At 67.0% G+C, this 55,081-nt stretch carries 57 protein-coding genes and 3 pseudogenes (1 of these 60 cut by a window edge); 25 read left to right on the top strand and 35 right to left on the bottom strand.

What is annotated here, in order from left to right; all coding sequences use genetic code 11:
• A protein-coding gene (locus tag FL625_RS09355) for a sterol desaturase family protein (RefSeq protein ID WP_200833919.1) crosses the window boundary here: on the bottom strand, window positions 1-21 show its start. The gene continues 858 nt to the left of window position 1, outside the view; the window shows 21 of its 879 coding nt (coding positions 1-21); the start codon lies at window positions 19-21; the stop codon falls past the left edge of the window.
• Between the two features lie 131 nt (window positions 22-152).
• Between FL625_RS09355 and FL625_RS09350 the strand changes: the two genes are divergently transcribed.
• Window positions 153-626, top strand: coding sequence for a cytochrome b (locus FL625_RS09350; RefSeq protein WP_160147758.1), 474 nt, complete (start codon window positions 153-155; stop codon window positions 624-626).
• 66 nt (window positions 627-692) lie between these two features.
• Here the strand turns inward: FL625_RS09350 and FL625_RS09345 are convergent, their stop codons facing one another.
• The 7 genes from FL625_RS09345 to FL625_RS09315 all read right to left on the bottom strand — a co-directional run bounded on the left by FL625_RS09345 (window position 693) and on the right by FL625_RS09315 (window position 8,550).
• Window positions 693-2,399 (bottom strand): bifunctional sulfate adenylyltransferase/adenylylsulfate kinase, encoded by a 1,707-nt coding sequence (locus FL625_RS09345; RefSeq protein ID WP_149588399.1) that lies wholly within the window; start codon window positions 2,397-2,399, stop codon window positions 693-695.
• 231 nt (window positions 2,400-2,630) lie between these two features.
• Complete coding sequence (locus tag FL625_RS09340) at window positions 2,631-2,999, bottom strand: hypothetical protein (RefSeq protein ID WP_149588398.1); 369 nt, start codon at window positions 2,997-2,999, stop codon at window positions 2,631-2,633.
• Window positions 3,000-3,089: 90 nt separating this feature from the next.
• A complete protein-coding gene (locus tag FL625_RS09335; protein ID WP_149588397.1) occupies window positions 3,090-3,569 on the bottom strand; it encodes an RNA pyrophosphohydrolase in 480 nt (159 codons plus the stop codon).
• 4 nt (window positions 3,570-3,573) lie between these two features.
• The gene (locus tag FL625_RS09330; RefSeq protein ID WP_149588396.1) at window positions 3,574-4,926 is read right to left on the bottom strand and encodes a S41 family peptidase; all 1,353 of its coding nucleotides are present in this window, start codon (window positions 4,924-4,926) and stop codon (window positions 3,574-3,576) included.
• Window positions 4,927-4,931: 5 nt separating this feature from the next.
• Entirely contained in the window at window positions 4,932-6,047 is a 1,116-nt protein-coding gene (locus FL625_RS09325; protein ID WP_149588395.1) for a murein hydrolase activator EnvC family protein, read from the bottom strand.
• The gene (gene gpmI, locus FL625_RS09320) at window positions 6,044-7,561 is read right to left on the bottom strand and encodes a 2,3-bisphosphoglycerate-independent phosphoglycerate mutase (RefSeq protein ID WP_149588394.1); all 1,518 of its coding nucleotides are present in this window, start codon (window positions 7,559-7,561) and stop codon (window positions 6,044-6,046) included. The genes FL625_RS09325 and gpmI overlap by 4 nt, the downstream gene beginning before the upstream one ends.
• A 92-nt stretch (window positions 7,562-7,653) precedes the next feature.
• Window positions 7,654-8,550 (bottom strand): DMT family transporter, encoded by an 897-nt coding sequence (locus FL625_RS09315; RefSeq protein ID WP_149588393.1) that lies wholly within the window; start codon window positions 8,548-8,550, stop codon window positions 7,654-7,656.
• A gap of 159 nt (window positions 8,551-8,709) precedes the next feature.
• Here FL625_RS09315 and FL625_RS09310 point away from each other — a divergent pair, with 159 nt between their 5' ends.
• From FL625_RS09310 to pnp, 9 genes are all read left to right on the top strand, one after another.
• Complete coding sequence (locus tag FL625_RS09310; protein WP_149588392.1) at window positions 8,710-10,281, top strand: PAS-domain containing protein; 1,572 nt, start codon at window positions 8,710-8,712, stop codon at window positions 10,279-10,281.
• Window positions 10,282-10,318: 37 nt separating this feature from the next.
• Window positions 10,319-10,789, top strand: coding sequence for a tRNA (adenosine(37)-N6)-threonylcarbamoyltransferase complex ATPase subunit type 1 TsaE (gene tsaE / locus FL625_RS09305; protein ID WP_149588391.1), 471 nt, complete (start codon window positions 10,319-10,321; stop codon window positions 10,787-10,789).
• Window positions 10,782-11,798 (top strand): aminoglycoside phosphotransferase family protein, encoded by a 1,017-nt coding sequence (locus tag FL625_RS09300; protein WP_149588390.1) that lies wholly within the window; start codon window positions 10,782-10,784, stop codon window positions 11,796-11,798. Before tsaE ends, FL625_RS09300 begins: the two co-directional genes overlap by 8 nt.
• Entirely contained in the window at window positions 11,774-12,478 is a 705-nt protein-coding gene (locus FL625_RS09295; protein ID WP_149588389.1) for a nucleotidyltransferase family protein, read from the top strand. The genes FL625_RS09300 and FL625_RS09295 overlap by 25 nt, the downstream gene beginning before the upstream one ends.
• On the top strand, window positions 12,471-15,368 hold the full coding sequence (gene addB, locus FL625_RS09290; RefSeq protein ID WP_149588388.1) for a double-strand break repair protein AddB: 2,898 nt from the start codon (window positions 12,471-12,473) through the stop codon (window positions 15,366-15,368). The genes FL625_RS09295 and addB overlap by 8 nt, the downstream gene beginning before the upstream one ends.
• Window positions 15,365-18,670 (top strand): double-strand break repair helicase AddA, encoded by a 3,306-nt coding sequence (addA, locus tag FL625_RS09285; RefSeq protein ID WP_149588387.1) that lies wholly within the window; start codon window positions 15,365-15,367, stop codon window positions 18,668-18,670. The genes addB and addA overlap by 4 nt, the downstream gene beginning before the upstream one ends.
• A 57-nt stretch (window positions 18,671-18,727) precedes the next feature.
• Window positions 18,728-19,054 carry a thioredoxin gene (gene trxA, locus FL625_RS09280; protein WP_149588386.1) on the top strand — a complete coding sequence of 109 codons (327 nt, stop codon included), beginning with the start codon at window positions 18,728-18,730 and terminating at the stop codon, window positions 19,052-19,054.
• A 93-nt stretch (window positions 19,055-19,147) separates the two neighbouring features.
• Window positions 19,148-20,095 carry an NAD(P)H-binding protein gene (locus tag FL625_RS09275; RefSeq protein ID WP_149588385.1) on the top strand — a complete coding sequence of 316 codons (948 nt, stop codon included), beginning with the start codon at window positions 19,148-19,150 and terminating at the stop codon, window positions 20,093-20,095.
• A gap of 173 nt (window positions 20,096-20,268) precedes the next feature.
• Window positions 20,269-22,410, top strand: a complete 2,142-nt coding sequence (pnp, locus tag FL625_RS09270) for a polyribonucleotide nucleotidyltransferase (RefSeq protein ID WP_149588384.1) — start codon at window positions 20,269-20,271, stop codon at window positions 22,408-22,410.
• 81 nt (window positions 22,411-22,491) lie between these two features.
• Here pnp and hisD read toward each other — a convergent pair.
• The 12 genes and pseudogenes from hisD to greA form a co-directional block, all read right to left on the bottom strand.
• Window positions 22,492-23,487, bottom strand: a pseudogene (gene hisD / locus FL625_RS09265) (histidinol dehydrogenase); the annotation flags it as partial.
• Window positions 23,484-23,840, bottom strand: a pseudogene (ureC, locus tag FL625_RS09260) (urease subunit alpha); the annotation flags it as partial. The pseudogenes hisD and ureC, both read right to left, overlap by 4 nt.
• Before the next feature lie 9 nt (window positions 23,841-23,849).
• Window positions 23,850-24,164: an antifreeze protein gene (locus FL625_RS09255; protein ID WP_149588383.1), complete on the bottom strand. Its 315-nt coding sequence runs from the start codon at window positions 24,162-24,164 to the stop codon at window positions 23,850-23,852.
• Between the two features lie 13 nt (window positions 24,165-24,177).
• The gene (locus FL625_RS09250; protein WP_149588382.1) at window positions 24,178-24,573 is read right to left on the bottom strand and encodes a carboxymuconolactone decarboxylase family protein; all 396 of its coding nucleotides are present in this window, start codon (window positions 24,571-24,573) and stop codon (window positions 24,178-24,180) included.
• Window positions 24,573-25,388, bottom strand: coding sequence for a cyclase family protein (locus tag FL625_RS09245; protein ID WP_149588381.1), 816 nt, complete (start codon window positions 25,386-25,388; stop codon window positions 24,573-24,575). The genes FL625_RS09250 and FL625_RS09245 overlap by 1 nt, the downstream gene beginning before the upstream one ends.
• Before the next feature lie 63 nt (window positions 25,389-25,451).
• Window positions 25,452-25,760 carry an urease subunit beta gene (locus FL625_RS09240; protein ID WP_149588380.1) on the bottom strand — a complete coding sequence of 103 codons (309 nt, stop codon included), beginning with the start codon at window positions 25,758-25,760 and terminating at the stop codon, window positions 25,452-25,454.
• On the bottom strand, window positions 25,757-25,930 hold the full coding sequence (locus FL625_RS18225; protein ID WP_200833917.1) for a hypothetical protein: 174 nt from the start codon (window positions 25,928-25,930) through the stop codon (window positions 25,757-25,759). Before FL625_RS18225 ends, FL625_RS09240 begins: the two co-directional genes overlap by 4 nt.
• Window positions 25,931-25,940: 10 nt before the next feature.
• A complete protein-coding gene (locus tag FL625_RS09235) occupies window positions 25,941-26,243 on the bottom strand; it encodes an urease subunit gamma (protein WP_149588379.1) in 303 nt (100 codons plus the stop codon).
• 9 nt (window positions 26,244-26,252) lie between these two features.
• Entirely contained in the window at window positions 26,253-27,071 is an 819-nt protein-coding gene (locus FL625_RS09230; RefSeq protein WP_149588378.1) for an urease accessory protein UreD, read from the bottom strand.
• A gap of 248 nt (window positions 27,072-27,319) precedes the next feature.
• The gene (locus FL625_RS09225) at window positions 27,320-27,976 is read right to left on the bottom strand and encodes a peroxiredoxin (protein ID WP_149588377.1); all 657 of its coding nucleotides are present in this window, start codon (window positions 27,974-27,976) and stop codon (window positions 27,320-27,322) included.
• 150 nt (window positions 27,977-28,126) lie between these two features.
• The gene (locus FL625_RS09220; protein ID WP_235019369.1) at window positions 28,127-29,158 is read right to left on the bottom strand and encodes a hypothetical protein; all 1,032 of its coding nucleotides are present in this window, start codon (window positions 29,156-29,158) and stop codon (window positions 28,127-28,129) included.
• A gap of 15 nt (window positions 29,159-29,173) precedes the next feature.
• Window positions 29,174-29,644 (bottom strand): transcription elongation factor GreA, encoded by a 471-nt coding sequence (greA, locus tag FL625_RS09215; protein ID WP_149588375.1) that lies wholly within the window; start codon window positions 29,642-29,644, stop codon window positions 29,174-29,176.
• Window positions 29,645-29,922: 278 nt separating this feature from the next.
• On the opposite strand from greA, the gene FL625_RS09210 reads away from it, so the two are divergent.
• The 3 genes from FL625_RS09210 to FL625_RS09200 all read left to right on the top strand — a co-directional run bounded on the left by FL625_RS09210 (window position 29,923) and on the right by FL625_RS09200 (window position 34,265).
• Window positions 29,923-31,569: an electron transfer flavoprotein-ubiquinone oxidoreductase gene (locus FL625_RS09210; RefSeq protein ID WP_149588374.1), complete on the top strand. Its 1,647-nt coding sequence runs from the start codon at window positions 29,923-29,925 to the stop codon at window positions 31,567-31,569.
• 127 nt (window positions 31,570-31,696) lie between these two features.
• A complete protein-coding gene (locus FL625_RS09205; protein ID WP_149588373.1) occupies window positions 31,697-33,424 on the top strand; it encodes a tetratricopeptide repeat protein in 1,728 nt (575 codons plus the stop codon).
• Entirely contained in the window at window positions 33,414-34,265 is an 852-nt protein-coding gene (locus FL625_RS09200) for a 4-(cytidine 5'-diphospho)-2-C-methyl-D-erythritol kinase (protein WP_149588372.1), read from the top strand. The genes FL625_RS09205 and FL625_RS09200 overlap by 11 nt, the downstream gene beginning before the upstream one ends.
• Window positions 34,266-34,463: 198 nt before the next feature.
• Here the strand turns inward: FL625_RS09200 and fliP are convergent, their stop codons facing one another.
• The 4 genes from fliP to fliF are packed head-to-tail and all read right to left on the bottom strand — an operon-like array spanning window position 34,464 to window position 37,668.
• Window positions 34,464-35,171 carry a flagellar type III secretion system pore protein FliP gene (gene fliP / locus FL625_RS09195; protein WP_149588602.1) on the bottom strand — a complete coding sequence of 236 codons (708 nt, stop codon included), beginning with the start codon at window positions 35,169-35,171 and terminating at the stop codon, window positions 34,464-34,466.
• A 26-nt stretch (window positions 35,172-35,197) separates the two neighbouring features.
• Window positions 35,198-35,467 (bottom strand): FliM/FliN family flagellar motor switch protein, encoded by a 270-nt coding sequence (locus FL625_RS09190; protein WP_149588371.1) that lies wholly within the window; start codon window positions 35,465-35,467, stop codon window positions 35,198-35,200.
• Between the two features lie 9 nt (window positions 35,468-35,476).
• Entirely contained in the window at window positions 35,477-36,058 is a 582-nt protein-coding gene (locus FL625_RS09185) for a FliH/SctL family protein (RefSeq protein WP_149588370.1), read from the bottom strand.
• Complete coding sequence (gene fliF / locus FL625_RS09180; RefSeq protein WP_149588369.1) at window positions 36,058-37,668, bottom strand: flagellar basal-body MS-ring/collar protein FliF; 1,611 nt, start codon at window positions 37,666-37,668, stop codon at window positions 36,058-36,060. Before fliF ends, FL625_RS09185 begins: the two co-directional genes overlap by 1 nt.
• 115 nt (window positions 37,669-37,783) lie before the next feature.
• Here fliF and FL625_RS09175 point away from each other — a divergent pair, with 115 nt between their 5' ends.
• The 10 genes from FL625_RS09175 (at window position 37,784) to FL625_RS09130 (ending at window position 47,361) form a co-directional block, all read left to right on the top strand.
• Window positions 37,784-38,263 carry a flagellar basal body-associated FliL family protein gene (locus FL625_RS09175; RefSeq protein WP_149588368.1) on the top strand — a complete coding sequence of 160 codons (480 nt, stop codon included), beginning with the start codon at window positions 37,784-37,786 and terminating at the stop codon, window positions 38,261-38,263.
• 11 nt (window positions 38,264-38,274) lie between these two features.
• On the top strand, window positions 38,275-38,673 hold the full coding sequence (locus tag FL625_RS09170; protein WP_149588367.1) for a hypothetical protein: 399 nt from the start codon (window positions 38,275-38,277) through the stop codon (window positions 38,671-38,673).
• Window positions 38,670-39,227, top strand: a complete 558-nt coding sequence (locus FL625_RS09165; protein WP_149588366.1) for a MotE family protein — start codon at window positions 38,670-38,672, stop codon at window positions 39,225-39,227. The genes FL625_RS09170 and FL625_RS09165 overlap by 4 nt, the downstream gene beginning before the upstream one ends.
• A gap of 69 nt (window positions 39,228-39,296) precedes the next feature.
• Window positions 39,297-40,166 (top strand): flagellar motor stator protein MotA, encoded by an 870-nt coding sequence (gene motA / locus FL625_RS09160; RefSeq protein ID WP_149588365.1) that lies wholly within the window; start codon window positions 39,297-39,299, stop codon window positions 40,164-40,166.
• Window positions 40,163-42,328: a hypothetical protein gene (locus tag FL625_RS09155; RefSeq protein ID WP_149588364.1), complete on the top strand. Its 2,166-nt coding sequence runs from the start codon at window positions 40,163-40,165 to the stop codon at window positions 42,326-42,328. Before motA ends, FL625_RS09155 begins: the two co-directional genes overlap by 4 nt.
• 91 nt (window positions 42,329-42,419) lie before the next feature.
• Window positions 42,420-43,091: a transglycosylase SLT domain-containing protein gene (locus FL625_RS09150; protein ID WP_149588363.1), complete on the top strand. Its 672-nt coding sequence runs from the start codon at window positions 42,420-42,422 to the stop codon at window positions 43,089-43,091.
• Between the two features lie 64 nt (window positions 43,092-43,155).
• Window positions 43,156-45,168 carry a flagellar biosynthesis protein FlhA gene (flhA, locus tag FL625_RS09145; protein ID WP_235019374.1) on the top strand — a complete coding sequence of 671 codons (2,013 nt, stop codon included), beginning with the start codon at window positions 43,156-43,158 and terminating at the stop codon, window positions 45,166-45,168.
• Window positions 45,165-45,947, top strand: coding sequence for a flagellar biosynthetic protein FliR (locus FL625_RS09140; protein ID WP_149588362.1), 783 nt, complete (start codon window positions 45,165-45,167; stop codon window positions 45,945-45,947). Before flhA ends, FL625_RS09140 begins: the two co-directional genes overlap by 4 nt.
• On the top strand, window positions 45,944-47,026 hold the full coding sequence (locus FL625_RS09135; protein ID WP_149588361.1) for an EscU/YscU/HrcU family type III secretion system export apparatus switch protein: 1,083 nt from the start codon (window positions 45,944-45,946) through the stop codon (window positions 47,024-47,026). The genes FL625_RS09140 and FL625_RS09135 overlap by 4 nt, the downstream gene beginning before the upstream one ends.
• Entirely contained in the window at window positions 47,023-47,361 is a 339-nt protein-coding gene (locus FL625_RS09130; protein WP_149588360.1) for a hypothetical protein, read from the top strand. Before FL625_RS09135 ends, FL625_RS09130 begins: the two co-directional genes overlap by 4 nt.
• A gap of 55 nt (window positions 47,362-47,416) precedes the next feature.
• Here FL625_RS09130 and FL625_RS09125 read toward each other — a convergent pair whose 3' ends face one another.
• The 9 genes from FL625_RS09125 to FL625_RS09085 are packed head-to-tail and all read right to left on the bottom strand — an operon-like array spanning window position 47,417 to window position 51,937.
• Window positions 47,417-47,926, bottom strand: a complete 510-nt coding sequence (locus FL625_RS09125; protein WP_149588359.1) for a flagellar basal body-associated FliL family protein — start codon at window positions 47,924-47,926, stop codon at window positions 47,417-47,419.
• A 2-nt stretch (window positions 47,927-47,928) separates the two neighbouring features.
• The gene (flgH, locus tag FL625_RS09120) at window positions 47,929-48,654 is read right to left on the bottom strand and encodes a flagellar basal body L-ring protein FlgH (protein WP_435532706.1); all 726 of its coding nucleotides are present in this window, start codon (window positions 48,652-48,654) and stop codon (window positions 47,929-47,931) included.
• A gap of 1 nt (window position 48,655) precedes the next feature.
• The gene (flgA, locus tag FL625_RS09115) at window positions 48,656-49,075 is read right to left on the bottom strand and encodes a flagellar basal body P-ring formation chaperone FlgA (RefSeq protein WP_149588358.1); all 420 of its coding nucleotides are present in this window, start codon (window positions 49,073-49,075) and stop codon (window positions 48,656-48,658) included.
• On the bottom strand, window positions 49,075-49,860 hold the full coding sequence (gene flgG / locus FL625_RS09110; protein WP_149588357.1) for a flagellar basal-body rod protein FlgG: 786 nt from the start codon (window positions 49,858-49,860) through the stop codon (window positions 49,075-49,077). Before flgG ends, flgA begins: the two co-directional genes overlap by 1 nt.
• Window positions 49,861-49,869: 9 nt before the next feature.
• Window positions 49,870-50,580: a flagellar hook-basal body complex protein gene (locus tag FL625_RS09105; protein WP_149588356.1), complete on the bottom strand. Its 711-nt coding sequence runs from the start codon at window positions 50,578-50,580 to the stop codon at window positions 49,870-49,872.
• 1 nt (window position 50,581) lies between these two features.
• Window positions 50,582-50,860: a flagellar biosynthetic protein FliQ gene (locus FL625_RS09100; RefSeq protein WP_435532705.1), complete on the bottom strand. Its 279-nt coding sequence runs from the start codon at window positions 50,858-50,860 to the stop codon at window positions 50,582-50,584.
• Entirely contained in the window at window positions 50,857-51,147 is a 291-nt protein-coding gene (fliE, locus tag FL625_RS09095) for a flagellar hook-basal body complex protein FliE (RefSeq protein ID WP_149588355.1), read from the bottom strand. The genes FL625_RS09100 and fliE overlap by 4 nt, the downstream gene beginning before the upstream one ends.
• 12 nt (window positions 51,148-51,159) lie before the next feature.
• Window positions 51,160-51,543, bottom strand: a complete 384-nt coding sequence (gene flgC / locus FL625_RS09090) for a flagellar basal body rod protein FlgC (protein WP_149588354.1) — start codon at window positions 51,541-51,543, stop codon at window positions 51,160-51,162.
• 10 nt (window positions 51,544-51,553) lie between these two features.
• Entirely contained in the window at window positions 51,554-51,937 is a 384-nt protein-coding gene (locus FL625_RS09085) for a FlgB family protein (protein WP_149588353.1), read from the bottom strand.
• Window positions 51,938-52,021: 84 nt separating this feature from the next.
• On the opposite strand from FL625_RS09085, the gene FL625_RS09080 reads away from it, so the two are divergent.
• A complete protein-coding gene (locus tag FL625_RS09080) occupies window positions 52,022-53,332 on the top strand; it encodes a FliI/YscN family ATPase (protein ID WP_149588598.1) in 1,311 nt (436 codons plus the stop codon).
• 18 nt (window positions 53,333-53,350) lie between these two features.
• Here FL625_RS09080 and FL625_RS09075 read toward each other — a convergent pair whose 3' ends face one another.
• Complete coding sequence (locus FL625_RS09075) at window positions 53,351-54,019, bottom strand: LysE family translocator (protein WP_149588352.1); 669 nt, start codon at window positions 54,017-54,019, stop codon at window positions 53,351-53,353.
• Between the two features lie 3 nt (window positions 54,020-54,022).
• Window positions 54,023-54,148, bottom strand: a complete 126-nt coding sequence (locus tag FL625_RS18505) for a hypothetical protein (RefSeq protein WP_268815771.1) — start codon at window positions 54,146-54,148, stop codon at window positions 54,023-54,025.
• A 142-nt stretch (window positions 54,149-54,290) separates the two neighbouring features.
• On the opposite strand from FL625_RS18505, the pseudogene FL625_RS09070 reads away from it, so the two are divergent.
• A pseudogene (locus FL625_RS09070) lies at window positions 54,291-55,081 on the top strand (IS3 family transposase); the annotation flags it as partial.

The raw sequence follows: 55,081 nt of genomic DNA, 5'->3' as shown, positions 1-55,081 counted from the left end.
TTGGTAGAGAGTTTCCGGCATCGTCGCATCTCGTCGCTTGAATTGCCTCCGTAGTGGCGACAATCTGCGGCAAAAGTATGAAACGGTCGCTTGCTTCCACGACGGAACCGGCAGGTTCTGTCGTGTCGGGGCTGTCGTCAGCGGAGGTCTTCATGAAAACCACTACCGGTTACTCGGGCATCCAGATCGTGCTGCACTGGCTGGTCGCCGTGCTGCTTGCAATCGCCTGGTTCACCGGCGAAGGCGCGAACGCGGCGCTGGAGCGGGTCGAAGAGGGCGGCACGGCCGGGTTCGTCCCGCATGTCGCGCTGGGGTTGGCCATCCTGGCGCTTGCGGTCCTGCGGGTGCTGGTGCGGCTGGGCCGTGGCGCGCCCGAACCGGCCGGCGAGGTGGGCAGCCTTCAGGTCCGTGCGGCGGGTTGGGTGCACCTTGCGCTATACGTCCTGATGATCGCCGTGCCGCTGGGCGGGATCAGCGCATGGTTCCTGGGCCTGGAGACCGGCGAAATCCACGGGCTTTTCGCCAATCTGCTGATGGCTCTCGCGCTGGGCCATGCGGCGCTGGCGATCTATCACCAGGTCGTGCTGAAGGACGGCACGCTGACCCGGATGACGCGGGCCGAATAGGCCTGCGGCTCCCCCACCCCCATCCCCTCCCCACGCAGGGGGAGGGGAGGCGCGAACGAGGATGCGTCAGGCCCGGATCAGGCCCATCTGTTCCAGCTTCAGCAGCACCTGATGGGCGCAGTGATCGACATCCACATTCTCGGTGTCCACGCGCAGTTCCGGGGCTTCCGGCGCCTCGTAGGGGTCGGAGATCCCGGTGAATTCCTTGATCTTGCCCTCGCGCGCCAGCTTGTAGAGACCCTTGCGGTCGCGCCTTTCGCATTCCTCGATGCGCGTCGCCACATGCACCTCGACGAAGGCGCCGAAGGCCTCGATCATCTCGCGCACGGCGCGGCGGGTCGCAGCATAGGGCGCGATCGGCGCACAGATCGCGATGCCGCCGTTCTTGGTGATCTCGGAGGCGACATAGCCGATGCGGCGGATGTTGATGTCGCGGTGTTCCCTGGAGAAGCCCAGTTCCGAGGACAGGTGCTTGCGCACCACGTCCCCGTCCAAGAGCGTGACGGGGCGCCCGCCCATCTCCATCAGCTTGACCATCAGCGCGTTGGCAATGGTGGACTTGCCGCTGCCCGAGAGGCCAGTGAAGAACACGGTGAAGCCCTGTTTCGACCGCGCCGGGCTTGTCTTGCGCAACTCGGCCACCACTTCGGGGAAGCTGAACCATTCGGGGATCTCCAGCCCCTCGCGCAGGCGGCGGCGAAGTTCGGTGCCGGAAATGTCGAGGACCGTCGAGCCTTCGGGGATCTCGTTCGCAGGGTAGTACTGAGCCTTTTCCTGCACATAGACCATGTGCTTGAAGTCGACCATCTCGATGCCGATCTCGGCCTGATGGGCGCGGAACAGTTCCTGCGCGGCGTAGGGGTCGTAGAAATCCTTGCCCTGGGAGTTCTTGCCGGGGCCCGCATGATCGCGGCCGACGATCATGTGGGTGCAGCCGTGATTGCGGCGGATGATGCCGTGCCACACCGCCTCACGGGGCCCGGCCATGCGCATGGCGAGGTTGAGGAGGGAAAGCGCGGTGGTCTGGGCCGGATACTTGTCCAGCACCGCTTCATAGCAGCGGACGCGGGTGAAATGGTCCACGTCGCCCGGCTTGGTCATGCCGACGACCGGGTGGATCAGGAGGTTGGCTTCGGCCTCGCGCGCGGCGCGGAAGGTCAGTTCCTGATGCGCGCGGTGCAGCGGATTGCGGGTCTGGAAGGCCACGATCTTGCGCCAGCCCAGCTTGCGGAACAGCGCGCGCAACTCGTTGGGCGTATCGCGGCGGGCCTTGAAGTCGTAGTGGACGGGCGGCTGGATCCCGGTGATCGGGCCGCCCAGATAGACCTTGCCCGCCGTATGGTGCAGGTAGTTCACCGCCGGATGGGCGATGTCGTCGGCGCCGAAGACCTTCTCCGCCTCGACCGCCTTGTTCGGCACCCATTTGTCGCTGATCGACAGGATTGCCAGGATCACGCCTTCCTGGTCGCGCAGCGCGATATCCTGGCCTGGTTCGACTTTGTCGGCGAAGGCTTCGGACACGTCCAGCGTGATCGGGATCGGAAACAGCGTCCCGTCGGCCAGCCGCATCCGGTCCACCACGCTGTCGTAGTCGGCCTGGCTCATGAAGCCCTTCAGCGGATGGAACCCGCCGTTCATCAGCAATTCCAGGTCGCAGATCTGGCGCGGGGTCAGATCCCAGGAGGGCAGGTTGCCCGCCTCGATCTTCAGCTTCTGGGCAGAGTCGTACGAGACGTAAAGCTCGGAGATCGGAGCATGGTTCGGCAGGGACATGGATCGGACCTTTCACACGGGCGGCGGCCGTCTTTTGCGCGGGTCCGTAGCCTGACCCGGGGGGCGACATCAAGCGAAGGCAGGGAGTTTTCGGCAGATAAGGCGGAAATCGCAGGGGACTTGGCGCAGCTAGGCAACGGTTCTGCACTACATCAGCGACGGGGGCAGATTTCCCGCTGACCGCCCTTCTGCCGGGAAAGATCGGAACGTGTTTCCGGATGGTGGTGCCGGTCAGGCCAAGGCAGGGAGGAGCCAACGCAGGATGAGGCCGGAGAGCGGCAGATAGATCGTTTCGGATATGATCCCGCCGATGGCTTCGGGCCAGCTGTAATCCGGCCCGATCGCCTGGCTGATCTCGCCCAGGACGAACATCAGCCACCACAGCGCAACATAGGTCCATAGCTGCCCTGCCAGATCATTGCGGGCCAGGAGCCAGAAGCCGACAAAGGCCAGTGCCGTGCCCAGTTTCGACACGGCAACACCGAACAGGAATGTGGCGGGATTGTCGCCGGGGGGTTGCAGGCCAGTCAATGCGGACTGGGCACCGTAGACGAGGATCGGCACAACGAACAGCGTCAGGAAGACGGCAGTGATGGCCATGGCAGATTGCATCAGGGCGGCCTTTCGGACAGGGACGGGTTCAGGTTGCCCAGAAGTCCGGTGCCGTGCCTTGCGGCAGGTCAAGGCGTCTCAGGCCAGATAGGCGCGGAAGCTGCGGATGACCTCTTCATAGACCGCGCGCTTGAAGGGCACGATGCTGTCCAGCATCTCGTCCGCAGTGATCCAGCGCCAGGTGGAGAATTCGGGGTGTTCGGTCGCGATCTTCACGTCCGAGTCCCGGCCGAGAAAGCGGAACAGGAACCACTTCTGCTTCTGCCCGCGATACTTTCCGCCCCAGACCTTGCCCAGAAGCTCGGGCGGCAGGTCGTAGGTGACCCAGCCGTGGGTCTTGGCCACGAACTCCACCTTGTCGCGAGGGATGCCGGTTTCCTCCCAAAGCTCGCGGTAGGCGGCCTCTTTCGGCTTTTCGTCCTTGTCGATCCCGCCCTGCGGCATCTGCCAGGCAGGCGAGGGGCTGTCGATGCGCTGGCCGGCAAAGACCAGGCCGCGCGCGTCGATCAGCACCACGCCGACACAAGGGCGATAGGGCAGGCTGTCGGCCGCGACCATGGCGTCACGGCGTTTCCGGGGCGATGGCCGTCAGCCCCTTGATGATGTCCACCGCATAGGCCAGCTGATAGTCCTCGTCGCGCAGCTTGGCCGATTCCTCGGCCCGGGCGAGTTCCTCCTCGTAGAGCCGCTTTTCCTCGTCCGTCATCGAGTCGTTAGAGATCGCGCCGCGCAGGTCGGCCTCGGACCGCTGCCGGCTTGCGGCGGATTTCTCCTCCTCGGCGGCGGCGGCCGGATCGACCGGCTTCGGAGCGGGCTGCTGGACCACGATGTCGGGCGAAATGCCCAGCGCCTGGATCGAGCGGCCCGACGGGGTGTAGTAGCGCGCCGTGGTCAGCCGCATCGCGCCGTCGCCGCGCAGCGGGATCAGCGTCTGGACCGAGCCCTTGCCGAAGCTCTTGGTGCCCACGACGATCGCCCGGCGATGGTCCTGAAGCGCGCCCGCCACGATCTCGGAGGCCGATGCCGAACCGCCGTTGATGAGCACCACGATGGGCTTGCCGCCTGCCAGGTCGCCAGGTGTGGCATTGTAGCGCTCGCCGCTGCCGGCGACGCGGCCCCGGGTCGAGACGATCTCGCCCTTGTCGAGGAAGGCGTCCGAAACCGAGATCGCCTCGTTCAGAAGGCCGCCGGGGTTGTTGCGCAGGTCGATCACCACACCATCGAGATTCCCGGCCCCGCCCAGTTCCTCGATTCCCTTCTTCAGCGCCTCGGTCATGTCGCTGGTGGTCTGGTCGTTGAAGGTGGTGATCCGCAGGACAACGGTGTTGCCGACGACGCGACCCCTGGCGGCGGTCAGCTTGATCGTGTCGCGGATGATCGACACGTCGAAGGGTTCCGGCGTGCCCTGACGGACGACGGTGATGATGATCTCGGACCCGACCGGCCCGCGCATCTTGGCGACGGCGTCGTCCAGCATCAGTCCCAGCACGGATTCGCCGTTCACATGGGTGATGAAGTCCCCGGCCAGGATGCCGGCCTTGGCGGCGGGGGTGCCGTCCATCGGCGAGATCACCTTGATGAAGCCCTCTTCCTGCGTGACCTCGATCCCCAGGCCGCCGAATTCGCCCCGGGTCTGCACCTGCATGTCCTCGAAATCCTTTGCGGACAGATAGCTGGAATGCGGGTCCAGCGAGGTCAGCATCCCGTTGATCGCCGCCGTCACCAGCTTTTCTGTCGGCACTTCTTCGACATACTGGGCCCGGACGAGCTCGAAGATGTCGCCGAAGAGGTCGAGCTGTTCATAGACCGAACTGTCGCTCGACAGTTCCTGCGCGATCAGCGGGCCGGCGACCTGGGTGGTCGCAATGACCCCGGCAACGGTTCCGGCCAGGGCGGCCAACACATGCTTCTTCATGCTCGTCACTCTCCTGTGCGGACGAGGGCTGCGAACCACGGCATCGGGTCCACGGGCGCCGCGCCCTGTCTGAGTTCAATATAAAGCGTTTCCGTGTCACGCCCGCCAGAGCCATCTGGACCAAGCGCCACGAATTCCGCAGTGCCGGTCGCCGGCCCACCCATCAGCCCGAGAGGGGCCTCCGCGGCCACGACTTCTCCCACCTCGCCATACAGGGTTTCCATCCCCGCGAGCACGATTAGATAGCCGTCGCCGGGCTCGAGGATCATCACATTTCCGTAGTCGAGAAGCGGGCCGCGAAACCGGATCGTGGCGGGCCAGGGGGCGGTGACCAGGGCGTGGCTCCTTGTGGCCAGCGTCACGCCCGGGCGGCGGACACCGGCGGCATCGGCCTCGCCCGGACGGCGCAGGACGGAGCCGAGCACGGGCAGGGGCAGGGTGCCCTTCGCCCCGGCAAAGGAGCTGCCGGCCGCGCTGTCGGGCGACAGGCCGGCAGCGAAGGCGTCCAGCGTGTCGGCGCTTTCCAGCAGGCCCTTCAGCACCTCGGGATCCTCGGTGAAGCGGCGCGGCAGATCGGTGCGATCGGAGATCGCCTGCGACAGGGCGGTGCGCGCGGTCTGCGCGGCGGCAAGTCCACGCTCCAGCACCTCGCCGGCCGACAGCTGCAGGGCGCGCAGATCGGCCAGTTCCTGAAGCTCTCCCTTCAGGCGCAGCGCTTCGGATTGCAGCGCGGGGGTCACATCGGCCAGGATCATTCCCGAACGCGCCGTGCCCAGCGCCCCGTCGGGATGCAACAGGAGCAGCGGTCCCGGGTTCGCCTCCATCGTCGCCAGCACACCCAGAAGCTGCCCGATCCGGTCGCGCTTGGCCTCGAAGGCGCGGGTCAGGGTGGATTCGCGCAGGGCCGCTTCGCGCAGGGCGCCGCGCAGCGCGCCAAGGCCCGCCTCGTAGGCCCGGATCGTCTGACTGAGCGCGGCGACCCGGTCGCGCGCCTCGGTTGCGGTCTCGAGCGCCGCGACAGCGCGCTGCAGGTCGGCAGACGCCCTCGCTGCCTGTTCCGCCACGGTCTCGGCCTGGGCGGGCACGGTCAGGCAAAGGGCAAATAGCGCGGCGCGGATCATGCGATCAGGGTCTGTCCGGTCATTTCGGGCGGCTGCGGCAGGCCCATCAGTTGCAGAAGCGTCGGGGCAAGGTCGGCGAGCCGCCCATTCCGAAGCCGGGCGCCCGCCGGGCCGCCGACGAGAATCACCGGCACCGGGTTCGTGGTGTGCGCGGTGTGCGGTCCACCGGTCACCGGGTCCACCATCACCTCGCAGTTGCCGTGGTCGGCGGTGACGATCATCGCGCCCCCCCGCGCCTCCAGCGCCTCCAGCGCCCGGCCGAGGCCCCGGTCCACCGCCTCGCAGGCCTTGATCGCCGCAGGCAGCGACCCGGTATGCCCCACCATGTCGGGGTTGGCGTAGTTCACCACGATCAGGTCGTAGCCTTTCCCGATCGCCTCCACGAAACGATCCGAGACCGCATCCGCGCTCATCTCGGGTTGCAGGTCATAGGTGGCGACCTTGGGCGACGGCGGCATGGCGCGGTCCTCGCCCGGGTAGGGCTCCTCGCGCCCGCCGTTCAGGAAGAAGGTGACATGCGGGTATTTCTCGGTCTCGGCCAACCGGAACTGGGTCAGCCCGTGCTTCGAGATCCATTCCCCCAGCGTGTTGACGAGAACGCGCTTGGGAAAGGCGGTAGCCATCCAGGCGTTGTGCTGGTCGGAATACTCCACCATCCCCAGAAGCGCCGACCAGTTCGGCCTTATGCCGGTCTCGAAGGCCGTGAAGGCCGGGTCGCCGATGGCGGCCAGGATCTCGCGCGCACGGTCGGCGCGGAAATTCAGGCAGAAGAACCCGTCGCCATCCCTTGCGCCGTGGTAGCCGTCGATCACCGTGGGGGCGAGGAATTCGTCGGTCTCGCCCTTGCCGTAACTGGTCGTGATCGCGGTCAGCGCGTCGGGCGCGGTTTCCCCCCGGGCGTGGATCATGCCGTCGTAGGCGCGGCCGACCCGCTCCCACCGGTTGTCGCGGTCCATCGCCCAGTAGCGCCCCGTCACCGTGGCGATGCCCGCGCCGTAGGGCAGGCGCTTCACCAGGGCCTCGACGTAGTCATGCGCCGAGGAGGGGGCCACGTCGCGCCCGTCGGTGATGGCATGCAGCGCGACCGGGACGCCCAGGGCGGTCAGCGTCCGGCAGGCGGCGAGGACATGGTTCACATGGCCATGCACGCCCCCGTCCGAGACGACACCCATCAGATGCGCGGTGCCGCCTGCGGCCTTCACCTTCGCGGCAAAGTCCAGGATCGCCGGGTTCTTCGCGAAACTGCCGTCCTCGACCGCCAGGTCGATCGCGCCCAGGTCCATCGCCACCACGCGCCCCGCGCCGATGTTGGTGTGGCCGACCTCGGAATTGCCCATCTGCCCGGTCGGCAGGCCCACGTCCGGCCCGAAGGTGGTCAGCGTCGCATGCGGGCAGGTCGCCCAGAGCCGGTTGAAGGTCGGCACCGCCGCCTGCGCGGGGGCCGAGGTCGCGGGGTTCGGCCCGATGCCCCAGCCGTCGAGGATGCACAGGACGACGGGTTTCGGCGCGGGCATGGCGGTCTCCTTCTGTCTGGCAAGGCTTTTACGCGCGCGCCCTGCGCAGGGCAACCGGGACCGCTCGTCCTGCGGCTCGCGCCTGATCCTCGCTAGGGCTGCACCTGGCGCAGCGCAGCTTTCTCGCGCACCCGCTGGCGCCAGATCGTGAAGACCCCGGCAGCCACGACGATCCCCGCCCCCATGGCGACGTTGGTCCGCAGCGTCTCGTCGAACACCACCAGCCCGATGCCGCTGGCCCAGACCAGTTGCAGATAGGCAAAAGGCTGGATCGCCGAGGCCTCTGCCACCGCAAAGGCCCGGATCAGGAGCCAGTGGCCCAGAGCCGCCGAGCAGCAGAGCGTGGCCATCCAGCCCCAGTCGCCCGGCGTCATCCAGGTCCAGTGCGCCAGGCCGAAGGGCGTCATGGCGACGGCGCCGACGACCCCGGTCCAGAAGAAGCTGACCGTGGTGCTGTCCTTCCGCGCGACATAGCGGGTCAGCAGCCCGTAAAGCGCGAACATGGCCGCCGCGAGCAGTGGCACGAGGGCCCAGGGCGAAAAGACGCCAAAGCCGGGTTCCAGGATGATCAGCACACCGGCGAAACCCACCAGGATCGCCGTCCAGCGCCGCCAGCCGACCTTTTCGCCAAGGACCGGCCCCGACAGCGCCGCCACCAGCAGCGGATAGCAGGTGAACACCGCATGCGCCTCGATCAGGCCCAGCTTGACGAAGCCCACCATCATCACCGCGATTTCGGCCACCAGGATCATACCCCTCGCCAACTGCACCCAGGGGAAATGCGACCTTGCGGCAGCGGCGAGACCGCCCTGCGACCGGGCGGCGAGGGCCATGACAAAGAACGCGAAGAACCAGAAGCGGATCATCACCACCATCGTGACCGGGTAGTTCGACCCCAAGTGGCGCGAGATCCCGTCCTGCGCGGCAAAGACCAGCGTCGTGGCGATCATCAGCCAGATGCCGGCCCTGGTGTTCTGTTGCGTGGTCATGGCCGTGGCTGGCTATCACCTGCCGTCATTCTGCGAAAGGGTGGTCCGGCGGCCCGTGTACGAGAGCCGGTGCCGATCCGAAGCCCGGGTTAACCGGCAATTAACCGTTCGGCGCCTAGCGTTGCTCAAAGTTGAGTCCTTTTCAGGGGTGCTTTCGGAATGGGCGATCTTGCGATGATCCTGGGCATGGTGCTCGCGGCCTTTCTGGTCGCCCTTTCTGCTCTGATCCTGATGCAGGCCTGGCTCGACCGCCAGCCGACGCCGGTCGCCAGCATCTTCGCAGCCACCCCCGCGCAGATCGCCTTCCTGTTCGACGGAGAGCGGCTGATCGACGCCTCGCCTGCGGCACGCGCGCTGCTGCCGGAAGGCGAGGACCAGCGCGCCTGGGGCCGGTTCATGGCACGCTTCGGCCCCGATTTTCCTGGCCTGGCAGAGCGGCTGGCAAACCTTCCCCGCATCGGCCAGATCAGGATCGCCTCGCATCCCGGGACCAGTCCACCGCTGGTCCTCAAGGCCGAACTGCGCTCGGGTCTCCTGCATCTTGCGGTGGACGCCGGTCAGGCCGGATTTCCGACCGACCCGCAGACCGGCCACTGCGACACCGCCACGGCAGCGGCGCTCCAGAACGAGGTGTTGACCCAGCGCGCGATCCTGTCGCGGGCACCGGTTCTGCTTTGGAAGGAGGCCGCCGATGGCGCGGTGGTATGGGCGAACCATGCCTACCTGATCCGCGCGGTCGAGCTCTTGCCCGAAGGCGAGGATCTGTCCTGGCCCCTGCCGAAACTGTTCGACCGGGCCCCCGGCACTTCGGCGCGGCTGAAGCTTCAGATGCCCAGCGGCGCGGAATGGTTCGACCTGGTGCAGGTGCCGGCGGGAGACGAGGTACTCTGCTATGCGCAGGCGGCCGACAAGGCGGTGCAGGCGGAAACCGCGCTGCGCGAGTTCATGCAGACGCTGACCAAGACCTTCGCCGACCTGCCGATCGGCCTTGCGATCTTCGACCGCGGGCGCTGCCTGCAGATGTTCAACCCGGCGCTGACCGACCTGACCCGGCTTCCGCCCGAGATGCTGATCGCGCGGCCCTCGCTGAACGCCTTCCTGGACGCGATGCGTGCCCGGTCGATGATCCCGGAACCGCGCGACTATCGCAGCTGGCGCAAGCAGCTGGCACGGCTAGAGGAAGAGGCCAGCATGGGCATCTTCGAGGAGACCTGGAGCCTGCCGGGCGGCCAGACCTACCGCGTCATCGGCCGTCCGCATCCGAACGGCGCCCTGGCCTTCATGTTCGAGGACATCTCGAACGAGATGACGCGCACCCGCCGCTACCGGGCGGACCTGGAACTGGGCCAGTCGGTGATCGACGCGGTCGAGGACGGGGTCGCGGTGTTTTCGCAGGGCGGACAGCTGGTGATGTCGAACGCGGCCTATGCCCAGCTCTGGCAGCATGACCCGCAGGTGCTTCTGTCCGAAGCCACCATCACCACGCTCTCGACCTGGTGGCGCGAGCATTCCGCGCCGACGCTGCTCTGGGACGACGCGACCGACTTCGTCACCAGCGGCGGGGACCGCACGCCATGGGATGGCGACGTGCGGCTGCTGGACGGACGGCTGGTCTCCTGCCGCTTCCGGCCGCTGCCCGGGGGGGCGACGATGATCACCTTCCGCCACCAGGTCGCAACCCCCCTGACCACGGTGCGCGAGACCCGGCCGCTGCAAGAGCTTTCGGCCTGAGGCTTGCGGCGGCAGGAGGGACGGCTACAGTCGCGGCATGTCCGCCGCGCCCTTCCCTGCCCTTACCCTTGACCTGCCCGACCCGACCGCGACCGAGAACCTTGGCCGCAGGCTGGCGGCGCTGGCGCGACCGGGCGACGTGGTGCTGCTGGAGGGTCCCATCGGCGCGGGGAAAAGCTGCCTGGCCCGCGCCTTCATCCGCGCAAGACTGGGCGAGGCCGAGGACGTGCCCTCGCCGACCTTCACCCTGGTGCAGGTTTATCCCGATGCGGACGGCGAGATCTGGCATGCGGATCTCTACCGCCTGACCCATCCGGACGAGGTCTGGGAACTGGGGCTGGATCAGGCCTTCGAGACCGCGATCTGCCTCGTCGAATGGCCCGACCGGCTGGGCAGCCACCGCCCCAAGGGTGCGCTGACGATCCGGCTGGAACCGCTGGGCGAGGGGCGCCGTGCCGTCCTCCTCGGCGGACGCGACGGGCTGGCACGGGCGCTGGCCGATGGCTGATCGCGCGGCCGAGCTGACTGCCTTCCTCGACCGGGCCGGCTGGGGCGCGGCCGAGCGACGGCATCTGGCGGGCGATGCCTCGGACCGCCGCTATGAACGGCTGCGGCTGGGCGCGGCGACCGCCGTGCTCATGGACAATCCGCCCGGCGGGGCCGACGACCCGGTGGCCTTCTCGACCATGGCCCGGCATCTGCGCGGGCTGGGCCTGTCCGCACCGCGCGTGCTGGCCGAGGATCTGCCGCGCGGCTTCCTGCTGCTCGAGGATCTGGGCGACGACCTCTTCGCCCGCCTGATCGCCGCCGACCCGACCCGCGAGGCCGAGCTCTACGCCGCCGCCGTCGATGTCCTCCTGCATCTCCAGTCCGCCCCGCCGCCCGGTGGCCTGCCGGATCTCTCGGCCGCCGACTGGGCGCAGGCGGCGACCTTCGCGCTGGACTGGTATGCCCGCGCGGCGACCGGCGTCAGCCCCGACCCGTCGGAGTTCCTGGCCACCCTGACCGGCGTGCTTGAGGCCCATGCCGACGGCCCGCGCGTGCTGATCCTGCGCGATTTCCATGCCGAGAACCTGATCTGGCTGCCCGCCCGGCCGGGGCTGGCGCGGGTGGGGCTGCTGGATTTCCAGCTCGGCCAGCTTGGCCAGCCGGGCTATGATCTGGTCTCGCTGTTGCAGGACGCGCGGCGCGACGTGGGGCAGGGCACCGAGGCCGCGATGGTCGCCCGTTTCGTCGCAGCAACCGGGGCCGATCCGCAGGCCTTTGCCGCCCACTACGCCGCGCTTGGCGCGCAGCGGGCGTTGCGCATCCTCGGGGTCTTCGTGCGGCTGGCGCTCGTCGCGGGCAAGCCCGGCTATCTGCCGCTGATCCCGCGCGTCTGGGGGCAGCTGCAACAGAACCTCGCCCATCCCGCCCTGGCCGGACTGCGTGCCGTCTGTGACCGGCTTCTGCCCACGCCAGGCTCCGAAACCCTAAGAAGGATCCGCGCCGCATGTCCGCCTACCCCTTCCCGCTGATGCTGTTCGCCGCGGGCTTCGGCACCCGGATGGGCGCGCTGACCGCCGACCGGCCGAAGCCCCTGATCCCGGTCGCGGGCCGGGCGCTGATCGACCATGCGCTGGACGTGGCGCAGGCGGCCGGCGTGGGCCGGATCGTCGTCAACACCCATTACCGGGCCGAGCAGATGGCGGCCCATCTTGCGGGGCGCGGCGTGACGATCAGCCACGAGGCCGGGCTGATCCTGGAAACCGGCGGCGGGCTCAAGGCCGCGCTCCCGCTGCTGGGCGACGGGCCGGTGGCGGTGCTGAACAGCGACGGGATCTGGACCGGGCCGAACCCCCTGCGCACGCTCGCCGCCGCCTGGGACGGAAGCCGGATGGAGGCGCTTCTCCTTCTCCTCCCGCTCCACCGCGCGCGGGCACACGGGCCGAAGGGGGATTTCCGGCTGGACGCCTCGGGGCGGCTGTCGCGCGGGCAGGGGGGCGAGGATCACGTCTATATCGGCGCCCAGATCCTGAAGCCGGATCGCATAGGCGCGATGCCCGACGAGGTCTTTTCGCTGAACCGGCCCTGGGATGCGATGATCGCCGCCGGCACCGCCTATGGCGTCCTCCATCCCGGCGACTGGTGCGATGTCGGCCACCCCGCCGGGATTGCCGAGGCCGAAGCCCTGCTGCACTCTGCCCGCCATGGCTGAGCCCCTCCCGATCTTCGCCCTTCCGCCTGGCGCCGATTTCCCGGCCGAGCTGGTGTCCGGGCTGATCGACCGCATGGCCGGCCAAGCGCCCGAGGCCATGGCGAAGGTCACGCTGATCCTGAACACCCAGCGCATGCGGCGACGGGTGACCGAGTGCCTCTTGGCGCGGGGCGCCCGGTTCCTGCCGCGCCTGATGCTGGTGACCGAGGCCGCGCTCCTGTCCGACCTGGCCCTGCCGCGCCCGGCCTCGCCCCTTCGCCGGCGGCTGGTGCTGTCGGTGCTGCTCGACAAGCTTCTGGACGGGGGCGCGACCGAGTTCCCGCGCGCGGCGCTTTTCGATCTGGCCGACAGTCTGGCCAACCTGATGGCCGAGATGCAGGGCGAAGGCGTCGCGCCCGACCGCATCGCGGCGCTGGACGTGGCGAACCATTCGACGCACTGGGCACGGACGCAGGCCTTCCTCGGCATCGTCGCCGAGGCCCTATCGAGCGACGCGCCCGATGCCGAAGCCAACCTGCGCCGCGCCGTGGCCAGCCTGCCCGAGAGCTGGACCCGCCACCCGCCGCCGGGGCCGGTGATCCTCGCCGGCTCCACCGGCTCGCGCGGGACGACGGCGCTCTTGATGCAGGCGGTGGCAGGGCTGGTGCAGGGGGCGATCGTGCTGCCGGGTCATGACTTCGACCTGCCGCCCGAGGTCTGGCAGGGCATGGACGACGTGCTGACCGCCGAGGACCACCCCCAGTTCCGCACCCGCCGGCTGATGGACCTGCTGGGCTTCGGCCCGCAGGACGTGCGGCCCTGGACCGCGACCCCCGCGCCCGATCCGGCGCGGAACCGGCTGGTCTCGCTCGCCTTGCGCCCTGCGCCGGTCACGCATCAGTGGCTGGCCGACGGGCCCGCACTCGGCGACCTGCCCGCCGCCACGCGGGGCCTGACCCTGGTCGAGGCCCCGACCCCCCGGGCCGAGGCCATGGCCATCGCCCTGATCCTGCGCGAGGCGGCCGAGACCGGCACCCGCGCCGCGCTGATCACGCCCGACCGCGACCTGACCCGGCGCGTCTCGGCGGCGCTGGACCGCTGGGGCATCCGGCCCGACGATTCCGCCGGGCGGCCGCTGGCCCTGTCGGCGCCCGGGCGGTTCCTGCGACAGGTCGCGGCGCTGTTCGGCCAAAGGCTGACTGCCGATGCGCTTCTGGCGCTTCTGAAACATCCGCTGGCCTTTTCCGGCAGCGAGCGCGGCCAGCACCTGATCCTGACGCGCGAGTTCGAGCTGCATATCCGCCGCAACGGCCCGGCCTTCCCCACCGCAGACAGCCTTCATGAATGGGCCGCCCGCTCGCGGATCGACCGGGCCGGGGACTGGGCCGCGATCCTGGCCGAAACGCTCTGCGGGCAGGAGATCGCGGGCCGCCTGCCGCTGGCTGACCTCGTCGCGCGGCATCTGCGGCTGGCCGAACGGCTGGCGGCGGGGTTCGATGCGGCAGGCAGCGGCGCGTTGTGGGAGAAGGAGGCCGGGGAAAAGGCGCTAGCGGCGATGAGCGAGCTTGCCTCCGAGGCCCCGGCGGCAGGCACGCTGACGGCCTCGGACTATGCCGGGCTGATCTTCGGCCTTCTGAACCGCGACGAGGTGCGCGAGACCGAGGGGCTGCACCCAGGCATCATGATCTGGGGCACGCTCGAGGCGCGGGTGCAGGGGGCGGATCTGGTCGTGCTCGGCGGGCTGAACGATGGCACCTGGCCCGCGCAGCCGCCGGCGGACCCCTGGCTGAACCGCGCGATGCGGAAGGAGGCCGGGCTTCTGCTGCCCGAACGCCAGATCGGCCTCTCGGCGCATGACTGGCAGCAGGCGGTGGCAGCCCCGCGCGTCGTCCTGACCCGGGCGAAGCGGGGGACCGAGGCGGAAACCGTGCCCTCGCGCTGGCTGAACCGGCTGGTGAACCTGCTCGCCGGCCTGCCCGACCAGCAGGGGACCGAGGCGCTGGCCGCGATGCGTGACCGTGGCGCGCACTGGCTGCGCCTGGCCGAGGCCTTCGACGCCGCCCCGCGCGTCGCTCCGGCCCGCCGCCCCTCGCCTCGACCGCCCGTCCACGCCCGGCCGCGCCAGCTTTCGGTGACCGAGATCAAGACGCTGATCCGCGACCCCTATGCGATCTACGCCCGCCATGTGCTGAAGCTGCGCCCGCTCGACCCCCTGCGCCCCGAGCCCGACCCCCGCCTGCGCGGCACGGTGCTGCACGAGATCCTCGAGCGATTCCTGAAACAGGGCGGCGGGGACCGCCAGACCCTGTTGACCATCGCCGAAGAGGTGCTGGCCGCCCGCGTCGCCTGGCCCCTGGCCCGGACGATCTGGCTGTCGCGGCTGGCCAAGGCAGCGGATGCCTTCCTGGAGTTTTCGGCCACGACTGGCGGACAGCCGGTGCTGCTGGAAGAGAAGGGCGCGCTGCGGCTGCCGGGGCTCGACTTCACCCTGACCGGCAAGCCCGACCGGATCGACCGGCTGGCGGACGGGCGGCTTCTGCTGATCGACTACAAGACAGGCGCTCCGCCGACCGAGAAGCAGCAGGAGCATTTCGACAAGCAGCTTCTGCTGCTGGCCGCCATGGCCGAAGGCGGCGGGTTCCGCGGACTTGATCCGTCCGAGGTCGCCCGGGTCGTCTATGTCGGCCTCAAGGCGCAGCTGAAGACCGAGGAGATCCTTCTGGAACCCGGCCAGGTGGCCGAGATCTGGAAGCGTTTCGGCGGCCTGATGGCCAGCTACTTCCGCCCTTCCCAGGGCTATACCGCCCGCCGCGCGCTGGAAAAGGCAAGCGACCCGAGCGACTACGACCACCTCTCCCGCTTCGGCGAATGGGAGATGACCGACGACCCCGCGCCCGAGGCCCTGGAATGACCGCAGCCTTCGCCCGTCAGATCGCCGCCGCCAACCCTGCGTGCAACACCTGGCTCTCGGCCAATGCCGGGTCGGGCAAGACCCGAGTGCTGACCGACCGCGTCGCGCGGCTTCTCCTGAACGGGGTCGATCCGACGCGCATCCTCTGCCTGACCTACACCAAGGCCGCCGCGACCGAGATGCAGAACCGCCTGTTCCAGCGCCTCGGCGAATGGGCGATGCGGCCCGAAGAGGCCCTGCGCAGGGAACTGTCCGAACTGGGCGAGGGCGACCTGACGCCCGACCGGCTGGCCCGCGCGCGCCAGCTGTTCGCCCGCGCCATCGAGACGCCGGGCGGGCTGCGCATCCAGACCATCCACAGCTTCTGCGCCAGCCTGCTGCGCCGCTTCCCGCTCGAGGCCGGCGTCTCGCCCGGTTTCGTGGAGATGGACGACCGCGCCGGGCGGCTGATGCGGGCCGAGATCGTCGAGGAAATGGCCGACGGGCCGCAGGCCCATGTCGTGCGCCGGATGACCGAGGTGCAGAACGGCGAGGATTTCGGCGCCCTCGTCGAAGCCATCGCCGCCCGCCGCGCGCATTTCGACCCGCCGCTCGACCGGGCTGGCGCGCTGCGCCTGTTCGGCCTGCCCGAGGTGGCGGACGACCGCCATCTCTTGTCGCTTGCCTTCGACGGTTCGGAGGACTGGCTGATCGCGCAGTGCCTGCCTGTTTTCCGGCAGGGCACGCCGACCATGCAGAGCCTGGCCAACGTGCTGGCGGCGATCGACCGGCAGGCGCCCACACGGCGGGATCTGGAGGCGCTTTATGCGGTGCTGCTGAAGCAGGACGGTCAGCCCAGCTTCGCCAAGGTGCCGACGGCGAAGGCCCGCGCCGCGATGGGCGATCTGGTGCATGACTTCGACGATTTCATGCAGCGCGTCGCGGATGCGCGCGAAGCGCAGAAGGCCCTTGTCGCCGCCGAGCGGACCGTGGCGCTGCACGACTTCGCCGTCGTGTTCCTGAAGGAGTACGCCGATCGCAAGGCAGCGCGAGGCTATCTCGACTTCGACGACCTGGTCCGCCGCGCGCTGCACCTTCTGAAGGATCCCTCGCTGTCGGCCTGGGTGCTGTATCGGCTGGACGGGGGGCTCGACCATATCCTCGTGGACGAAGCGCAGGATACCAGCCCCGAACAGTGGGAACTGATCGGGCAGCTGGCCGCCGAGCTGGTCGCGGGAGAGGGTGCCGCGACGCGCGACCGGACGCTCTTCGTGGTCGGCGACAAGAAGCAGTCGATCTATTCCTTCCAGGGCGCCGATGTCGCGGCCTTCGACCGGATGCGTGATCATTTCGCCCGGCGCCTCGCCGGCGGGCCGGGGCTGGACGACCGGGTGCTGGAACATTCCTTCCGCTCCTCTCCCGCGATCCTGGACGTGGTCGATGCCACCTTCACCCCGGCCGAACAGGCCGCGCTGGGTGGCGGATCGCATCACATCGCCATCAGCCCCGACCTCGCCGGTCGCGTCGATGTCTGGCCCGTGCTGGAAAAGGCCGACACGCCCGATCCCGGCCCCTGGGACGAACCGCTGGACATGCGCCACCCCGAGGATGCGCAGATCCAGCTTGCCCGCCGGATCGCGGGCTGGATCCGCGACCAGCTGGACCAGGGCACGCAGATCCCGCAGGCCGCGCGCCGGGGCGGGCCGACCGAACGGCCGGTGCGGCCGGGCGACTTCCTGATCCTCGTCCAGCGCCGGACCGGGGTGTTCCACGACCTGATCCGCGCCTGCAAGGAGGCCGGACTGCCCATCGCAGGGGCCGACCGGCTGCGCCTTGGCGGCGAACTCGCCGTGCGCGACCTCTCGGCGCTGCTGGCCTTCCTCGACACGCCCGAGGACGATCTGTCGCTGGCCTGCGTCCTGCGCTCGCCGCTCTGCGGGTGGAGCGAGGCCGACCTTTTCCGCCTTGCCCAGCCCCGGCCGGGTTATCTCTGGCAGGCGCTGCGCGCCGATCAGGGGCATGCGGAGACCCGCGCCTTCCTCGACGACATGCGCGATCAGGCCGATTTCCTGCGTCCCTACGACCTTCTGGAGCGCGTGCTGAACCGCCACGACGGCCGCCGCAAACTGGTCGCCCGGCTGGGCCCCGAGGCCGAGGACGGGATCGACGAGCTTCTGTCCCAGGCGCTGGCCTATGAGCGTGCCGAGGTGCCCAGCCTGACCGGCTTCCTCAGCTGGATGGAAACCGACGAGGTCGAGGTCAAGCGGCAGGCCGAAGGCTCGGGCGACCTGATCCGGGTGATGACGGTGCACGGCGCCAAGGGGCTGGAGGCCGAGATCGTCATCCTGCCCGAATGCACCGACTATACGCCGCGCCAGGGCGACCAGATCCAGCCCCTCCCCGGCGGTCCCGCGCTGTGGAAGATGCCCGAAGCCGACAGCCCCGCGCTGTTGTCGGGACTGCGGACCGAGAGGGCCGAACGCGAGGCGGCGGAACGGCTGCGCCTCCTTTACGTCGCCATGACCCGGGCGCGCTGCTGGCTGGTGGCGGCCGGCGCGGGCAAGGTGACGAAGGATTCGACCTGGCACCGGCTCATCTCGGCCGGGGTGATGGCCGCGGGGCACGAAGAGCTTGAAGGCGGCATCCTGCGCCACAGCCACGGCAGCTGGCCGGCCCCCCTTCGGCAAGAGGAACCGCAGGCCCCCTTGCCGGTGCTGCCCGACTGGGCCAGCCGCCCCGCGCCCGAACCCCGTCGTCCCGCGGCCGTGCTTTCGCCCTCGGACCTTGGCGGCCCCAAGGCGCTTCCGGGCGAGGCGGATTTCGACATCGAAGAGTCGAAACGCCGCGGCACCGCGCTGCATCTGCTCCTCGAACGGCTGCCCGGTCTCGACCCCGCGACCTGGGCTGCCCATGCCGAGGCGCTGATCCCCGATCCCGCCCACCGCGCCGCCGCATTGGCCGAGGCCGGGGCGGTGCTGACCCATCCCGAGCTTGCGGCCCTGTTCGGCCCGGACAGCCTGGCCGAGGTCGCCCTGACCGCCCCCTGGCAGGGCCGCATCCTGGCGGGGTCCATCGACCGGCTGATCCTGACCCCCGACCGGGCGCTGATCGTCGATTACAAGTCCAACGCGGTGATCCCCGACCGGGCCGAGGCCGTGCCCGAAGGCCTCCTCCGCCAGCTGGGCGCCTATGCGCACATGGTCGCAAAGATCCATCCCGGCAGGCGGATCGAGACGGCGATCCTCTGGACCCGTGCACCCCGGCTGATGCCGATTGCTCCCGAGATCGTGAGGCAGGCGCTGGCCCGTGCCACGATCCCTTGACCTTCCTACCCCACCTTCATACGTTTCTAGCCTGACCATTCCCGCAGGAGAACGACCATGGGCGCCGCCACTGTCGCCGTCACCGATGCAACCTTCGATGCCGAAGTCCGCAAGTCGCCGATTCCGGTCGTCGTGGACTTCTGGGCCGAATGGTGCGGCCCCTGCCGCCAGATCGGCCCGGCGCTCGAGGAACTTGCCGCCGAATACGCGGGCAAGGTCAAGATCGTGAAGGTCAACGTGGACGAGAACCCCGACAGCCCCGCCGTGCTCGGCGTGCGCGGCATCCCGGCACTGTTCATGTTCAAGGACGGCCAGGTCGTGTCGAACAAGGTCGGCGCCGCCCCGAAGGCCGCGCTGGAAAACTGGATCAAGTCGGCGATCTGATCGCCCTAGATGCCTGCATGCGCCCGGTCCTTGCGGCCGGGCGTTTTCGTTTGCGCCGATTGTCAGTCGGCCCTGTCCTGCTAGACTGACAGCATGGCCACGCTTTCCATCCTGCTGCTCGGCGGCACCGGCACCATCGGCCGGGCAACGGCGCGGGCGCTGCGGGCAGACGGCCACCGCGTCACTGCGCTGATCCGCCCTTCGGCCGATGCGAGCCTGCTGCCCGGCTGCACAGTGGTCCGGGGCGACCTGCCCGAAGCCCTTCCCGGTGCGATGACCGGCATCGACGCCGTCGTCTCTTGCCTCGCCTCGCGCACGGGCGAGCCAGAGGACGCCTGGGCCGTGGACCACGCCGCCAATTCGGCCGCGCTGAAGGCAGCCGTTGCGGAGGGGGTGCGGCACTTTACCCTCCTCTCCGCAATCTGCGTGCAGAAACCGCATCTCGACTTCCAGCGCGCGAAACTCGCCTTCGAGGCCGAGTTGCAGGCTGCCCCTCTGGGCTGGAGCATCGTCCGCGCCACTGCCTTCTTCAAATCCCTCTCCGGCCAGGTCCCGCGCGTGGCGCGGGGCAAACCCTTCCTCGTTTTCGGCGATGGCCGCCTCACCGCCTGCAAGCCGATCTCCGACACCGACCTCGGCCGCTTTCTCGCCCTGACCCTCACCGACCCGACGAAGCGCAACCGCATCCTGCCCATCGGCGGCCCGGGTCCGGCGATCACCCCCCTCGACCAGGCCGCGATGCTGGAGCGTCTGACCGGCCAGCCGGTCCGCATCAAGCGCGTCCCCTTGGCGCTGATGCACGGGATCGTCGGACTGCTGACCGCCCTCGGCACCCTGTCGCCGAAGCTGAAGGCCAAGGCGCAACTTGCCCGCATCGGGCGCTACTACGCGACCGAATCCATGCTGCTGTGGAACCCTGCCACCCGGGCCTACGACGCCGACGCCACACCCGAGTTCGGCACCGACCGGCTGGAGGACCATTATGCCGCGATGCTCCGGGGTGAGGTGGCGGATGACCGTGGGGCGCATGCGATCTTCTGACCCGCCCCCGCATCGGTTCTTTCATTCGCAGGACTTTTCCTGTATGGCCCCCGCCATCTGAGACGTGAGGCCCGCCCCCGGGGCACATGCAAAGGATACGGGGGAAGGGCGGCAATGGGGCCGCCAGATGTGGGGGGTGCCGGCAGGGGCCGGACCTCCAGAGGAAACGATACATGTTCAATGTGACCAAGAAATCGATCCAGTGGGGCAATGAAACGCTCACTCTGGAAACGGGGAAAGTTGCGCGCCAGGCCGATGGGTCGGTGATCGCGACGCTGGGCGAGACCCAGGTGATGGCCAACGTGACCTTTGCCAAGACGGCGAAGGAAGGCCAGGACTTCTTCCCGCTGACTGTTCACTACCAGGAAAAATACTACGCGGCCGGCAAGATCCCCGGCGGCTTCTTCAAGCGTGAGGCGCGGCCCTCGGAAAGGGAAACCCTGATTTCCCGCCTGATCGACCGGCCGATCCGCCCGCTGTTCGTCGAGGGCTTTCGCAACGAAGTGCTGGTCATGGCGACCGTGCTGTCCTGCGACCTGGTGAATGACCCCGACATCGTCGCGATGATCGCGGCTTCTGCCGCGCTCACCATCTCGGGCGTGCCGTTCAGGGGCCCGATCGGCGCCGCGCGCGTCGGTTTCGTCGATGGTCAGTATGTGCTGAACCCCTCGATGGACGACATGACGCAGCTGCGCATGAAGCCCGAGCAGCGCCTGGACCTCGTCGTCGCGGGGACCAAGGACGCCGTGATGATGGTGGAATCCGAGGCATACGAGCTGACCGAAGAGGAAATGCTCGGCGCCGTCGTGTTCGGCCATGAACAGATGCAGCCGGTGATCGACCTGATCATCGACTTCGCCGAAGCCTCGGCGAAAGAGCCGTTCGACTTCACCCCGCCGGACTACTCGGCCCTGTATGCCAAGGTGAAGGCCGCCGGCGAAGCGCAGATGCGCGCCGCTTTCGCGATCCGTGACAAGCAGGAACGCACCAACGCCATCGAGGCCGCCGTTTCGGCGATCAAGGCCGCGATGACCGAGGAGGATCAGGCCGACCCGAACCTCTATCCGGCGATCAAGCAGCTGGAATCGGCGGTCCTGCGTGGCGATGTTGTCAAGCACGGCCGCCGGATCGACGGGCGCGACACCAGGACCGTCCGCCCGATCGTCTGCGAAACCGGCGTGTTGCCGCGGGCGCACGGCTCGGCGCTGTTCACCCGGGGTGAAACCCAGGGTCTCGTCGTCACCACGCTGGGGACGGGCGAGGATGAGCAGATCATCGACGCGCTGAACGGCAACTACCGCTCGAACTTCCTGCTGCACTACAACTTCCCGCCCTATTCGGTCGGCGAAGTTGGCCGCGTGGGCTCGCCCGGTCGTCGCGAGATCGGCCATGGCAAGCTTGCCTGGCGCGCGTTGCAGGCGGTGCTGCCGGCGCCGACCGATTTCCCCTACACGATCCGCGTCGTGTCGGAGATCACCGAATCGAACGGCTCCTCCTCGATGGCCTCGGTCTGCGGCGGGTCGCTCTCGATGATGGACGCGGGCGTGCCGTTGAAGGCCCCCGTCGCCGGTGTGGCCATGGGTCTGGTGCTGGAAGAGGACGGCTCCTGGGCCGTGCTGACCGACATCCTCGGCGACGAGGACCACCTCGGCGACATGGACTTCAAGGTCGCTGGCACCGCGACGGGCATCACCTCGCTGCAGATGGACATCAAGGTTGCCGGGATCACCCCGGAAATCATGAAGCAGGCGCTCGCCCAGGCCAAGGACGGCCGTCTGCATATCCTGGGCGAGATGGCCAAGGCCATCAGCGCGCCGCAGGGCTTCAGCGAATACGCGCCGAAGATCGAGACGATGACTATTCCGACCGACAAGATCCGCGAAGTGATCGGCTCGGGCGGCAAGGTCATCCGCGAGATCGTGGAAACCTCGGGCGCCAAGGTCGACATCAACGACGACGGCGTGATCAAGATCGCCTCGAACGACCAGAAGGCCATCAAGAAGGCCTACGACATGATCTGGTCGATCGTGGCGGAGCCGGAAGAGGGCCAGATCTACACCGGCAAGGTGGTGAAACTGGTCGATTTCGGCGCCTTCGTGAACTTCTTCGGCAAGCGCGACGGTCTGGTCCACGTCTCCCAGATCGCCAACAAGCGCCTGAACCACCCGAACGAGGTGCTGAAGGAAGGCCAGGAGGTCAAGGTCAAGCTTCTGGGCTTCGACGACCGCGGCAAGGTGCGCCTTGGCATGAAGATGGTCGACCAGGAGACCGGCGAGGAAATCGTCGAGAAGAAGGTAGAAGCCGCCGAGGGCTGAGCCCGTCCTCTGGCGTGAACGCGAAGGCCCCGGTGCGCCGTACCGGGGCCTTTTCCGTTCCGCCTGTCCTGGGATCGGTCCTCAGGTCGTGGCCAGTTTCGCGGCTGCAAGGTCGAAGGTCTCGCCGGGGAAGAACTTCGTCAGCCGGATGTCGGCCGACCGGGCATGCCCCTCCATCCCCTCCAGCCGCGAGATGCGGGCCGTGGCCTCGGCCAGGGGACGGGCGGCGGCTCGGGTCGCGCGCTGCCAGGTCACCGTCTTCATGAACTTGTGGACCGAAAGCCCCCCGGTGTAACGCGCCGCGCCCGAGGTCGGCAGGACGTGGTTCGGCCCCGAGGTCTTGTCGCCGAACGCGACCGTGGTTTCCTCGCCCAGGAACAGCGAGCCATAGGCGCGCAGCCGGTCGAGCCACCAGTCCAGATCCCGCGCCTGGACGTGCAGGTGTTCGGGCGCCTGGGCATCGGCGACCTGGGCCATCTCCTCGCGGTCCGCGCAAAGGATGACCTCGGCCATGTTGTCCCAGGCGGCGCGGGCGCTTTCGCGGTTCACCTCGGGCAGCGTCTCGATCAGACCGGGCACCAGGCGGATCACCGTCTGCGCCAAGGTCTCGTCATCCGTCACCAGCCAGACCGGCGAGTTGTAGCCATGCTCCGCCTGCCCCACGAGGTCGGCCGCCACCATCTCGGCGTCCGCTCCGGCATCGGCCACGACCATGCTGTCGGTCGGGCCCGCGAACATGTCGATGCCGACCTGGCCGAAGAGCATCCGCTTCGCCTCGGCGACATACTGGTTGCCGGGGCCGACCAGGATATCCGCCTTCGGCAGCCCGAAATGGCCGTGCGCCATGGCCGCCACGCCCTGCACGCCGCCAAGGTTCAGGATCACGTCCGCCCCGCACAGGTCCATCGCGTAAAGGATCGCGGGCGGGATCCCGATGCCGGGCCGGGGCGGAGAGCAGGCGGCGATATGGGGCACCCCGGCCACCTTCGCAGTGGTGATGGTCATGATGGCGCTCGCCACATGGCTGTTGCGCCCGCCGGGGACATATCACCCTGCCGCCCCGACCGGGATCTCTCGGTGCCGGGGCCGATGACGATGGTCACCCCGGGCTGGGTGTCCGGGTTCCCCGCCTTGCCGATGGCGGCGATCCGCCCGTCGCGCAGGCCGACGTCGGCCTTGTAGATGCCGGTGTGGTCGATGATGAGCGCATTGGTGATGGCCGTGTCCATCGCGCCCTGCGCGCGCGAGACCCGGGACTGCCCCATGCCGTCGCGGATTACCTTGCCGCCACCGAACTTCACTTCCTCGTCTTAGGTCGTCAGGTCCCGCTCCACCTCGACGATCAGGTCGGTGTCGCCCAGCCGAAGCCTGTCGCCCGTTGTGGGGCCATACATGGCGGCATAATCGGCGCGACGGATCGTGGCGGGCATCGTGACCTCTCAGGGCTTGCCGGGGCCGCGGGCGGCCAGGCGCCTGGCGTTGGACCGGGTGCGGCGGGCGATGGGCTTCAGCGCGAGGTCGGCAATCGCGGCGGGCGGCTTGCCGGCCATCACGGCCCGCGAGGCGGCAAGGGCCGACTCGCCGGCCGCTGCCACCTTCTCGGACGACATCCGGGCGGTTTCCGAGGGTGTGACGCGCCACATGCCCATCATCCCCAGCATCCGCATGCCGATCACCATCTGCGCTTCCATCAGCATCATCCCGGTCCTCAGTGACAGCGCGATCCACTGGGCCGGGGTCATCATCGGATACATGGGCAAGCTCTCCTCATGCTTGGAACCGGTCGTCCACCGGCACCGACAGGGCGGTGGCCAGCGCATTGGTCTGCGCGGCCAGCGCGATGACCGATAGCAACTCTCCATGTTGGGCGAGTGACATCCCCTTGGCCTTCGCGGCTGCGGTGTGGGAATGCACGCAATAGTCGCAGCCGTTGGCGGCGGAGACGGCAATGTAGATCATCTCCTTCACCAGGGGATCGAGCGCACCGGGCGCCATCACCGCCTGCACCCTGTCCCAGACGGCCTTCAGCAAGGCCGGCTCATGCGCCAGCGCGCGCCAGAAGTTGTTGACGTAGTCCGTCTGCCGCTTTGCCCGGATGTCGGCGAAGACGGCGAGGGCCTCGGCCCCCGCCTCCTCGTCCCGCAGAAGGGGGACGGTCGCCATCACAGCACCGCCATCACGCGGGCCGGGCCGCCGGTGCCCTGCTTGTGCTTCGGCGCGCCGATGAAGACCGTGGCGCCCTTGGCCGGCAACTGGTCGAGGTTCGCCATGTTCTCGATCCCGAAGCGCCCGCCGGGCAGCCAGCTGAAATGCACCGCGAAATCGGCCGAGTTGCCGGGGTCCAAGGACAGCGTGTCCACCCCGATGCAGGCCACGTCCATCGCTGCCAGCATGTCGGTCGCCGCCTTGGAAAAACCGGGGAAGGCCAGCTTGCCATCGGGCGTGTTGCGGAAATCGGGGCTGCCGACCTTGGCCGCCCAGCCCGAGTTCAGCGCCACGCAGGCCCCCGCCGGGATCTCGCCGTTGGCGCTGACCCAGGCTTCCAGATCGGCGGGCTCCACCATCGCATTGGCGTCGTCCTTAGCCTTCGCGGTCAGGTCGATGACGCAAAGCGGGCAGACCAGCCGCTCCGGCGCAAGGTCGGCGACCGAGGTGCCGTCGGCGGTGAAGTGCAGCGGTGCGTCGATATGGGTGCCGGTGTGTTCGTAGATCGTCAGCTTCCACAACTGATAACCGTTACCCTCGAACTTCACGGCGGGGTCGTAGAGGATGCCGGGATTGCCGTCGAAGGTCGGGAAGGACCCGTCATAGGCATGGGTCAGGTCCACCACCTTGCCCGCGGCCTGGGCAAGGGCGGGTTTCGCCGTGGTCAGGCCAGAGGCCATCACCGCGGCAGTGGTCGCCGCCGCGCCGGTGAACAGCGCGCGGCGGGACAGCATCGAGGACTTGATGTTCTCGATCAGGCAGGCGTCACACATGGGGCTTTCTCCCTGTTGGTTGGAAAGCCCAGCGTTTCCCGCCCGTTGCCCTTGCGTCAAGCGTCATCCCAGCGGCCCCATCACCTTCTGGTTGAACCCGAAGACCACCCGTGCGCCAGCGTAGGGAACCAGCCGGACCTCGCGGCTCTGTCCCGGCTCGAAGCGGACGGCGGTCCCGGCGGGGATGTCGAGGCGCTGGCCCATGGCGGCGGCGCGGTCGAAGGACAGCGCGGCGTTGGTCTCGGCAAAGTGGTAGTGGCTGCCGACCTGCACCGGCCGGTCGCCAGTATTGGCCACCATCAGCACGGTGACGGGCTGGCCGGCGTTCAGTTCGATGTCGCCTGCGGCGGGGAGGATCTCGCCCGGGATCATGACCGCGCCCATCGGTAGACAAGATAGCCGAGCACGGCCACGGCGGCGGCGATCATCGCCAGGTGGTCCGGCTCGACAAGCAGGTGCAGCAGGCCCGTGGCATGATGGTCGCCCGGATGGGCCAGGGCCGCAGAAGGGAGAAGGATAAGGACCAGGACAAGGCGTTGCATCGGGGGCCTCTCAACGGATGGGGTGGTGGACGGTGACAAGCTTGGTGCCGTCGGGGAAGGTCGCCTCGACCTGCACGGAATGGATCATCTCGGGGATGCCCGCCATGCACTGGTCGGCCCGGATCACATGGGCGCCGGCCTCCATCAGGTCGGCGACCGCGCGGCCGTCGCGGGCGCCCTCGACGACGAAATCGGTGATCAGCGCCACCGCCTCGGGGTGGTTCAGCTTGACGCCACGCGCCAGCCGGTTGCGCGCGACCATCGCCGCCACACTGACCAGAAGCTTTTCCCGCTCGCGGGGGGTCAGGTTCATCGCGTCTCCTCACATCCGCCAGACGCGGGGCAGGGGGCCGTCGCGCAGCACCTCGAGCACCCGCAGGATCTGCCGCCAGAGCGGCCGGCCGTCCGCCGCCATCAGGCGCAGCGTCAGCTTGCCGTCGAAGCCGGAGGCCCCCGCCGACACGCCGGGTTCGTCCAGCACCGCCCGCACCGCCGCCACCCGCGCCTCGGCCCCCTGGGCCACCAGCGCAAGGCTGGCAAAGGCCCGCGCGCCCTGCAGGACGCCCGGCCCTGCCGACAGGGCCGCGTCCACCAGTCGCAACGGCTCGACCAGCACCGGAACGTCGCCGCGCAGGACCTGCCGGCGGTCCACCAGGCTGACCCGCCGCACCGCCTCGCCCATCGCCGCGCGGCCGAGGACCACCGCCTCCAGCAGGAGGCACGACGCACCCGCAGCCAGCCGCACCGTCGTCACACGCTCCAGCGCCGATGCGTCGAACAGGATCGTCTCCTGCGGCAGCCAGTCGAGATGCGCACCCGCGCCAAGCTCATGGCTCACCGTGACACGCGCGATGCCGGCATCAGACCGATAGGCCCGTTCCGCCGTCTGGGTCGTGGCCGTCACGCGAGAACCCGCGGCCAGGCTCAGCGCAAGGGCCAGCCGGTCGCCGCCGGTCATCCCGCCCGAGGTGTTCAGGAACACCGCCTCCGGCCCCTGCGCCACCGGATGCACGAAGGCCTTGGCCGAGCCTTTCTGCCGCAACCCTGCCAGACGGGTCTCCGAGGCCGCCAGGCGGAAGTCCACCCGCGCAAGGCCATGGCTGCGCTCGACAGGCGCCAAGACAGGGGGGGCGGGGCAGATCCATCAGCATGACGGCCCCAGCTAAGCGGCCCGCGCATGCCGTGTCCTCGCCCGACCGCAGCGGGCACCCGGTGCAGCCCGCCAACACCACGCCCGGCGACCAGAAACCGGGCGGTTTGCCCGGGAAACTGGCAACCCGCAAAGCGAACGGGCAGAAACGCCCGCGGATCACCGGCATCCGAAAGGTGCCCTGCCCCTGCGCCGGTCCTCACGGCGGCGGGCCGCCCGCAGCGGCGGCAGCGGGTCGGTCAGGCCGGGGACTTGGCGAAACGCAGGTAGGGCAGCTTGATGTCCAGTTCGCCGAACCGCTCTTTCGCCTGGTCGTTGTCCAGCGCGAGCGCAACGATCACGTCCTGCCCCGGAACCCAGTTCGCCGGCGTCGCCAGCGGCACGCCGTCGGTCTTCTGCACCGCGTCCAGCGCGCGCAGGATTTCCGCGAAGTTGCGGCCGATCGACATCGGGTAGGTCATCGACAGGCGGATCTTCTTGTCCGGCCCGATGATGTAGACCGTCCGCACCGTGGCCGAGTTCGCGGGCGTCCGCCCCTCGGTCGGCAGGTAGTAGTCGGCGGGCAGCATGTCATAGGCCTTGGCGACCGTCAGGCTGGTGTCGTCGATGATCGGGAAATCGGCCGGAGCGCCGCCGAAGGCCTCGATGTCGCGCTTCCACTTCTCGTGGTCCTGCACGCTGTCCACCGACACGCCGATCACCTTGGTGTTGCGCTTCTTCCATTCGGCGGCCAACTGCGCCACGGCGGCGAATTCCGTGGTGCAGACCGGGGTGAAGTCGCGCGGGTGGCTGAAGATGATACCGTAGCTGTCGCCCAGCCACTCGTGGAACCGGATGGTGCCGGCGGTGGACTCGGCGGTGAAATCGGGGGCAACGTCGTTGATGCGGACGGCCATGAGTAACCTCGTTCGATTGGACTTCTGTCTGGCGCGGAACATATGCCGACTGGAACAGGGTTTCATCCCCCTGCGACGATTGGCCATCGAAAAGGAAAGCCGTTCGCTTTCCGGGATCCCAACCGGACGAAAGTTTCGCCTCTCGGCAAATCAGTCGAACGTCCCGGTCACCCGGCCGAACAGCATGAAGGCCCGCGCCGTGCGCGTGTCGGCCAGCTCGACGAGTTCGGCGTCCGTGGCGTTCGGCTCGAAGGCCGCGAAGGCCTTGTCGAAGGCGCGCAGGAAATGGTGCGCGGCGTCGCGGAATACCGGGTCCGACTTCATCCGCGCCGCTGTCAGCGCCAGCGAGGCCCGGTCGCGGATGCCGCCCAGCGCCGCGATCGACCGCCCGCGTTCGCCAGCCGCAAAGCGCCGCCAAAGCTCCGGGTGGCACATGTCGGGTTGCAGGTCGTCCATGTAGATGCCGTCCTGGCTGAGCAGCGTCAGCACATCCTGCGCCGCGCGGATCAGCTTGGCCGAGGTCCGGTCCTCCAGCGCCAGGCGCAGGGCCCGGAAGCCCTCCTTGTCCTCGGGCGTCTCGGGGAATTGCAGCGCACGGATGAAGCTTGCCACCGACAGCGGCGGGCGGAACTCCTCGGGCGGGGTGCCCAGCGCCAGGGTCGGTTCCTCGGCGGCAGGTTCCGGGCGCGGCTGGACCAGGGCGGCCTTGCGGTCGGCCGAGGGCACCGACAGGGTCGCGTCCCGACGCGAGGAGAAGGTCGCCAGCACCGTTTCCGCCTGCTTGGTCGAGGCGGCGATCTCGTCGATCTTCTTTTCTACCGCCGGGGTCAGCCCCGAAGGCTGCCCCTGTGCCTGCACATAGCTGGACCGCATGGCATCGACCGTTGCCTGCAGCCGCTTCGCCTCGGCGCGGAGCTCCCTGATCGACCGCAGGGTGATGACCACCGCCCAGATCAGCGCGATGGGCAGGAAGACCATGAGCAGGGTCATGATCAGGCCCAGGGTGCGGGTCTCGCTGCCCGGGGGCGTGACCAGCACATAGACCAGGATCAGCAGGACCCAGACGAGGCTGAGGGCGACGCCCGCGATCTCCATCCCGCGGCTTGGCGGGTCGTTCATCTGCGCGAGGGGGCCGGATCCAAGCCCGCTTGCGACCTTGATGGGATCATGCGGCGGTTTCACCAGGGCGCCCCCGGATCAGAGGTAACGGATCGACAGGATTTCGTAGGACCGGGTGCCGCCCGGCGTCTTGACCTCGACACTGTCGCCTTCTTCCTTGCCGATCAGGGCCCGAGCCAGCGGAGAGCGCATGTTCAGAAGCCCGTTCTCGATGTCGGCCTCGACCTCGCCGACGATCTGGTAGGTCTTTTCCTCGTCGGTCTCTTCGTCCACCAGCGTCACCGTCGCGCCGAACTTGACCGGGCCGGACAGTTTCGATGGGTCGATGACATCAGCCAGCGACAGGATGCCCTCCAGCTCCTTGATGCGGCCCTCGATGAAGCCCTGCTTCTCGCGCGCGGCGTGATATTCGGCGTTCTCGGACAGGTCGCCGTGTTCGCGCGCCTCGGCGATGTCGCGGATGATCGCCGGACGGTCCACCGTCTTGAGCTGCTTCAGTTCCGCATCCAGCGCATCGAACCCGCGCCGGGTCATCGGGATCTTTTCCATCGGTATTCCACAGTAAAAGAAGAAGCCACGGATCGGGACACGATCCATGACTTCGGTCAATGCTGCCTCACCTCACCCGATGACACCCCGAAATGCAAGGGGTCATGCCGTTTGCGGTCGGCGGCCTGTCGCCGGCGGGACAGAATGTTTCGCGCGGACGGGTCGGTCTTGCCGTGATGTTGCGTCACGGTTGACCTCGGGTCCGACCTGCGGCAACAGGGGTGCCGCAAATAGCCAGCGTTTCACGGCCGGGGACGGCTGCCGGGGAAGGACAAGCGATGACTTCGATCCAGCGCGAGAAGATGGACTATGACGTGGTGATCGTGGGGGCGGGGCCTGCGGGCCTGTCGGCCGCGATCCGGCTGAAGCAGCTGGACCCGGAACGGTCGGTCGTGGTGCTGGAGAAGGGCTCCGAGGTCGGCGCGCATATCCTGTCGGGCGCGGTGCTTGACCCCTCGGGTCTGGACGCGCTCTTGCCCGACTGGCGCAACATGGACGCGCCGATCAAGGTGCCGGTGCGCGAGGACAACTTCTACCTCCTCGGCCCCGCTGGCCAGGTCCGCATCCCGAACTGGCCGATGCCGCCCCTGATGTCGAACCACGGCAACTACATCGTCTCGATGGCCAACGTCTGCCGCTGGATGGCGGGCGTGGCCGAGGGGCTGGGGGTGGAAATCTTCCCCGGCATGGCCTGTTCGGAGCTGGTGTTCGAGGATGACAAGGTCGTGGGCGTCGTCGCCGGCGAATTCGGCCGCGACCCGGAAACCCGCGAGCCCGGCCCCGCCTACGAACCCGGCATGGAGCTGCGCGGCAAGTATGTGTTCCTGTCGGAAGGGGTGCGCGGCAGCCTCGCCAAGCAGGTGATCGAGAAATACGACCTCTCGAAAGGCCATTGCCCGCAGAAGTTCGGCCTTGGCATGAAGGAAATCTGGGAGATCGACCCGGCCAAACACCGCGAGGGGACGGTCACCCACACGATGGGCTGGCCCTTGGGCAAGAACGCCGGCGGCGGGTCGTTCATCTATCATCTTGAGAACAATCAGGTCTATGTCGGCTTCGTGGTCCACCTGAACTACGAGAACCCGCACCTCTACCCCTACATGGAGTTCCAGCGCTTCAAGCATCACCCGATGGTGGCCGAGCTGCTGAAGGGCGGCAAGCGCGTGGCCTATGGCGCGCGGGCGATCAGCGAAGGCGGCTGGCAGTCGATCCCGAAGATGGTGGCGCCGGGCGTGGCGCTTCTGGGCTGCTCGGCGGGCCTCGTGAACGTGCCCCGCATCAAGGGCAACCACAACGCCATGCTCTCGGGCAAGGCCGCCGCCGAGGCCGCCCATGCCGCCATCACCGCCGGTCGTGCCCAGGACGAACTCACCGCCTACGAGACCGAGGTCCGCACTGGCGCCATCGGCAAGGACCTGAAAAAGGTGCGCAACGTCAAGCCGCTCTGGTCGAAATACGGCCTGACCGCCAGCCTGGTGGGCGGCGGGCTGGACATGTGGCTCAACACCATTGGCCTGACCGCCTTCGGCACGCTGCGCCACGGCAAGTCCGACGCGGCCGCCACCGGCAAGGCCAAGGATTTCAAGCCGATCGACTATCCCAAGCCCGACGGCAAGCTGTCCTTCGACCGGCTGACCAACGTCGCCTTCAGCTTCACCAACCATGACGAGAACCAGCCCGCCCATCTCGTGCTGAAGGACCCGTCAATCCCGATCAAGGTCAACCTGCCGCAATATGCCGAACCCGCCCAGCGCTATTGCCCCGCCGGGGTCTACGAGGTGCTGGGCGAAGGCCAGGACGCGACCTTCCGGATCAACTTCCAGAACTGCGTCCACTGCAAGACCTGCGACATCAAGGATCCCTCGCAGAACATCACCTGGACCACGCCCATGGGCGGCGGCGGGCCGAACTATCCCAACATGTGACCCCGCGCAGGGTCGACTCACGAAGGCTTGTCCGATTCCGGGGGGCCAGACCTCTGCGTCGGGCCGCGCAACATTGCGCGCCTGCCATCGCCGGGCTACCTTCCAGTGGACCGTCGAGGAGAGGCCCATGCGTTCGATGATTTCCCGCACCTTGTCCGCCCTTGTGCTTGCGGCGGCCCTGGGCACGCCTCTTCATGCCGAGGACGACATCAACACCGGGGCCTATCTCGCTGCCCGGATCGCCGAACGCGAGAACGATTTCCGCGCGGCCGCGGGCTGGTACGCCCAGGCCATCGCGGCAGACCCCGGAAACCCGGCGCTGCTGGACGGGGCCATCCTTGCCAATATCGGCCTCGGCAACATTGCTCCGGCGATCGAACTGGCTGCGATGCGGCGCGACCTGGGCAAGGATCAGGGCATCGACCGCAGCCAGCTGGCCGATCTGGTGCTGCTGGCCGACGATGCCCAGCGCGAGGACTACGCCGCGATCCAGGCGGCGGCCGGGACGGGGCGCGATGTTGGGGACCTGGCCAACCAGCTGGTCCTGGCCTGGGCCAAGGTCGGCGACGGCAAGATGTCCGATGCAGTCGTGGCGTTCGATGCCGTCGCGAAGAAGCCGGGCTACGAGGCCTTCGGCTATTTCCACAAGGCGCTTGCCCTGGCCTCGGTCGGCGATTTCGAAGGGGCGGACGAAATCCTGTCGGGCAAGGCCGCCGGACCGATCGTGGTGATGCGACGCGGGGTCTTCGCCCATGTGCAGATCCTGAGCCAGCTGGAGCGCAACGCCGATGCGCTGGCCCTGTTGGACCGCAGCTTCGGCCCCGGACCGGATCCGATGGTCGATCCCATCCGCCACCGCCTTCAGGCCGGAGAGCCGATTCCCTTCGACACCGTGCGCACTGCCCGGGACGGGATTGCCGAAGTCTTCTACTCGATCTCGACCGCGTTGCAGGGCGGGGCCGATCCGGTCTACACGCTCCTCCACCTGCGCGTGGCCAGCTACCTGCGTCCCGATCACACCGATGCCCTCCTGATGACCGCGGACGTCCTGGAGAACCTCGGCCAGCACGAGCTTGCCTCCGAGACCTACACCGCCTTCACGGCCGAGGATCCCGCCTTCGTCACGGCCGAGATCGGGCGGGCGGCGGCTCTGCGGTCGCTCGGCAAGACAGATGCCGCCATCGAGACGCTGCGGACGCTGGCACGGACGCATGGCGACCTGGTCGGGGTGCAGTTCGCGCTGGGAGACATGCTGCGCGGACAGGAACGCTTTGCCGAGGCGATTGCGGCCTACACGGCCGCCATCGACCTGACCACCGCGGCCGGCAAGGGGGATTGGGTCCTGTATTTCTACCGCGGCATCTGCCACGAGCAGTCGAAGGACTGGGCCTCTGCCGAGGCCGACTTCCGTCGCGCGCTGGAGCTGAACCCGACTCAGCCGCAGGTGCTGAACTACCTCGGCTACGGGCTGGTGGACCGTGGTGAAAAGCTGGACGAGGCGCTTGGCATGATCGAGAAGGCCGTGGCCGGCGACCCCAAGCAGGGCTACATCATCGACAGCCTCGCCTGGGCCTACTTCAAGCTTGGCCGTTATGCCGAAGCGCTGGAACCGATGGAAAAGGCCTCGCTGCTGGAGCCTGTCGATCCGATCGTCACCGACCATCTTGGCGATGTCTACTGGATGAACGACCGCAAGCTGGAAGCCCGGTTCCAGTGGCGACGGGCTTTGTCCTTCAATCCGACGGAAAAGGACAAGGCGCGTATCATGCGGAAGCTCGAGATCGGTCTGGACGCGGTGCTGGCTGAAGAGGGCACCGCACCGGCCCCGGTCAAGGCCGCCGAGAATGGCAACTGAGGCCGTCAGCGAAGCGGCGCCCGCCAAGCTGAACCTGTGCCTGCATGTGACCGGACGCCGGGTGGACGGATATCACCTGCTCGACAGTCTGGTGGTCTTTTCCGACATTGCCGACCGGGTGTTCGCCAGCCCGGCCCGCGGTCTGTCGCTGGTGGTGGCCGGGCCGGAGGGCGCGGGTCTCCAGGCCGACTCGGACAATCTGGTTCTTCGCGCCGCCCGTTCCATGGGGGTGACGGATGCCGCGCTGGTGCTGGACAAGCGGCTGCCCATCGCCTCGGGCGTGGGTGGCGGGTCGGCGGATGCCGCGGCGACCCTGCGGGCGCTGGCCCGGCTGACCGGGCGACCCCTGCCCGCGATGTCCGATGTCCTGCGGCTTGGCGCGGATGTGCCGGTCTGCCTGGCCTGCCGTCCATCCCGGATGACCGGTATCGGCGAGCGGGTGACCCCCCTCCCGCCCTTGCCGGCGCTGGGATGCGTGCTGGTCAACCCCCGCCTGCCGGTTCCCACGCCACAGGTCTTTGCCGCCCTCGACAGGCGCGACAACCCGGGCCTTCCGGACCTGCCCGCCTCTGCCCTGGCCTCGGCCGCCGGGTTTGCCGGCTGGCTGGCGGCGCACAGCCGGAACGACCTTGTCGCCGCTGCACGCGCCGTCGCGCCGGTGCTTGCCGAAGTCCAGGCGGCGCTTGAAGCCACTCCCGGCTGCCTTCTCGCCCGGATGTCAGGGTCGGGCGGCACCCATTTCGGCCTCTTTGCCACCCCGGCGGCCGCCGCGACCGCTGCCGGACATCTCAAGGAACTGCATCCGTTCTGGTGGACGGAGGCCGGCCGGATCCTTGGCTGACCACCTCCGGCCGAGGGCTCGTCGAGCACTTGCGTACGCTCCTCGCGCCCGGTGCCGAACCTGTATTGGCAACTGTGAGGGACCTCGTCGGGTCGGCTCTGCGAAAGATGGTTTCCGGAGTCCTGACGTCCACAAGCATATCGTTGAATTTCCTATATAATCCTGAAATGTCCACCGTGGACAGAGCCGGGCGCAGCCTCAGAAGTAGCTTCGGACGAGCGCGCCCGAGATCAGGGTCCAGCCGTCCGCTACCACGAAGAAGATCAGCTTGAATGGCAGCGAGACGACGGCGGGCGGGACCATCATCATGCCCATCGACATCAGGATCGCCGCGACGACCAGGTCGATGATGAGGAAGGGCAGGTAGATCATGAAGCCGATCTCGAAGGCCCGCTGGATTTCGGACAGAAGGAAGGAGGGCACCAGAAGAGACAAGGGTGCGTCCGCAGGTGCGACGGGCGCGGTCGCGCGCAGGTCCTGCAGGGTCTGCAGGGTCTCGGGATCGACCCGCAGCGCCATGAATGCCCGGAACGGCGCTATCGCCGCCTGCAACCCCGGACCGATCTCCATCGTCCCGTTGGTCATCGGCTCGATGCCCTTGACCCAGGCTTCGGTGAAAACCGGATCCATGACGAACCAGGTCAGGAACATGGCCAGGCTGATGATCAGCATGTTGGGCGGTGCCTGCTGCAAGCCGATGGCCTGACGCAGGATCGACAGGACGGTGACGATGAAGGGAAAACAGGTCACCATCACCGCGAGCCCCGGCAGGATCGAGAGCACGGTAATCAGCAGCAAGAGCTGAACCGAGCGCAATGACAGCGATTCTCCGCCCCCACCACCGAGGTCGATCGACAACTGCTGCGCCAGCGCCGGCCCCGACAGCAGGGCGAGCGCGACGACCATGGCAGCGGTCAGGCCGGGGGAAAGCCTCACAATCCGCCTCGCAGGTTGGCGACTTCCGTCAGGCGGACCGCCAGTTGCCCCGCGTGATCGCCCTCCAGTTCGGTCAGCTCGCCGCGAGCGATCAGGCGATCGCCGACATAAAGCTCGACGGGGTCGTCCACCCTGCGGTCGAGCTGCAGCACGGCATCCTTGGACAGGCGCAGGAGGTCGCGAACCAGGGGCCGGGCGCGTCCGACCGAGATCGTGACCTCGATCGGTACCTGGCTGAACGGGTTGGTGTCTGCGATGTCTTCCATGGGGGCTCCTCAGGTTTTGAGGGTGAAAAAGGCGCGGACCGCAGCCGCGATGTCGGCGGTGACCTGGGACAGATCGACACTCGCCTCGGCTGTCCCCAGGCGAAGGTAGACCTGGCCCTCCGGCAACGAGGGCTCTTCCTCGACCACGATCGGAAGGCCTGTCGCCTCGGCCAGGAGACCCTCGACCTGGCCACGGACCGCCGGATTGAGCACAAGGGTCACGGGCGCATCGACCATTTCCTCGGCCAGAGGGGTCAGCGCTTCCAGCACGGTCGGCGCCAGCGCCTCGCGCGCAATTGCAGGCAGGAGTCGATTGGTCATCTCCAGCATCAGCGGCCGGATGGAGTTCAGGACATGGGCGCGCGCGTCCTGGAAGGTGAAGGCCAGGCTTTGCAGGTTTCGGGCGAGATCCGCCCGGATCCGGGTCTGATCGCCTTGCTGAGCGGCAACGGCATCGTCCCAGCCGGCCGTATAGCCCTGCTCGAACCCGGCGACCTTCGCCTCTTCGACTGCCGTCGCCTCGACCAGCGGCCGGTTCGAGCCGTCATCCGTCGATGCAGTGTCAAACACCTCGAGACGCAGGGCGGGCATCAGACACGCTCCTCGTCATGTTCCATCCAGCCGCGAAGGATCTCGATCGACTCGGTCTGACGCTGCTCGATCAGACGACGCAGGCGGGTAGCCGGGTCTTCCTGGGTGCCATCTCCCGCCTCGGTCAACGTCGACCGGCCCGCAGCGGCAAACTCGCCATAGTCGATCCCTTCGTCGACTTCGCCCGTCAGGGCAACAGGATCAGCGGGCGTCACCGGCGGAAGTGCCAGCGGAAGCTCGGGCGACGGCAGGGCCGACCGGTTTGCCGATGCCAGCACGGGGCGGATCACGAAAAGCCCCAGGATCATGGCAACAGCCGCGAGCACCGCCGTCTGAATGATGGACATGACATCGATCTGTCCGATCGCCGGAATGATGCTGGCCGTTGTCGCATCGGTCCCGGGAGGTGCCGGAACCTCCTGGAACTCCAGGGATTTCAGGGTCAGGACATCCCCTCTGGCCTCATCCAGGCCCACAGCGGAAGCCACCAGCTCCCGCAGGGTCGCAAGTTCCTCGTCGGACCTGGGCGACCAGGAGCGCGTTCCGTCTGCGGCGGTCGTCACCACGCCATCCACCATGACCGCAACGGTCATCCGGCGCACGGCGCCTGGGCTGCGCAGGATCTCGCGCTGTGTCTCGGAAACCTCGTAGTTCACCCGTTCCCGGGTTTCGGAGCTCTGGCTCTTGCCTGAAGCTCCTGTCGTCGCATCGCCTTCCGGCAGATTCGAGGCGACGGTCACCTCACCACCAGGGTCGGTGCTGGACCCGCTCTTCTCTTCGGTTTCGGAGGAAATGGCCACGCGGCCTTGAGGATCGAACTTGCGCTCGGTGATCGACTCCCGATCGGAGTTGAGCTCGATGGAGACCTCGACAATCGCCTTTCCCGGGCCCACGCGCGCTGCCAGCAGACGCTCGACATTGCCCTTTATCGCAGCGGCACGGTTCTGCGCATTGCCTGACTCATACTCCTGGCTTTCCCCGCCGCCGATCAGACCCGAGACGGTGTCGATGATCTGCACGGCCTCGGGCGTCATCCCGGCCACCGCACTGGAAACCAGGTGCCGGATCGCCTTTGCCGTGGCATCGTCCAGGTGTCCCGATGCCGTGGTCAGGGTAACAGACGCGGTCGGCGCGCCCTCGGGCCGGAAGGCCCGGTTCGGGGCGCTTGCGATGTGGACGCGCGCCGCCCGGATCTGCGGGATGGCGAGAAGCGTGCGGGCGATCTCGCCTTCCTTGGCCCGCCAGTAGGCCGCATCGAACATCTGCGAGGTGGTTCCGAAGCCCGACAGCGAATCCAGAAGCTCGTAGCCACCGCCGCCCGCCGTGGGCAGACCGTCGGCCGCAAGGGACATCCGGAGGGCATCACGCCGGCTGACGTCCACCAGGATCGAATCGCCCCTGATCTCGTAGCTGATGCCTTGCTGGTCGAGAGCCGCGACCACCTCGCCCGCGGCAGAAGGCTCAAGCCCCGCATAGAGCAGACCCATTTCCGGCCGGCCCGCCATACGGCTGAGGACAAGCACGGCGGCGAACATCGCCACTGTGGCACCCACGAGGATGATCCGTCGGCGCAGGTCAAGCGATGTCCAGATGGTGATCAGGTTCTGCAAGTCGACTCTCCGGCTCTGGCGTTCTGCCTTGGCTCACATTTGCCGGTCGGCCTTAACAATCGGTTAGTGACCTTTGATCTATGTTCGTTCTCATCCCGAAGCGGAGGCACGGAAAATGGCAACGGCAGAAGCCACATTGGACGAGGCGCCGAAGAAGCGATCGAAGAAACCCCTGGTGGTCGGGCTTGCCTTGGCGCTGGTGCTTGGCGGGGTTGGCTTCTATGCGACGTTCTCGGGTTTGATCCTGGGCGGTGGTGGTCATGAACCGGCCGACCACGGCCCCGGCCCGCTCACCGGCGTCGCCTTCGTGCCATTGCCGACGATCGTCGTCTCGCTCGGCCCCGACTCGGGAAGCGAGCATCTGCGCTTCACGGCACAGCTGGAAGTCGTGGACACGGCGCAAGCGGATGTCGCCACGCTTTCGCCGCGGATCCTCGACGTGCTCAACAGCTATCTCCGCGCCATCGACTCCGCCTCGATCGAGGACCCTCAGGCCATGGCTCGACTGCGCGCGCAGATGTTGCGGCGCATCCAGGTCGTCACCGGCGAGGGACGCGTGCGTGACCTTCTGATCACCGAATTCGTGCTGAACTGAGGCGAAGCACCATGGACATGATCTCTGACATCCTCCTTGTGGCCGGCTCTTTCGGCGCCGCCATCTACTGCTTTGTCCTGTCGAATCGCTTGAAGCGGTTCACGACTCTCGAATCCGGGATGGGCGGGGCGATCGCGGTTCTGTCCGCACAGGTTGACGACATGACCGTCGCCCTTGAAAAGGCGAGGTCGGCGGCCAACGGGTCCGCCGAAAGCCTGGAGGCCCTGACAGCTCGGGGCGAGGCGGTTGCCCGCAAGCTGGAGCTTCTGGTCGCCTCGCTCCACGATCTCCCGGATCCGGCGGCAGCATCTGCGGCGCCGACTGCGACCGAGCCACCAGGGGCAGACGAACGCCGGCTGCGGCTTGTGCGCCGCCGCAGTCCGCGCAGTGCACTGGAGGCCGCGGAATGAGCCGCCGTCTGGGACAAGGCGCGCTGTTCGTGGTGGCCATGCTGTTCGCCTCGTCCGGGGCATTGCGCCTTGGATCCGGCGTGGGGGCGGCTCTGGCGAAGTCCGAAGCCGATACCGTGCAGGGACAGCCGGAACCCACCCGTTGCGAGATGCCGAGTGCCCTCGCGCAGGCCATGACGCTTCGCGAAGAGCGGATCGCAGCGCAGGAAGCATCGCTGAAGGATCGGCTGGCAGCCCTGGCGGTCGCCGATGCGGCAATCGCCCAGAGACTGGAAGAGCTGCGAAGCGTCGAGGAGGAGCTCAAGGCAACGATCGCCCTGGCCGACGGTGCTGCCGAGAAGGACATCCAGAAGCTTACGGCGGTCTATCAGGCGATGAAACCCAAGGACGCGGCCGCCCTGTTCGAGACCATGTCTCCCGAATTTGCCGCTGGCTTTCTTGGCCGGATGCCTCCAGAGGCGGCAGCCGCCATCCTTTCAGGGATGTCGTCGGAGGCGGCCTACGGGGTCAGCGTCATCGTCGCCGGCCGCAACGCCGCCGCCCCCAAGGACTAGGTCTCCGGTCAGAGAGTGTTAACCCGGTGGGCGGATACTGCCTGCCTGAACAGACAGCAGGACTTTCCCATGCTCGGCTTCGTCGGCATTGCCGTTATCCTCGTCATGGTGTTCGGCGGCTATGTGATGGCCGGCGGCAAGATGGGCATCATTCTGAAAGCCCTTCCATTCGAACTGGTCATGATCGGCGGGGCGGCCATCGGTGCCTTCCTGATCTCGAACGACATGACAGGGGTCAAGCACACGATGAAGGACATCGGCAAGGTCTTCAAAGGCCCGAAGTGGAAGCCGGACGACTATCGCGATCTGTTGTGCCTGCTCTTCGAGCTGATCCGCCTTGCCCGTGCCAACCCCGTTGCGCTTGAGGAGCACATCGAGTCGCCGGACAGCTCGGCGATCATCGGAAAGTATCCGCGCATCCAGCGTGACCACGAGGCGATGGATCTCATCTGCGACACGTTGCGTGCCGCATCGATGAACTACGACGACCCTCACCAGGTCGAGGAAGTTCTGGACAAACGCATGGAGGCCACGTTGCACCACGCGATGCATTCCAGCCATGCCCTGCAGACGGTCGCCGACGGCTTGCCCGCGCTTGGCATCGTTGCGGCCGTGCTGGGCGTCATCAAGACGATGGGGTCGATCGACCAGCCTCCCGAAGTGCTGGGCAAGATGATCGGCGGCGCGCTGGTCGGGACTTTCCTCGGCGTGTTTCTCGCCTACGGCCTGATGGGGCCCTTCGCGGCGCGGGTGAAGGCCGTTGTCGAGGAAGATATCCATTTCTACCAGCTTATCCGCGAGGTGCTGATCGCAAACCTCCACCGGCACCCGGCCAACATCTGCATCGAAGTCGGCCGCCAGAACACGCCGCACCACATCCGGCCCGGCTTCGGAGACCTGGAAGAGGCCATGCGGAACCTGAAACAGGAGGCCGCGTGATCCGTCTTGCCCTGATCCTTCTGTGCCTTGCAGTTCCCGTCAGTGCTGAAACCGCCCGCGTCTATTCTGGCGAGCATGGCAGTTTCACCCGTCTGGTCGTCGAACTTCCGGACGCGACCGAGTGGATACTCGGTCGCGCGGAAGGCGGATATGCCTTCGCAACTGTCAACATTAAGCAGCCGGACTACGATCTGTCGAATGTCTGGCAGAGGATCACGCGTGCGCGTGCAGCCAATATCGCCACGGATCCCGACACCGGAGCCCTGCGGTTGAGCATCGGCTGTGATTGCCATATCTTTCCCTTTGAGTACCGGCCTGGTGTCGTTGTCCTGGACATCAAGCCAGGCGAAGCACCGCAGTCATCCGCCTTCGAGGCCAGCTTCGAAAGCCGCTGGATGTCAAAGCCTGCCGCGGAGCCAGCGCCCGTTTCCACGCCGTCTCCCAAGTACAGCTGGCTGGACCGACGGACTGCCTGGGGCCCGTCCGAGCAGACGCAGCCATTACCTTTGCCCCTGGCAACCGGTGGCGTTTCGCTGGATCCTTTGCGCACCGAGCTTCTGGAGCAGCTCGCCCGTGGCGCGGCGGATGGACTCGTTGACCTGCGACTGCCGGTCAGGCCATCCGGAACTCCCCGGAGAGGGGTCGGCGACCTGCCCTGGTCCGGCATCCGCATCGGGGAGCAACCTGGCCTTTCCGTCAACCTTCCCAGCACCCCCCGAAGCGACCCCGCATCCGCATCGAACTGCGCGGACGAGACGCTGCTGGATATCCAGGCTTGGGGCGAGGCGAGTTCTCCGGTGGATATGTTGGCATCGGCGCGGTCGGGACTTTACGGGGAGTTCGATCAGGTCGACACCGAGGCCGTCCTTCGCTCGGTCCGTCTGCATCTGCATCTCGGCTTCGGAGCCGAGGCCGTACAGATGGCCAAACTCGCGTCCGTCACGCAAGATGCCGAAACCCTTTCCCTCTACACGTCGATGGGGAGGATCATTGACGGTGAGCCCGATCCCGCAACGCCATTTGCCATGATGCTAGATTGCGATGGTCCGGCGGCGCTTTGGGCGGCGCTGGCCCGCGACCGTCTGCCTCGGCACAAAGGGATCAACCGCGCGGCAATCCTGCGCGCCTTTCTGGCCTTGCCACCGCACCTGCGCAACCACCTTGGTACGGGCCTGGCGGAACGTTTCCTCGCGGTCGGCGATACAGATGCCGCTCGCATGGTTCGCGACGCCATGGCGCGAACCCCCAATGCCGAGGCGCAGTCGATCGCGCTGCTGGACGCCGCAAGCGATTTGCGTCTTGGCAATTCGGACTCCGCCCAGCGCCATGCAGCCGATGCCGTGGCTCTGGATGGCAACAATGCGGATGGCCTGGTGACGCTGGTCGAGGCGCATTTTCGGAAACTCCAACCCTTGCGGGCGGACGTGCCGGACACGCTGCGCTCGTTTCAGGGCGAAATCGGAGATACGGCCCGTGGCGAACAGGTCAGGCGCGCGATCGTGCTGTCTCTCGCCCTCTCAGACCAGTTCGATGCCGCCTTCGGCTATCAGGGCCTTGCGGATGATGTGATCGCCGATCTTTGGCGGGTTGCAGCGTCCCGGGCAGATGACGACACGTTCTTGCGGCACGCCGTGCTTCCCGCCGGTGCAGTCCCGCCGAAAGTCATGCAGAACCTTGAACTGGACATTGCCAAGCGCCTGCTGGATCTGGGTTTTCCTGACGCTGCGTTGGTCTGGACCGGTCAGGTATCGGTAGCCGACCCGCCACAGCGGAGATTGGTGGCGGCGGCGGCTTTGCTCCGGATCGGTGATGCGCGATCCGTAGTGCAGCTGCTTGCGGGGCTGGACGACCCGGAGAGTGCTGCTGTCCGCGCACAAGCCCTCTTGCAGCTCAACGATCTTCCCGCAGCTGCCGCCGCGTTGTCGTCTGCGGGGAAACCGGATGATGCGGCCAGGGTCGAGCTGTGGCGAGGCGTGGCGGCTTCGCCAGACTCCCCAGTGCCGGAAGCATGGCGTGACCCTGCCCTTACCTCGGCGCGGCTGGAACCGGATGCGACCGCCGGTCTTCTCGGGCGCGCTACTTCCACGATGGAAGCGAGCCTCGCCTCACGCACCGCAATCAAGGCGCTGCTCGACTCGGTAAACCCGCCTGCGGGCGAGTGAACCCACTAACCATGCATAAAGAATTCCCCGGTTAGTTTCGACGGGTGCCCTTCAGGATGCAGGGTCCGGCTCTATGCAGAGAGGTGAGAAGATGACCTTCGGCAAAGCGGCAACCGTCAGACTCTTCCTTGTCTTCGCAGTTCCGTTTCTGGCGCCGGATCCTGGCAATTCGATGGGCAACCCCTCGGACCTTTGCCGTGAAGCGGCGGCCTCGGCCTCGGTTCGCAGCGGTGTTCCCTATGCCGTCCTCCTTGCAATCACGACGGTGGAAAGCGGCCGCAATGGTCAGCCATGGCCCTGGACGGTCAACTTCGGCGGCGACGGGCAATGGTTCGACAGCCCGGGTGAAGCAGCAGACAGCGTTGCCCAGGCGCTGCGGGATGGGGCAACCAATCTGGACCTCGGTTGCTTTCAGCTCAACTATCGCTGGCATGCGGCGGCCTTTGCCTCGATCGACGAGATGTTGGACCCCGTCCGCAACGCCAACTACGCCGCCGAATACCTGGCGAAACAGTATGCGCGCACCGGGGACTGGGCGCTGGCCGCCGCGGCGTATCACTCGGCGACGCCAGAATACGCAACGGCCTATCGTGGCAAATTCGAGACAGCCTACGCGCGGCTTTCCGGAGAAGCCGTGATGGCAGAGCCGGTCGTGCCGGATCGCAGGAACGGCTTTCCCCTGCTCCTTGCGGGAGGTACGGGGCGAAATGGCTCGCTGTTCTCTTCGACGGCGGGTCTGCGCCCGCTTATCGGAGGGCCGTGAAATGACCTACAGCTTTCCCATCCAGTCGATGCTGCGACCCACGATCCTTCTGGCGATCGGCTTGATGGCCGTGATCGTGATGATGATCCTGCCGGTTCCGTCGTGGATGCTGGACATCGGACTTGCGCTGTCGTTTGCCCTGGCGATCCTGATGCTGACCGTCACCCTGTTCATCGACCGCCCACTGGATTTCTCGGCCTTTCCGACGATCCTGCTTGCGTCCCTCCTGTTGCGCCTCGCACTGAACGTCTCGTCCACAAAGCTCATCATCGGCCAGGGTCACACGGGGACCGATGCGGCCGGTCATGTCATCGAAGGTTTTGCCCAGTTCATCATGGGAGGCGACCTGATCCTTGGGCTGGTGATCTTCATTGTCCTCCTGATCGTCAATTTCATCGTGATCACCAAGGGAGCCGGGCGGATGGCCGAGGTCGGAGCCCGCTTCGCCCTTGACGGCATGCCCGGGCGTCAGCTCGCCATCGATGCGGACATGTCGGCCGGAGCGATCGATCATGCCGAGGCAAAGCAGCGCCGCGAACAGGAACTCGCGGAGACGACTTTCTTCGGCTCTCTTGACGGCGCATCCAAGTTCGTGAAGGGCGATGCGATCGCCGGGCTGTTGATCACCACCCTGAACATAATCATGGGGCTGGTGGTCGGAATCTTCATCCACGGAGTCGACGCGGGAACGGCGTTCGAGACCTACACAATCCTGACTGTCGGGGATGGATTGGTCAGCCAGATACCCGCCGTCATCATTTCGGTCGCGGCAGCGCTTCTATTGGCGAAAGGCAGTCAGAAGGGAACCGCGGACATCTCGTTCTTTGCGCAACTGGGCCGCTATCCCGGGGCGCTGGGGACAGTCGCCGCCCTTATGGGCCTCTTTGCGCTTGTCCCGGGTATGCCGTTCCTGCCTTTCATGCTGGCGGCGGTCGCACTTGGTGCGATTGCCTACTTTCGGTCGCAGCCGGAACCGCAGGCTACTGACGCCGATGTCGCGACCCTCGAACCTTCCAGGCCCAGGTCGATGGGCGATCTTCTGGACTTCGATGACATTCATATCGAATTCGCCCCGAACCTCGTGGCCATGGTTCTGGATCCGGCCACCGGCCTGGACAGCCGCATCGCCAACATGCGCAATCATGTCGCCACAACCTTTGGCCTGATCCTCCCCGAAATCCGGTTGACTGACGAGGTCTCGCTTGCACCGGGTCAGTACCGGATCCGACTACAAGGTGTCGAGAGGGTCTGCGACACCCTCATTCCCGACCGTGTCCTGGTACTCCTGAGCGAGGGCGTCCCCGCCCCCGACGGGCTCGACACCCGAGAGCCGGTCTATGGCGCGCCGGCCCGCTGGATCCGCCCGGACCAGCAGGAAGATGCGGCCCTGTCGGGCCTGACCGTGGTAACACCAACGGAGGTCCTGGCTACCCATCTGCTTGAGGTCCTCAAGGGCAACCTGTCGCGCCTCCTGACCCTGCGCAGCCTGCGCAGGCTCCTCGACGAGTTCGTGCGCCTGTCCGATCCCGCCCGCGCCGAGGCTAACCGCAGGCTTCTCGACGACCTTCTGCCGGACAAGGTGCCTATGGATCTCCTGCACGCTGTCCTGCGGCTGCTCCTCGACGAACGGGTGTCGATCCGCAACCTGCCTCTGATCCTCGAGGCCGTGGCGGAGGCCCGCGGCCTCGGATCGCCGGAAGCCATCTGCGAGCATGTCCGTCAGCGGCTCGGATTCCAGATCGTGGCCGACCTCAAGCGGCCGGACGGATCCATTCCCCTGATCCAGCTTGCACCCGACTGGGAAAAGACTTTTGCAAGCTACCAGATCGATGGCGACCGCGGCCAGCGGGATGTCGCCCTCCCACCCGAACTGTTCTCCCGCCTCGCCAACGGGTTGACCGAACGGGTGAACCGTGCGGCCGAAGCAGGCATCTACCCTGCCCTTGTCACTTCGGTCGGTCGAAGGCGCTTCCTGCGTACCGTCGTCCAGGCAAAGGGGTTGCAGATGCCGGTTCTATCCTACGAGGAGATCAGCACGGACGCCCGCCCCGCGCTTCTTGGCCAGGTGCCGGCATGACGGGACTGCTCGCCGAACTCTCGCGGCTTCTCTATCTCGCCGAGGGGCTGGCTTGGGCAGCAACCCTGGTTTTCGTGCGTGTCGGAGCCATGGTTGCCCTGATGCCGGGGCTGGGTGACCCGGTCGTTCCACAGCGGATCAAGCTTGCCTTGGTCGCTGCATTCGCAATCGTCCTGTCGCCAGTTCTGGCGGACCGTCTGGCATCCGGCATGCCCGACCCCACCTTCGTCGCCCTTGGAAGTGAGGCCGTCTCGGGGCTGATCCTCGGTGTCGGCCTGAGGCTGTTTCTGGTCGCCCTCACGACCGCAGCCGCAATCATCGCGCAGGCGACGACGCTGTCCCAGCTGTTTGCCGGTGCCGCGCCCGAGCCACAACCGGCGATCGGCAATCTGCTCACGATGGCCGGGATCGCGCTGGCCATGATCTCCGGGCTTCATGTCCGGGCGGCCGAGCTCTTGATGCTTTCCTATGATTTCCTTCCGGCCGCCCGTCTTCCACTGTCGTCCGATGCGGCAGACTGGAGCGTCGCCCTGATCGGCCGGTGCTTCAGCCTGGCGTTCACGCTGAGCGCGCCCTTCGTAATAGCCTCGCTCCTCTACAATCTGGCGCTTGGCGCCATCAACCGGGCCATGCCGACGCTCATGGTTTCCATGGTCGGCGCTCCGGCTTTGACGCTTGGGGGCATGGCGATGCTCGCAGTCGCTGCGCCGGCCATCCTCATGGTCTGGCTTGCCGCCTTGTCCGATCACATGGCAGCACCTTTCGGAGCGGTTCCATGAGTGGCGAACAGGAAGATGCCGGCGAGAAGGAACATGAGGCCTCCCAGCAGAAACTCGACCAGGCCAGAAGGGAAGGTGATATTCCGCGATCGGTCGATCTGCAGACGGCTGCCGCTACGGGAGGGTTGCTGCTGGCGTTGTTCAGCTTCGGCGGTTGGGCAGCGGAACGCGCGGGAACCGCGGGCATGGTGTTGATCGACCAGGCCGACCGGCTTTCCGCTCTGGTAGCCACAGGGGGCAGCGGAATCTTCTGGGGAACCGTCCTCGGACTTGCGCTTCCGCCGCTATCCCTTCTCCTGCTTGCACCGGTACTTGTCCTTGCAATGCTGGTCGTCAGCAGAGGCATCGTCCTGGCCCCCGGAAAACTCGCGCCAAGACTGTCGCGCATCTCTCTCGTCACCACGGCAAGGCAGAAGTTCGGCTCGGACGGACTGGTCGAGTTCGCCAAGGGCGTGGTCAAACTGACGCTTGTCGGACTGGTGCTCTACGTCCTCCTTGCCGGTCGGATGGAGGACATCCTGTCCAGCATCTATCTGAGCCCAGCCATGTCGGCTGCCCTGATGGCCCGCATGCTGCTGGAGTTCCTGCTGATCTTGTTCGCGATCCAGCTTGCTGTCGGTGGAATCGATTATCTTTGGCAGGTCGGGCAACACCGCCGTCGTCATCGCATGTCGCGCAAGGAGATGCTGGACGAATTCAAGGAAAGCGAGGGTGACCCGCATCTGAAATCGGCCCGGCGGCAACGGGCGCAGGAAGTTGCGACCAATCGCATGCTGGCCGATGTCCGAACGGCCGACGTGGTCGTCGTCAACCCGACGCACTATGCCGTTGCGCTGAAGTGGGATCGCAGGCGCGGCAATGCGCCCGTATGCGTCGCAAAGGGTGTCGACGAGATCGCCCGCAAGATCCGCGAGCGCGCTGCCGAAGCCGGAGTGCCGATCCACAGCGACCCCCCTACGGCCAGGGCGATCCACGCCTCCGTCAAGATCGGACAGGAGATCCGGACCGAGCATTACCGGGCGATCGCCGCGGCCATTCGCTTTGCCGATGCGATGCGACGCAAGGCCAGGAGACCATGAAACGGGATCAGGACATGGCCCGACTGTTGGATCTTGCCACGATGTCGTTCGACCACAGTCTCGGCCGCTTGCGCTCCAGCAAGGCTCGGCTGGATCAAAGCCGGATGCAGCTGGATGGGATCAACCAGAGCGAGCAGCCGGCCGATCTCGAGCCGATAATGGCGACCCGGGTCGGCCTTGGCTACGAGCGTTGGGCGGACATGCGTCGTGCGGAGCTGAACACGGTCATCGCACGTCAGACGGCAGACTGGCTGGAAGCCCGGGATGCCGCGCAGATGGCGTTAGGCCGGGTCCAGGCACTGCAGGCCCTGTCCCGGCGTCGAACGTCAAGGTAGGACTGCTGGCCCGCCCAGAGGAGTCAGCGCCAGATGGACAATGAAAAAGACGTGGTCAGCCGTCCTGCCGCGCAATGTCGGTTATCAGGACACTTTTGACCACGCTTCCCAGGACGAGCGCCGCCGCCTCTTTCAGACTGGTGCGCAGGACCACAAGGTTCGACCCGTCGGTAAAGGATCCGGAGAAACCACCGACATTGGCGTGATCGAAGAGAACCTGAAGGAAGGCATCCCGAAGCTTCGGTTCGCGCTGGTAGACGGCTTCGGTGTTGCCCGCCGCAACCTCAAGAGAAAGGGAAAGGACCACCATGGAAGCGACACGTCCTTCCTTCACCACCGGGATGACGAACTGATTGTTCATCTTGACATATTCGGGCGCGCCTTCGACTTGGCCCTCCTCGGTGGCCGCATGGCCGTCGCCCGCCGTCTCCGGAGCATGGCCCTCGACTGCCGGGGTGGCAGCCTCGCCTCCCTCCTCGACCGCCGGACGCAGGAGCAGTCCGGCACCGACGCCGCCACCAAGACCCATCACAGCCAACAGAAGGGGAAGGATCTTGCCGAACATGATCAGAAGGGCATCACGATGTCGGCGACCTGCTGCCCGTAGGTCGGTTGCTGCATGTCGGTAATCTGCCCGCGACCGCCATAGGAGATCCTGGCCCCGGCGATCTTGTCATAGGTGATCTCGTTCTGGCGCGAAATGTCGCTGGGTCGCACATAGCCGGTCACGATCAGTTCCCTGAGTTCGAAGTTCACGCGCACTTCCTGCTGACCCTCGATCCGCAGCACGCCATTCGGAAGCTCGTCAATGACCGTCGCGGCTATGCGCAGCGTCAGCTTTTCCGACCGGTTGACCGATCCGGACCCCTTGAAGGTTGACGAGGACTTCGCCGCGTAGGCCTCATCCATGCTTGCGCCATCAGGCAGCGCCTCGTTGATCCGCTGCGGAATGCCGAGGAAATCGGGCAGACCGGAAGACTGCTGACCGCTTCGGTTCCGACCCGTCGAATTTGTGACGCTGGCGCTGTCGTTCATTTCGATCACGACGGTCAGGATGTCACCGCGGCCTGCAGCACGACGATCACCGAAGAGGGCGTCATCCCCCGCGCTCCACAGCGAGGAAGCAACCGTCTCCCTCTGAGGCGCACTGTCCTCGGGCAGTTCCGCCGCGCTCATCGCATAGTGCTGGTTGCTGCCTGAAAGGTCCGAGAACTCTGGCGCGCGACCCACCTGTTCGAGCTTGCCGCACCCGGCGACAGCCAGGACCGAAACCATCCAGATCCGCTTCATCATGTTAGTCTTTCCATCCGACGTAGACTGTTCCGTCAGGGCCGACCCGACCCGTGACCGTGTTTCGTGAGTCGAGGTTGATGACCCGCAGCACCTCGCCTTCCGCAGCGCGGCCCAGCGAGCGCCCTTCGGCAGCGATGGCCAGTCCGCCTGACAGGTAGACGAGGGTCACCAGCTGATTGCGTTCGACCAGCGTCGGCTGACCCAGATCGGCAAGACGCACCGCTTTTCCGGCGTAGATCGTAACGCGCGCCTCCAGGCCGACCGCGACCGACGGGTCCTGAATCGATCCGGGGAGTTCGGCGGCCACAACGGTCAGGTCTTCGGGCTGGACTACAGCCTTCGCCCGGATCGTCCGGGTCGCAACCACGCTCTCGGCGAGGGCAGGCTGCGAGAGGCAGACAAGGAGGAGCAGCCGCCACATCAGCGCACCTGCGTCGTCGCTGCCAGCATCTGATCGGCCGCCGTGATGACCTTGGCGTTCAGTTCGTAGCCGCGCTGCGCCTTGATCAGTTCGGTGACTTCCCGGACAGCGTCGACCGAACTGCCTTCCAGGTAGCCGTGGCGGAGCGTCCCCAGCCCATCAACACCGGGCGTCCCCGAAAACGCCGCGCCAGACGCCGGGCTTTCGAGGAACAGGTTCGACCCGATCGCCTCCAGACCCTTTTCGTTCGGGAAGGACGACAACGTCAGCTGGCCGATCAGCTCGGGGTCAACGCGATCGGCAAAGTCGGCCCAGACCTCGCCGGACGGGCTGATGGTCAAGCCACGCGCATCGGCGGGAATGGTGATGCCGGGAACCACCGGAAAGCCGTCGGAGGTCACGATCAACCCTTCGGCTGACCGTTTGAGCGCACCGTCGCGCGTGTAGCCGATCGACCCCGACGGCAATTGCACCTCGAGATAGCCGTTGCCGTCGATGGCGAGGTCGAGGTCACCTCCGGTCGCCTCGAGGGTCCCCTGGCCGACAACCACGGAGACCGCTGCCGGGCGCACGCCAAGCCCGACCTGGACGCCTGTCGGAAGCATGTTGCCATCCACGGACGAAACACTGCCGGGACGCGCGAGTTGCTGATAGGTGAGATCGGCAAAGTCCGCGCGGCGGGGGTTGTAGCCGGTGGTGGACATGTTCGCGAGGTTGTTCGAAACGACATCGACCTTCATCTGCTGGGCAGCCATTCCGGTCGCGGCGATTTGCAATGCCTTCATTGCGGGCTCCTATCGACCGAGGGTCGTGATGACGCCACGGACACGTTCGTCTTCTGCGTCGAGAAACTTCTGCCCAAGCTCATAGGCCCGTTGCACCTCGATCATCCGCGCGATCTCGGACACGGGTTCGACATTGCTGTCCTCGAGCATGCCCTGCAGGATCCTGGCACCCTCCGCAGGCTCCACCGCGCCGGCTGAGAAGAGAGTGCCCGACTGGTGCCTGAGCGACAGCGGATCGCTGGGTTGCCACAGCCCGATCTGGGCGATGGGCTGACCGTCTGCCGATAGCGTGCCGTCCTGGGCAATCGCGATGCCGCGTGCCTGGGGCGGAACAAAGACCGGTGCGCCGCCGGCGTCGAGAAGTCGGAAGCCATCTGGCGTCATCAATTCGCCCTCGGGCGACGGCACGAAGCTTCCCGCCCGGGTCAGTTGGTCGCCCTGCGGTGTCTGGACCAGAAAGAAGCCTTCCCCCTGGATGGCCAGGTCAAACTGACCACCGGTCTGGCTGACCGTTGCCTGGGACAGGTCGACATGGCGACCGCTGGCATGGGCCATTGACAGGGACGGCCCCTCATCCGTGGCCGCGATGAATTCGGAGAAGACGACACCCTCGCGGCGGAAGCCGGTGGTCGAGGAATTGGCGATGTTGTTCGCCACGACGCCCATTTCGCGCATCAGGCCCGATTGGCGGTTTAGGGTGGCGTAACCGGCGGCGTCCATGTCAGTCCCCCGAAATCAGCGGAACAAGCGAGTCGGTGAAGAAGGCGACAAGACTCGTTGTCATGAAGCCCATCGAAAGCCAGAAGACCGCGATGATCGCAGCGGCCTTGGGCACAAAGGTCAGCGTCATCTCCTGGACCGAGGTCAGCGCCTGGAACAGGCCGATAACGACGCCGACGACCAGAGCCACGGTGAGAACCGGGGCCGAGATCACGACGGCGACCCAGAGACTCTGGCGCGTGAGGTCGTAGATCATCGGTTCTGTCAGGCCCCCGGTCATACCGGCATCCTCAGGATTTCCTGGTAGGCTTCGACGACCCGGTCCCGCACGGTTGCCACCGTCTCGACGGCCAGCTGCGAGGAGGCCAGCGCCTGCACGAGAGCATGCGGATCGGCGCCTCCCGTCATCGCGGAACGGGCCGTGGCCTCGTGCTCTTGCAGCGCCTCCATGAAACTGCCGGCCAGTCGAGCGAAACCCTGCTCCGCCGCCCCTGCCTTTGGCTGAGGGGCGGCGGCACTGCGGGCGTTCGCATAGGCCTGGTTCACGAAAGAGGTTTTCACATCCATTCTGGATCTCCCCTATCGGCGCAGAAGGTCGAACAGGCTTTGCGTCATCTGACGCGTCTGGTCGAACATCCTGAGGTTCGCCTCGTAGCTGCGCTGCGCTTCGCGCGCGTCAGCGATTTCGATCACCAGATCGACATTCGAGCCGTCGTAGTGACCGGTTGCATCGGCAAGCGGATGGCCCGGGTCGTAGACACGGGCAAGCTCGCTCCGATCCAGTCGGACCGGCCCTGCCTCGACAAGACCGGTGTCCATCGCCCGCTCGAAGCTCACCACCTTGCGGTGGTAGCCGGGCGTATCTGCATTCGCGATGTTCTCTGAAACATGGCGGAGCCGCATGGCCTGCGCCTCCATCCCCGAGGCCGCGAAGGAAAGCGAGGAAATCAGATCGTTGCCCATGTCTCACCCCCTACCGCGGCCGACCGAGACTGGCCCGGATCACGTCCGAGGTGGCCCGGTAGATGGCGAGCGCCATGTCGTGCGATTGTCGGGCCTCGACCGACTTCACCATCTCGGCCTCAAGCGAGACCGAGTTGCCGTTCGGAGCCTCGTGGCCCTTGACGCGTTCGGCATCAGGAAGATGGCCCTGCCCGACAGCGGTCAGGTGACCGGCACGGGTTGCACGCATCGGGAGATCCGGATCGCGGAACACGTCGGCAAAGGCCGGCAGATCCCTGGCCTTGTAGTCGGGCGTATCGGCGTTCGCGACGTTCTCTGCGATCACCGCCATGCGCGCACCGGAATGTGCGGCAAGTGCCTGCGCCATCCGGGTCAGTTCCAGTTTCTCGAACATCGGGGCTTCTCCCTCGATCAGCTTCACCAAGGCTTAAGGCTGATTCGTTTAGAAACGGTTGAAAGCGAACAAAGGGAGAATCCCGTGACCCAGCTTTTCGAAGGTCTCCTGGCGGAAATTGCCGGCAGCTCGCCGGTCCGGAGGATCGGACGCGTGATCGAAACGCGTCGCGGGCTGGCCGAGGTCTCAGGCCTCGACAGTGCGGCCATCGGCGACCGGGTCAGGATTCACAGCCGCGACGGTGTCGCCGGGGGCGAAGTGCTCAGGCTTTCGCAGGGTCGGTGCTGGGTTCTGCCGGACGCCTCGGGTGACGGCATGTCGATCGGTGACAGGGTCGAGCTCATCGGCAAAGCCGAGATCGCCCCGGATGACAGCTGGATCGGCCGGATCATCGACGCCACGGGCCAACCGATCGACGGTCGGCCACTGATGCGAGGGGCCCGGCAAAGGTCGCTGCGCACTCCTGCACCGGCGGCCGCAAGCCGTCGTCGCCTGGGCGCACGACTGGAAACCGGGATTGCGGTCTTTGACACGCTTCTGCCCCTGGTGCGTGGGCAGCGGATCGGTCTTTTTGCCGGATCGGGTGTCGGGAAGTCATCCTTGCTGGCCAGGTTCGCCCGGGGAGTGGAGGCGGATGTGGTCGTCATTGCATTGGTCGGGGAACGCGGCCGCGAACTGCGGGAGTTTACCGAGCGCGTGCTGGGGCCTGCCGGGATGGCGCGCAGCGTCATCGTGACAGCCACGTCGGATCAGTCTCCGCTGATGCGCCGGATGTGCGCGCTGACCGCAATGGCTGTTGCCGAGCATTTCCGCGACCAGGGTCGGCATGTCCTGCTCCTTGTGGACAGCGTCACCCGCTTTGCCGAGGCGCACCGGGAGGTTGCGCTTGCGGGGGGCGAAGCGGCCACCCTGCGTGGTTATCCGCCCTCGCTGACCCAGGCCATCATGGGACTTGCCGAACGGGCCGGGCCGGGACCGGAGGGCTCGGGTGACATCACGGCGGTCTTCTCGGTTCTTGTTGCCGGATCCGACATGGAGGAGCCGGTCGCCGACATCCTGCGCGGTGTTCTCGACGGTCATGTGGTGCTTGATCGCAGGATTGCCGAGCGTGGTCGGTTCCCGGCGATCGACCTGCTCCGCTCGGTGTCCCGCTCATTGCCCGAGGCGGCGTCGGACGAGGAGAACATGCTGATCACCGAGGCGCGCAGACTGCTTGGCGCCTATGACCGGGCCGAGATGATGATCCAGGCCGGACTCTACGTTGCCGGCTCGGATGCGCTGATCGACCGGGCCATCAGGATCTGGCCAGCCCTCGATGGCTTTCTGTCCGAAGCATCGCCGCAAACCGGAATTTCCGGAAGTTTCGACAGGTTGCGGCAATGCCTTTCGAGCTAGAGGAAGGGCGCCGCAGCTCTAGCCCAGGGCAGCCCAGAGATCGGCCCTGACCAGCCCGATGGCAATTCCGACAAGGACAAGACCGCCCGCCCAGCCCATGAGCTCGCGCGCCTTTCGACTGTCGTTGAGCGATTGGGCAATCGTGCCCCCCAACCATGCCACGACGAGGTCGGCAGGGATGGCGGTCAACGGCACCAGGATTCCCAGCACGAGAAGCTGGATGGTGACGTTGCCCGCGCCGGCCGCGCCTGGGTCCGAAGCGACAAAGGGCGGCAGGAAAAGTGCGAAGAACAACACCGTCTTCGGATTCAGCAGCTCGACCAGGATGCCTTGCCACATGATGCCGGCAAGCGACTGCCGCGGGACCGTCAACGCCTCCAGGTCTTGCCGGGCGTTTACCCTCGCGTCTCTCATCATGGAGATGCCCAGCCAGGTCAGGTAGGCCGCGCCGCAATACTTCAGTGCCGTCACCAGACCTTCAAAGGTCATGAAGATCGTCCCGAGACCCCAGGCGGTCGCAACTGCCAGCAGGACTCCGCCCAGACAGAGTCCGATGGCCGAAGCAAATCCGGCAGATCGGCTTTGACCGACCGTTCGCGACAGCACGTAGAGCATCGAGGGACCCGGCGTGGCACTCAGCGCAAGGCCGGCCAGGGTCACCGCCAGTATGGATTCGATCGGTGGCATGAGCTATGCCCGGCTCCTCTCGATGCGGCTCTCGAACGGGTTGGAATAGGTCTCGCTTCCGGCGCACAGAAGGTCGGCATCGCGCTGCCGCCGCCGCTGCCGGAGATAGGGAAAGTCCCGCAGAAGCATGCGTTCCAGATGTGCGCCAGCCTGAAAGGGCTCATACAGTGCCGGCTGCCCCTCTCCGACCAGTTGCGGAAATGGTCTTGCTCTGACCCCCGAGAACTCCTCCATCTGATGCTAGAGTCCGGCCCGAGGAGAGGACCGGACTATGAAGCGATCGAAGTTCACGGAAGAGCAGATCATCGGCATCCTGCGGGAGCAGGAAGCGGGTGCGAAGACGGCAGAGCTGTGCCGCCGGCACGGGATCAGCAGCGCGACGTTCTACGCCTGGAAGGCCAAGTTCGGCGGGATGGACGTGTCGGACGCGAAGCGGCTGAAGGCGCTGGAAGAGGAGAATGCCCGGTTGAAGCGGCTCCTGGCGGAGTCGTTGCTCGACCAGGCCGCGCTGAAGGACCTCCTGTCGCGAAAGTGGTGACGCCCGCCGCGAGGCGCGAAGCCGTCGCGATCCTCGTGGAGCGCCACGAGATGAGCGAGCGGCGGGCGTGTTCCGTGATCGGCGCGGACCGGACCTCGATCCGATACCGCGGCCGGCGCTCCGATGATCACGACCTGCGCGAGCGCCTGCGGGCGCTGGCGTCCGAACGGCGCCGGTTCGGCTACCGGCGGCTCCATGTTCTGCTGCGGCGGGAGGGCCATGTCGTGAACCGCAAGAAGACACAGCGGCTTTATCGCGAGGAGGGCCTGTCGGTGCGCAAGCGACGGGGACGCAAGAAGGCGACGGGAACAAGGGCGCCGCTCCTGACGGTGGCCGCGCCGAACGCGCGCTGGTCAGTCGACTTCGTGCATGACCAGTTCGCCCAGGGGCGGCGGTTCCGGATCTTCAACGTGATCGACGATGTCACGAAGGAGTGCCTGGTGGCCGTGGTCGACACCTCGATCTCGGGCCGCCGCGTGGCGCGGGAACTGACGGCGCTGATCGCCCGGCGCGGCCAGCCCAGC

The sequence above is a fragment of the Tabrizicola flagellatus genome, assembly GCF_008271465.1.
Classification (GTDB): Bacteria; Pseudomonadota; Alphaproteobacteria; order Rhodobacterales; family Rhodobacteraceae; genus Tabrizicola; species Tabrizicola flagellata.
Note: the sequence above shows the minus strand (reverse complement) of the source record. Positions and strands in the feature narration are given on the sequence as shown.

Coding starts and splice junctions, on each gene's coding strand:
- FL625_RS09350 (WP_160147758.1), top strand. CDS start 153: ATGAAAACCACTACCGGTTACTCGGGCATCCAGATCGTGCTGCACTGG.
- FL625_RS09345 (WP_149588399.1), bottom strand. CDS start 2,399: ATGTCCCTGCCGAACCATGCTCCGATCTCCGAGCTTTACGTCTCGTAC.
- FL625_RS09340 (WP_149588398.1), bottom strand. CDS start 2,999: ATGGCCATCACTGCCGTCTTCCTGACGCTGTTCGTTGTGCCGATCCTC.
- FL625_RS09335 (WP_149588397.1), bottom strand. CDS start 3,569: ATGGTCGCGGCCGACAGCCTGCCCTATCGCCCTTGTGTCGGCGTGGTG.
- FL625_RS09330 (WP_149588396.1), bottom strand. CDS start 4,926: ATGAAGAAGCATGTGTTGGCCGCCCTGGCCGGAACCGTTGCCGGGGTC.
- FL625_RS09325 (WP_149588395.1), bottom strand. CDS start 6,047: ATGATCCGCGCCGCGCTATTTGCCCTTTGCCTGACCGTGCCCGCCCAG.
- gpmI (WP_149588394.1), bottom strand. CDS start 7,561: ATGCCCGCGCCGAAACCCGTCGTCCTGTGCATCCTCGACGGCTGGGGC.
- FL625_RS09315 (WP_149588393.1), bottom strand. CDS start 8,550: ATGACCACGCAACAGAACACCAGGGCCGGCATCTGGCTGATGATCGCC.
- FL625_RS09310 (WP_149588392.1), top strand. CDS start 8,710: ATGGGCGATCTTGCGATGATCCTGGGCATGGTGCTCGCGGCCTTTCTG.
- tsaE (WP_149588391.1), top strand. CDS start 10,319: ATGTCCGCCGCGCCCTTCCCTGCCCTTACCCTTGACCTGCCCGACCCG.
- FL625_RS09300 (WP_149588390.1), top strand. CDS start 10,782: ATGGCTGATCGCGCGGCCGAGCTGACTGCCTTCCTCGACCGGGCCGGC.
- FL625_RS09295 (WP_149588389.1), top strand. CDS start 11,774: ATGTCCGCCTACCCCTTCCCGCTGATGCTGTTCGCCGCGGGCTTCGGC.
- addB (WP_149588388.1), top strand. CDS start 12,471: ATGGCTGAGCCCCTCCCGATCTTCGCCCTTCCGCCTGGCGCCGATTTC.
- addA (WP_149588387.1), top strand. CDS start 15,365: ATGACCGCAGCCTTCGCCCGTCAGATCGCCGCCGCCAACCCTGCGTGC.
- trxA (WP_149588386.1), top strand. CDS start 18,728: ATGGGCGCCGCCACTGTCGCCGTCACCGATGCAACCTTCGATGCCGAA.
- FL625_RS09275 (WP_149588385.1), top strand. CDS start 19,148: ATGGCCACGCTTTCCATCCTGCTGCTCGGCGGCACCGGCACCATCGGC.
- pnp (WP_149588384.1), top strand. CDS start 20,269: ATGTTCAATGTGACCAAGAAATCGATCCAGTGGGGCAATGAAACGCTC.
- FL625_RS09255 (WP_149588383.1), bottom strand. CDS start 24,164: ATGTATCCGATGATGACCCCGGCCCAGTGGATCGCGCTGTCACTGAGG.
- FL625_RS09250 (WP_149588382.1), bottom strand. CDS start 24,573: ATGGCGACCGTCCCCCTTCTGCGGGACGAGGAGGCGGGGGCCGAGGCC.
- FL625_RS09245 (WP_149588381.1), bottom strand. CDS start 25,388: ATGTGTGACGCCTGCCTGATCGAGAACATCAAGTCCTCGATGCTGTCC.
- FL625_RS09240 (WP_149588380.1), bottom strand. CDS start 25,760: ATGATCCCGGGCGAGATCCTCCCCGCCGCAGGCGACATCGAACTGAAC.
- FL625_RS18225 (WP_200833917.1), bottom strand. CDS start 25,930: ATGCAACGCCTTGTCCTGGTCCTTATCCTTCTCCCTTCTGCGGCCCTG.
- FL625_RS09235 (WP_149588379.1), bottom strand. CDS start 26,243: ATGAACCTGACCCCCCGCGAGCGGGAAAAGCTTCTGGTCAGTGTGGCG.
- FL625_RS09225 (WP_149588377.1), bottom strand. CDS start 27,976: ATGGCCGTCCGCATCAACGACGTTGCCCCCGATTTCACCGCCGAGTCC.
- greA (WP_149588375.1), bottom strand. CDS start 29,644: ATGGAAAAGATCCCGATGACCCGGCGCGGGTTCGATGCGCTGGATGCG.
- FL625_RS09210 (WP_149588374.1), top strand. CDS start 29,923: ATGACTTCGATCCAGCGCGAGAAGATGGACTATGACGTGGTGATCGTG.
- FL625_RS09205 (WP_149588373.1), top strand. CDS start 31,697: ATGCGTTCGATGATTTCCCGCACCTTGTCCGCCCTTGTGCTTGCGGCG.
- FL625_RS09200 (WP_149588372.1), top strand. CDS start 33,414: ATGGCAACTGAGGCCGTCAGCGAAGCGGCGCCCGCCAAGCTGAACCTG.
- fliP (WP_149588602.1), bottom strand. CDS start 35,171: ATGGTCGTCGCGCTCGCCCTGCTGTCGGGGCCGGCGCTGGCGCAGCAG.
- FL625_RS09190 (WP_149588371.1), bottom strand. CDS start 35,467: ATGGAAGACATCGCAGACACCAACCCGTTCAGCCAGGTACCGATCGAG.
- FL625_RS09185 (WP_149588370.1), bottom strand. CDS start 36,058: ATGCCCGCCCTGCGTCTCGAGGTGTTTGACACTGCATCGACGGATGAC.
- FL625_RS09175 (WP_149588368.1), top strand. CDS start 37,784: ATGGCAACGGCAGAAGCCACATTGGACGAGGCGCCGAAGAAGCGATCG.
- FL625_RS09170 (WP_149588367.1), top strand. CDS start 38,275: ATGGACATGATCTCTGACATCCTCCTTGTGGCCGGCTCTTTCGGCGCC.
- FL625_RS09165 (WP_149588366.1), top strand. CDS start 38,670: ATGAGCCGCCGTCTGGGACAAGGCGCGCTGTTCGTGGTGGCCATGCTG.
- motA (WP_149588365.1), top strand. CDS start 39,297: ATGCTCGGCTTCGTCGGCATTGCCGTTATCCTCGTCATGGTGTTCGGC.
- FL625_RS09150 (WP_149588363.1), top strand. CDS start 42,420: ATGACCTTCGGCAAAGCGGCAACCGTCAGACTCTTCCTTGTCTTCGCA.
- flhA (WP_235019374.1), top strand. CDS start 43,156: ATGGCCGTGATCGTGATGATGATCCTGCCGGTTCCGTCGTGGATGCTG.
- FL625_RS09140 (WP_149588362.1), top strand. CDS start 45,165: ATGACGGGACTGCTCGCCGAACTCTCGCGGCTTCTCTATCTCGCCGAG.
- FL625_RS09135 (WP_149588361.1), top strand. CDS start 45,944: ATGAGTGGCGAACAGGAAGATGCCGGCGAGAAGGAACATGAGGCCTCC.
- FL625_RS09130 (WP_149588360.1), top strand. CDS start 47,023: ATGAAACGGGATCAGGACATGGCCCGACTGTTGGATCTTGCCACGATG.
- FL625_RS09125 (WP_149588359.1), bottom strand. CDS start 47,926: ATGTTCGGCAAGATCCTTCCCCTTCTGTTGGCTGTGATGGGTCTTGGT.
- flgH (WP_435532706.1), bottom strand. CDS start 48,654: ATGATGAAGCGGATCTGGATGGTTTCGGTCCTGGCTGTCGCCGGGTGC.
- flgA (WP_149588358.1), bottom strand. CDS start 49,075: ATGTGGCGGCTGCTCCTCCTTGTCTGCCTCTCGCAGCCTGCCCTCGCC.
- flgG (WP_149588357.1), bottom strand. CDS start 49,860: ATGAAGGCATTGCAAATCGCCGCGACCGGAATGGCTGCCCAGCAGATG.
- FL625_RS09105 (WP_149588356.1), bottom strand. CDS start 50,580: ATGGACGCCGCCGGTTACGCCACCCTAAACCGCCAATCGGGCCTGATG.
- FL625_RS09100 (WP_435532705.1), bottom strand. CDS start 50,860: ATGACCGGGGGCCTGACAGAACCGATGATCTACGACCTCACGCGCCAG.
- fliE (WP_149588355.1), bottom strand. CDS start 51,147: ATGGATGTGAAAACCTCTTTCGTGAACCAGGCCTATGCGAACGCCCGC.
- flgC (WP_149588354.1), bottom strand. CDS start 51,543: ATGGGCAACGATCTGATTTCCTCGCTTTCCTTCGCGGCCTCGGGGATG.
- FL625_RS09085 (WP_149588353.1), bottom strand. CDS start 51,937: ATGTTCGAGAAACTGGAACTGACCCGGATGGCGCAGGCACTTGCCGCA.
- FL625_RS09075 (WP_149588352.1), bottom strand. CDS start 54,019: ATGCCACCGATCGAATCCATACTGGCGGTGACCCTGGCCGGCCTTGCG.
- FL625_RS18505 (WP_268815771.1), bottom strand. CDS start 54,148: ATGCTTCTGCGGGACTTTCCCTATCTCCGGCAGCGGCGGCGGCAGCGC.